This window comes from Alteromonas sp. ABM1_013 (assembly GCF_056160505.1).
This window is the reverse complement of the sequence record NZ_JBSWXH010000002.1, coordinates 403,701-461,371: the sequence shown is the minus strand read 5'-3', so window position 1 is coordinate 461,371 and position 57,671 is coordinate 403,701. Positions and strand designations below refer to the sequence as shown.

Below are 57,671 nucleotides of genomic sequence, written 5' to 3'. Positions count from 1 at the left end.
ATGCATATGAATAGCACTAAACTTTGCTCAATAAAGGTAAGGAATGTGCCAAGCAGCCAGTACTCAATAGCACCTAGCACAAGTGCCGGGACTAAAAGGTAAAAATAAAGCGCAGTAGACGATGCCTTTTTACCCTTATCTTCTCTTTCCTCTTCTCTCTCTTCATCAGTTTGTTGGAATTTGATTAAACCTTTATCTTGGAGAAAAGCGCGATATTGCGCGGCATACTTCTCAATATGCCAATTCGGTGTTTTTGTTATCAGTCGCTCAAGACTAAGAACTAACAACAGACTCATTAACATCATAGGTATTGCGTTCCTTTTTTCAGCTTCCTAGATCAAGTAGTATTCTATAACCCAGTTACGCCCATTCTGTATCTTGCCCAATCGAAAGCAACACCAGGGTCAGTTTTACGCCCCGGCGCTATGTCATTATGACCTACAATACGCCCTAAAGTGATCCGAGGATAGTGTCGTGTAATAAAATCAGTGAGCTCGCCGAGTGCTTTATACTGCGCATCGGTAAAAGGCAATGTATCAGTGCCTTCCAGTTCAATACCAATAGCATAATCGTTGCAGCGACTGCGGCCTTGGAAGCTTGAAAGGCCTGCGTGCCACGCCCTTTGTTCAAAGGGTACAAATTGCTCTATTTCACCTGTTCGATAAATTACGCAATGAGCTGAGACTCGTAACCCAGCAATTTCTTCATAAAATGGATGTTCATTTGGATTGAGCGTGCCGGTAAACAATTGTGGTATCCCAGGCGTACCAAACTGTGAAGGCGGCAGTGAAATATTATGTATCACTAAAAGACTGACATCGGTATCGTCAGGGCGAGCATCATAATGCGGACTTTGGGTGTACTTCGCTTTGTTATAAAGCACCATAGTATTTGCTTCGGTAATTGATTTTCTGTTTTATAGCCTACATTGTATAAGGATATAAGTGTATAGGGCTAGAAGCGCTGCATGCCGTTGCTCGCTCAATATTTTATGCCACTGTTTTAATAGAAAGCTCTCTTGAAAGCTTGAATAGAAAGCTTAAATGGAGAGCTTGAATAGAAAATAGCATAACACTGCTATTAGTAAGGCAATTATTAATAAGGGAAAAACATGAATGAACAACAAGACCCGACAACATCAGCGGGCAAATGGATGGTTGCCCTTGCATGGATTTGCGGTTTCGGTTTACTTGTTTTTGTTTTCTCTGACTTACTTGAAAAACAAATTAACCCGAACAGCGAGCCCACGTCCGAACGTATTGGTTCACAAACTGAGGTACGCCTTAAGCAAAATCGCCAAGGGCATTATGTAACAACTGGTTATATTAACGGCGAGGAAGTCATATTTCTTGTTGATACGGGTGCTACTGATGTAGCGGTCCCCGCACACTTAGCCAACAAGCTTAAGCTAAAAGCCGGACGTGAGGGTTTAGCCAGCACTGCCAATGGCGTAGTGAGGGTTGCAGAATCAACAATTGACATCTTACGCATTGGCGAAATAGTAGTGCGTAATGTAGATGCAAACTTAAACCCCGGTATGCAAGATGACCATATACTGCTTGGAATGAGTGTTCTTCGCCAATTAGAGTTTACTCAGCGCGGAGAATGGTTAATATTGCGTACCCTTTGAATATATAAATAGCATAGATAAAAGCGATGAAAATGACATCACCAGATATGCAGGCGATCAGAGAGCAAGTATCAAACGCGCTTGTAGAAGATCTTGGCGGCGAATTAAATGCTGCAAACGACATTACCGCAAACCTGATAGATGAAAGCGTTACTGCAAAAGCCACGATTATTACTCGCGAGCCTTGCGTGGTTTGCGGAATAGCTTGGGCTAATCAAGCATTTGCGCTTATTGACGAGTCAGTGTCGCTAACCTGGCATGTAAAAGATGGCGACAAGGTCGAGGCTGACACAGTATTAGTGAGTTTGGAAGGCTCTGCGCGCGCGATATTAACAGCCGAACGTACAGCGCTTAACTTTCTGCAGACACTTTCTTCAACAGCTACAGTGACTGCCTTTTATGCCAAATTTCTAGCTGGCTCTAACACTAAAATTTTAGATACCCGCAAAACTTTACCCGGTCTGCGCTATGCACAGAAATACGCAGTACGTTGTGGCGGTGGTCAAAACCATCGCGTAGGTTTGTTCGATGCATTTCTAATCAAAGAAAACCACATTTTTTCTTGTGGTAATATCGAAAAAGCCGTGAGCCGAGCTAAAACCATGATGCCGGGCAAGCCCGTTGAAGTTGAGGTAGAGAACCTATCTGAATTTGAACAGGCCCTTTCAGCGGGTGCCGATATTGTCATGCTTGATAATTTTTCTAACGAACAGATCCAACAGGCAGTAGCGCTTAATAAAGGCCAATGTAAACTGGAAGTATCAGGGAACATTACTGATGAACGACTGGCATCACTTGCACAACTAGGTGTAGATTACATTTCATCTGGTGCGTTAACCAAACATGTGCAGGCGATTGATTTGTCGCTTCGAATTACTTTGTCGTAGTAGAGCAGTTTAGAAGGCGCTTTAGTCAGCTAATTCGGTGTCAACACCTTAGCTAACCGCTAAGCAAAAAGCGTGGGTTGTAGTATGATCAAAGATACTAGAACTCACGTTCATTCCCAGTTATTTCTCGTCATGTTTTTCTGTGTATAGATAGATATACGTAGATAAGTCATTAACTTTTATACGAAAGTACAAGTGATCGCGCCTGCCATAGCGCAGCTATCCATGTCATACTGCAAAAGCTAGACATACGTATATTTGCCTATACTTGTCAGTAACAAATAAAATTCTATACTGAGTATCAAGTACCAGGGGCGTTGAAAAGGACGACTCGGGTATAAACGTCAATTTGAATTAGATTTTAAACTTTACGTGTTATACACGTCCCGGAGAAAAACCATGATGAACATGAATAACAAAAACCAAAAAGGTTTTACACTAATCGAACTAATGATTGTTGTAGCAATCATCGGTATTCTTGCAGCAATCGCATTGCCTGCTTATCAGAACTACACGCAGAAAGCGAAGTTTACTGAAGTAACTAACGCTACAGCTGCTGCAAAGACTGCGGTTGAGATTTGCGCGCAGACACTTGGAACAGTGACGGGCTGCTCTAGCGAGACAAATGGAGTGCCTAAAGATGTAACTGTTGGCGCAGACATCGTTGGCGTAACAACGTTAAATGGTAAAATTACTGCAACGGCGTCAACAAACTCTAAGATTACTGACGACTCTGGCAATGCTGCGACATTTGTACTTGACCCTACGTTTTCAAACGGCCGTGTGACTTGGGATTCGACATGTACTCCTGGCTCACTTTGCTAATCTGTTTTTTATAAAACAAGCCCAGTTAATTCTGGGCTTTTTTCTTTACATTAGAACAATATTCGAGAACAAATATGGCGAAGGCAGCTATAGTATTTACTTGGCAAGGAAAAGACAGGAATGGCCAAGCTCGAAAAGGGGAAATTTCTGCTACATCGCTTTCAGAAGCAAAAAACCTCCTTCGTCGCCAAGGTATCTCTGCTAATAAGGTAAAAAAGTTAGCCAAGCCGTTATTTGGTGGCGCAAAAAAAATAAAACCCGCTGACATTTCCGTTATTTCACGGCAAATTGCTACCATGCTGGCCGCAGGTGTAACCCTGATACAATCTCTTGAAATGATTGCACAAGGCCATGCAAACCCATCAATGCGCAAACTGCTTGGTGAAATTACAGAAGAAGTAAAATCAGGTAATCCGCTTTCTTCAGCACTAAGAAAACATCCTCTTTACTTTGATGACCTGTATTGCGATTTGGTTTATACCGGCGAGCAATCAGGTGCCCTTGAAACCATTTACGACCGCATAGCCACCTATAAAGAAAAAGCTGAAGCACTAAAATCAAAGATCAAAAAAGCGATGTTTTACCCTATCGCGGTTTTGGTAGTTGCTTTTATTGTTACCACTATCCTTCTTATTTTCGTTGTACCTCAATTTGAAGAAATATTTAGCAGCTTTGGGGCTGAGCTTCCTGCTTTTACCCTGTTTGTACTCGCTATTTCCCGATTTGTGCAAGACTACGGTATTTTTATTGCTATGGGCGTTGCTGCCGCAGGCTTTATGTTTGTGAGAGCGCACAGACGAAGCCAAAAGCTGCGAGATAGCGTAGATCGCAACATCCTAAAAATACCGGTTATCGGCGAAATACTTAAAAAAGCCAGTATTGCGCGCTTTACCCGTACCCTAGCAACTACCTTTGCAGCAGGTGTTCCGCTTATCGGCGCGCTTGAATCGGCCGCGGGTGCATCCGGCAACGCGGTGTATCGCGATGCCATTTTATATATAAGAAAAGAAGTAGCAGGCGGTATGCCTATGCATGTGGCCATGCGTGCTACCCAAGTATTCCCTGATATGGTGACGCAAATGATTGCCATTGGTGAGGAATCGGGTGCCGTTGACGAAATGCTGAGCAAAATTGCCACTATTTATGAAGCTGAAGTTGATGACATGGTAGACGGTTTAACCAGTCTACTTGAACCTATGATTATGGCTGTACTCGGCGTGGTTATCGGTGGCTTGATTGTAGCCATGTACTTGCCTATATTCGAAATGGGTAACGTGGTATAACTTGCACATATTGCTAGCTTTGTGATTATTAGTTTTACAATAATTAGCTCTATAAATGTGAACGATTTGGGCGACGCTTTTTAGTGGCGTCCATAAATAAGGTTTAACACCCGACTTTTTCCAACCACTATTAAAACTAAAAAGACCTGCACTTCATGGATGCCATAATAACGCTTAGTCAGCTCTACCCTGCTGTATTTTATTCTCTTGTTTTTTTCGTAAGCTTAATGGTGGGCAGTTTCCTAAACGTGGTTATTTATCGCCTGCCCATTATGATGGAGCGGAGCTGGCAGCAAGAGTATGAAAACTATTTTAGTAATGGCGCAAGTGGCGGAGAAAATGATAGCGAAAATGATGTCGCCACTATATCTGCCGACGACCCCCCCCCGATATCCACAGATACGTTCAACTTAGTAAAGCCAGACAGCACCTGCCCAAGCTGTGGCCACAAAATTCGCGCGTGGGAAAATATCCCGGTTATCAGCTACCTGTTTCTAAAGGGCAAATGTGCCAAGTGTAAAGTAGGTATTTCAATACGCTATCCGCTTGTTGAGCTATTTACGGCCATTGCCTGCACTTTCGCTGCGTATCAGTTTGGCGTGACTTCACAGGCGCTGTGGGCTGTGTTTTTCACTTATTTGCTTGTTGCGCTGCTGTTTATCGACCTAGATAAAATGCTGCTACCCGACCAGTTAACACTGCCTCTACTTTGGCTAGGTTTACTGCTAAGTACACAAAACATATTCGTAGGCACTACCGATGCCATTATCGGTGCAGCGGCAGGCTATTTAAGCTTATGGTCTGTTTACTGGCTATTTAAGTTAGTAACAGGCAAGGAAGGTATGGGCTATGGCGATTTTAAATTGCTCGCGGCACTTGGGGCATTCACTGGCTGGCAAGGCTTGCCTGTTATTATTTTGTTGTCTTCATTTGTGGGTGCTATTGCAGGCATACTCATTATGGTCATTCAGAATAAGGGCAAATCGTTAGCAATTCCTTTTGGCCCCTATTTGGCCGTGGCAGGCTGGCTGACGTTGCTTTTTAAAGAAGAAATCATTACTGCCTATCTTAATGCAGTGCTATAAACCCAAATGTTACTTAATCTCAAGTAACGATTTAACTTCAAGGCTTGATGATTATGGATAAACAAAACGCGTTCGTAGTGGGCCTTACCGGCGGTATAGGCAGTGGCAAATCGGCTGCTACTGCTCTTTTTGAAAAACTCGGCATTGATATTGTCGATGCAGACGAAGTCGCACGTGACGTTGTTGAAGTAGGTTCAGAGGGCTTACGGCACATTACCGCGCATTTTGGCGAAACTATTCTGCTAGAAGATGGAAGCCTTAATCGCGCCGCCCTACGCGAAAAGGTCTTTGCCGATGCAGAAGAAAAGCATTGGTTAAATGGTTTGCTGCACCCACTTATTCGCTCTCGAATGCAACAGCTAATCAGAGAGTCGACATCGCCCTATTGTATTTTATCTGTACCCTTACTGGTAGAAAACAAACTAACTGAGATGTGCAACCATGTTGTGGTGGTAGATTGTCCAGAGACATTGCAGCTTGAACGAGCGTTAAAACGGGACGGCAGCACTAAGCAAACCATAAAAAGTATTATGGCTTCGCAGGCTACACGTAAAGAGCGTATTGATGCAGCAAACGATGTACTGGATAACAGCACGACGCTAGACGCGCTGGCCAGTCAAATAGCGACTATACACCAGAAGCTACTCAGCCTTGCTTCAGTATAAGCATAAGCGGTTTGCACAATAGCAAACCGCTTCTACCTCTACTTTTCATATCTACCGTTGCTGTTTGGCTTTTCTGCTTACCACATTTACCTAACTGTTCTGCTTTGCTCTTCTAATTTGCTCTTCTGTTTCCCTTTGAGGCCTTACCATCCGTTTCTTAGCATTTTTTGCTTATAACGGGACTTCCCGATCAACAGCGTTGCTTTTTGAAACTTTTTTGAACAATCAGCGTCAAAGTAAGCATTTGTCGAACAAGTAGACTTGGCTTAAAAGCCTTGATGCTTTAGGCTTGCTGTTATTCGCCGCACTACAAGGTCGTAGTGCAGTTTCTCTAAGTCTATGTGTTTTAAGGGGTTCCATGGGTAGCGCTGTATTCGAGTTTCCACTAAAGGAAAAAGTACGTAACTATTTACGTGTTGAGCAGCTGCTTGGTCAACTTAAAATAACCGCCAAATCAGAACATACTCACCTTCAGCTTGTGTTTTTTGAACAACTTTTCGAACTGCTCGACTTAATAGAAAGGCTCGATCTTCGTTCAGATTTAACTAAAGATCTTGAAGCTCACGAGAAGAATTTAGTCTATTGGTCAAAACACCCCAAAATAGACAGTACGGCGTTAGAGCAAGCGTTAAAAACAGTACTTACATTAAAGCAAAAGCTTAAAACAGATCGCCGTTTTGGTAGCGCGCTTAAAGATGACAAATTGCTTAGCGCCATAAGACAGCGCTTTGCCATACCCGGTGGCGCATGTAGCTTTGACCTGCCTAATTTGCACTTTTGGCTACAGCAGCCGCTAGGACAGCGTCAAATTGAGATTGCACAATGGTTAGAGACTTTAGGGCTTCTTGACGATGCAATTGCGGTTAGCCTATCGTTTATCCGCGAACGAGGTCAGTTTGTAAATGCGGTGGCAGAGAATGGCTTTTATCAAGGTGCAGCGGAAGATAAAAACGAACTTATTCGCGTAAAGTGCAGCGTAGATGAAGGCTATTACCCAACCTTAAGTGGCAATAAATACCGTTACGCCCTGCGTTTTATGATGTTTTCCCCGCAAGAAGGCCAGGCTGGCGCAGTAGAAAACAGTATTCAGTTTCGTTTAGCGGCCTGCTAAACTCTGCCTTTATTCAATATTTTTCGTCTTGGGTACTTTCTTTGTTCATAGTTCATAGATTGTGCCGCCAAGACGTATTTCACTGGAGTCTATTATGGAAGTGAAATGTCCTATCTGCGCCAAACAGGTTGTATGGGCCCCAACAAGCGAATACCGCCCTTTTTGCAGCAAAAAATGTCAGCTTATTGATTTAGGCGAATGGGCTGCAGAAGACAGAAAAATTGCCGGCAAGCCTGCTGAGGACGCCACGCCAAAACATATAGACGTGGAAGAAATTGAGGCGATGTTAGCACAGCAGTCTGACGACTTTTTCAAACACTAAGACGCTAGTCAGTTATCTAAAAATCTACGCGAGGTAAGTGGGTAAACTCGCTCTCTCAGCTATTTTTCCTGTTTTCGAGCCACCTTCGCTGGTGTAGTATCAAGGCAATCAGAGTTAGTGTATTTAAGTTCAGATTTCGCGTTTCACTGCTATCGAAACCTGGTGTTACAAACACCCCGCTAGTTTCGTATAAAAATCTGGCAACAGCGCTTTTGGTTTTCACCGGTTTTTGACTGTTAAACACCGCTCTACCGCTTATTCACATTAGTAAAAAAGGAATATGAATGTTTAATTCTATCGCGCTTATTGGTGGCACTCATGGCAATGAAACCAGTGGTATTCAGCTTATTCGAAACTGGCAACAGTTCGGGCTACCTTCGCGATTTAATGAGTTGAATGTTTCATTGAATATAGCCAATGAAGCGGCCATTGATGCGAACGTGCGTTTTGTAGAAGAAGATTTAAACCGTCAGTTTACCTTTGAGCGTTTATCAGGTAACAACACCGCTAAAGAAGCCGTGCTTGCTAAATCGCTAAATGAGAAACTTGGCCCAAAGGGCAACTCAAATACCGATTTTGTTATTGATATTCACAATACCACCAGCGAGATGGGCGCCACGCTAATTATTCTAGAAGCGGATGAATTTCACGTTCAGTTAGCACGATTTGTTAAACAACAAATGCCCGAAGCGAATATTTTGGTGGAAGACGAAAAGCCTTATCTTGAACACGGTTATTTGTGTACTACCGGTAAGAAAGGGGTAATGATTGAAGTGGGCGGTCAGCCTCAAGGCGTATTAAGAGAAGATGTTTACCTTTTAACACAAACTATGGCCGAGGCTATTTTAGATTTTTGTGTAGCCTATAATAACCAAAAGATAGAAACAGACGCACTGCCTGAGTGTGAAGCCTTTCGCCTTGGTGAAAACGTCGGCTTTCCATTAGATGGAAATGGCGCGCGTACCGCGATGATCCACCACTCATTGCAAGACAATGATTTTAAGCCTCTATTACCAGGTTCTCCCATGTTTAGAACTTTTGACGGAAAAGATATTCTCTGGGACGGTGAGAAAGAAACCTACCCTCATTTCATTAATGAAGCAGCGTACTTCAAGCTGGACGTTGCGTTCGCTACGGCCCAGCGCATTACTCTGTAAGGATAAGGCGTTAGTTTCGTTAGCCCCTCGGAAACTTGCCACAGTGTTTGAATGCGTCTTCACGGGAAACCGAGCTTAGACTCATTAGATACTTGGTTTTGAAATTGCCAGTCAGTGGAGCTGACTGGCAATTTTACAGTAGTGATATCACTTACCTACGTACCCGTATTAACTTTCATGGCTTCTAATCATTGTTACTTTCAGCTCTGTCCTAATTTCTTGAAATTCTTATTAAAACAGTTCTATTTTAGGCTCTCGGGCCTCTTCAAACTCATTTTTCTCTTCAGATGAAGACTCATTAATATCGAAATGTATTTTACGCTGATCTTCCATCACATATTTTTCAAACATTTCTTTGGTGCTTAAATTGAACGACTCATCAAAATGCTCGCGGTTGTTAATGTATGACGAAAACTGCCCAAATAAACTTACAATAGCGTCTTGCTCTAGTTTCACATGCTCGGTGCGCTGGCGAATAATGTCTTGGAACTGAATTTTCGCGATGGCACCGCTTACTTTTACCGCAACGTCGGTGGCGCTTTGCGAGAAGCACGCCAGCATTTTAGGGTTTAGTTCTTCAAGCACACGATAGTGTTGCGTTATATTTTCAAGCGAATCAGAAAACCCAGTTAATAATTCACACGTATCGTTCGCACGTGTTGAATTAAGCATTTTTTCACCTTGAACATGTGCAGCGTCCAGCGCTGATTTTATGCCCGACTCTATTTTTTCAGCCGCTTCTGAAGACTGTGACGATAATATACGTACCTGTTCAGCTACCACAGCAAACCCCCGTCCGTATTCGCCAGCTCGCGCCGCTTCAATTGCAGCATTAAGGGCTAATAAATTGGTTTGCGAAGCAATATTTTTAACTAATTCGGTGAGTTCCTTTAGGTTTTCAACCTCACGCATTACCCCTTGAATGGCTTCAGTATCTGCAATCTGTTGCGCGCGCTGTGTATTAATCATTTCTTTTATATTAGACAGGCGCTGCGCCGCCAACTCAAACTCGGCTGCGCTTTTCTCCTTGCAATTGAGAGCATTCTTCTGACCCAATTCAACGTTGTCTATACTATCTTGAATACTGCTTTCAATCTCATACAGCGCTTTCATTAGCTCCATTGAGGCGTCTTCAGTTATTGCACTTATGCCATCCATTTGCCCTTTTAATATGGCTACGTAATCATTAACCTGAGCATGGGTTTCGCTTAACTGCGATGAAGTTTCTTGCAAATAGCTTTCTTGACGACTTAACTTGGCAGCAAACATGCGATTCTGTCGGTTTGCATACCAAGGCACAAAGGTCAACATTGCTAAAATAGTTGCACAGACTCCCCCCTGCAGGCCCATTATCTCTATAGGTATACTCAGCGACCCCACTACGCCTACTACTGTTACGGTTAAAAGCCCGCCCCAAAGTAAAAGCGAATCCTGCATGTTACCTGTCTTTTCCTTAAGCACTTTTATTTTCTCAGCGAGCACTGTTTCGTAATACTGCTTTGCTTTTTCAAGTACTTTCATGTTTTTACCTTATGCAGCTGGTACCAACTGCTTTACTACACCTAACAATTGCTCTGGCTCGACGGGTTTGACAAGCCAGCCTGTAGCACCAGCAGCTTTCGCTTCTTCTCGACGACTTTGCTGCGACTCCGTGGTTAACATCAACATGGGGGTAAACCTAAATTTAGATTGCTGCTTTAGTGTTTTTATTAGTTCTATACCGTTCATACCCGGCATGTTTAAATCCGTTATTATTAATTTGGGCGATATGGACTCAAGTGCCGCCATCGCTGCCTCTGCACTTTCTGATTTTGTTACTGTATAGCCTGCCCGTTTAAGCAGCATTTCCATACTCATTAGCATTGTTGCTGAATCATCTACTAAGTGTATTGCGCTCATTGCATTACCTCTTGTTTCTAGCCGATTAATTGTTTACATAATTCAGTATAGTCGTGTGCGCCACGACTTTGAGGTGCATAAGCAAAAACGGGTTTGTTTTGAGCAAATGCCTCGGCTAATTTGATACTCTTTCTTATGGGAACCAGCACTTTGTTGCGCCCGTAGCGTTCATACCAGCCACTAAGTTCTTGCCTGTGAAGCTTTAAATTTTGTTCAACCATTACGGGTAAAATGGTTAGCCTAGTCGCTCTAAACTTTCGCTCCGACATAGCGTTTCTGCAGGCCGTTAATAATTTTTGCACGCCGTCACTGGCAAGCGGTAAAGGCGTAGCTGGAATAATAATGTCGGTAGCGGCTGATAGCGCGGCCATCAGTTGCGGACTCAGGGTCGGCGGTGTATCGATTAACACAATGTCGAAATGTGTTGTAACAGGAACTGAGTCGCACCAATTGCGTAAAGTGTCTAAAGTAATGTTATCGTTCGTATTGGCCTTGTTCGTATCTACATTGGTTGCGTAAATGTTTTCTGAGCATTTCACTACTGACGTGAAAAAGTGGCTAATTGGCAATTCGGTAATCTCGATCTGTGGTGTACATCCAAGCGCTTTTAAGCCATGCATCACGTGTCCCTGATTATCAAGGTCTATGACCATAACTCGTTTACCCGCTTGGGCGAAACCATAAGCAAGGTTTACTACCGTTGTAGTTTTTGCTGTACCGCCTTTGCGATTAGCCACCGTTATTACTTTCATTCGCACCACACATTGCTTTTGTTATTCATCATTTTAGTGAGCCAAATCAGCTTTTCAGATTCTGGCCACACACTGACTTTTGGCTTCTTTGCGAGCAGTACCTGATATACCGCAGTGTGTGCACTGACTAAGGCCTTTAAATTAACTTGCCTAGAGACCTCTTCGTTTAGCCAGGCAAACAGACTTTCTGCCTCTTCAATTTCGCAATGTCCGGTCATCACCGCCACTTTCTTTTTGAACGCTATAGGCATTTGGCTAACACCTCTTGTACATTGATGATTAACAGCACACGCCCGTCACCAAGCAACGCTGTTCCCGAAAAGTGCGCGTATCCCGCTAGCACCCCTTCAAGAGGTTTTTGAATAACATCAATACCCTCATGAAATTTATCGATGATTAACCCGAACTCTCCCTGTGGTGTTGCTACCACCAAAATTGAGTGCTCTTCTTTTTCCTCTGCCTCTTCAAAACCCAATGCGTCGCGCAGATTACACAGTGGTATTAGCTTTTCTCGAATAACAAGAACCTGTTCGTTGCGAATGCGCTGAATGTCTGAGGTGGGCACTTTCACAGTTTCCACCACCGCATCCATTCCCACACCAAACATTTGGTCGTTTACTTCAAACATCATTACACGGTTAACCGACATAGTTTGAGGTAGCAGCAATTTGAAAGTAGTACCTACGCCTACTTCGCTGTGCATTTCGATAGTGCCGCCTGCCTGGCTTACCATTGTTTTTACCGCATCCATACCGACGCCGCGTCCAGACAAATCTGAGACTTGTTCTGAGGTAGAAAAACCAGCAGCGAATATAAGCTGTAGGGCTTCGTTATCGTCTAGGCTCTCTAGTTGAGCTTCGCTGATGACCCCTTTTTGAAAGGCGAGTAGTTTAATTTTTTGTGGGTCTATCCCTTTACCATCATCGCGGATTTCAATAATTACGCTGTCATCAAGGGGCGTAGCAATAAGGTCAATACGACCCATTTCTGACTTGCCCGCTGCAATCCGCTCAGACGGTGACTCAATACCGTGATCAATGCTGTTTCTCAATAAATGAATAAGCGGCTCTGAAAGTGATTCAATTAAGTTTTTATCGAACTCGGTGTCTTCACCCTGCATACAAAGCTCAATTTTTTTATCGAGCTTCCTCGCTAAGTCCCTCACTAAGCGAGGGTAGCGTTGGAATACATGAGAGACGGGTACCATGCGTATTTGCAATACCGCACTTTGCAGCGACTCAGTTAAGCGATTAACAATAGAAAAATGCGCTTTAATTTGCTTACTAAGCTTTCTACTTCCTCCTTCCTCCTCGGCTTGTTTGGCCAGATAAGGCAATGAGTTTTTCGCCACCGTGAGTTCGCCAACAATATCCATTAAGTAATCAATTTTAGCTTGGTCGACTTTTAGCATCTTAACTGCTTGGCGCTCGGTTTTTACTGGCTGTGCATTGTCTTCTGCGCTGCTTAAGGGTTTAGTGTCGCCCACAGCTTCAGCGCTCTCTGCTGTATGCTCGGTCTGCGATGCTTCTACTGATGTTTCTTCTGCGCTTTGTTGCTTTTGTACTTCATCGGCTTGTTCCTTAATTGTTTCGTCATCTAGCGCATTACAAATGGCAATGGCCACGGCGTCTTCGTCACTAAAGGTTTCGCCTAAGATATTTCCTACCAGTCCTGCGATAGAAGGAAACATAAACTCTGACTTATAGCTGTCTGAATTCAAAAGCGTGAGCTGTTGTGTAAGGATCGCTTTTTCGTGGGGCGCTAACGTTTTTCCACACAGCATAGAAGCATGTGGTGAATTTCCTCCAGCTTCCTGTGGGCTATCGTCGCCAAGTTTGCCAGCCGTGCTGTCGGTAGAAGTACTTTCTGCGCTAAATGCAGTACTGTCCTTATCAATATGAGTATTTTCACTACCACTTTCATTGGCTTGCGCGTCCCGATTCAGAAAGTCGAGTTCGCCTGCTGTCGATAAGCATTCCAGCACCGCGCGCTTCGCATCATCAAAAAGAGCATCACTTACGTCCTGGGAAGCAAGCAATAGCCCTGCACTAGCGTGCACCTGCTCAAGATCATTCTCTTTCAGTGCATCCGATAACGTTTGATCAGCAATAAGGGCAACATTATCTTTGATTTTATCTACGCAACTTGCTCTTAACGCTTGGCTAGTAAATACCGTAAGGGAATATTGCCCTTCGTAATAAGCCATGTGCTGCTTAATTGCGTCTGCATCTGCACAACCAAGTGCTTTGATATTGGTCATACAGTTGTAAATATCGGCATCATGGTTAAGTTCGGGCATATCTATGTTGAACGCTTTAAGACCCGGTAAAGCAAGCGCCACATTTATAGGGTCTTCACCCCGAAAGAAACAGCCTTCATCTGGCGTGTATTTAATATGGTAACAAAATGGCCCTTCGACCTGACTTAAAAGCTTAAGGTCAGCGTTATCACTAAAAGCCGCCAACATGTCTCTTTGTTCGTCAGTGAGTGTTTTATCATCTGATGATGTCAAATCATTATGTGCAGCGTTATTTTCGTTACCAGGCGCGTCTAAACCATTAGGGTCGATAAAATGCCTTAACTGTGCCCCTAACTTAGCCGAGATGGGTTGCCACTGCTCTAGGTCTTGTGAGCCCACCTCTAGTTCGTCAAACCATATCGAAATTTGATCTAAGGCTTCAAGCAGTAGGTCGCCTATATCGTCACTAAAAGCAACTTCGTTCGCTCTTACACTATCGAGCAAGTCCTCTGCCGCATGGGCTAACCGAGTTAAAGGTTTAATTTCAAATAAGTCAGACGACCCTTTGATAGTGTGTAAGTCCCGGAAGATTTTATCTACGCGTTCTGATGCTGGTCCCGACGATTGAATTGCTAACAGTTCTTGGCTTGCCGATTCTAAGTTTTCTCGCGACTCTCCAATAAAGACATCAAGTAATTCACTCATTGGCGCTCCCTCCAATCACTGCACTCACCACCGACTTCAGCATGTCTGCATCGACAGGTTTGGTCATGTAGTAATTTGCACCGCACTGATAAGCGCGCTCAGCATCTTGATTAGCCGACTCTGTGCTGATCATGATTATAGGCACTGCGCGTAAGGCATCGTTGCGGCGAATCTCTTTACACAGTCGATAGCCATCCATTTTTGGCATATTCACATCAACGAGAAACAAGTCGACCTGCGTCCCTATTGCTTTTTCTAGCGCCTCTACACCGTTTTCTGCTTCTTCAATGATCCTGTCAGGAGTAGATACCAGCATTTTATGGAACATTCTTACCGTAGAGGCATCATCAACAATCATTACTGTTTTCATGTTAAGCCCCTCCTGCAAGTGGCTTTTGATAGGCAATCACATCGCCAAACTTGCGAACCTTAAACATTGACGAAATTCGACTCATCGACTCGCTGTGTCCCAAAAAGATATAGCCGCCAGGCTTCATGGCGTCGTAAAGCACGTGCGCCGCTTTCTTTCGAGATTCATCATCAAAATAAATAAGCAGGTTGCGACAAAAAATAAGGTCAAAATGCCGAAACTGTTTCATGTTGCTGCCCGACAAAATATTAGCCAATGTGAATGACACCGACTCACGAATATCTTCACTTAGCTGGTATTGTCCATTGACTTCTTTGAAGTATTTTTTGACGAGAGGCAGCGGGATATTCTGTACAGAACGTTTTGAATAGAGCCCTTTCTTTGCTGAAGCCAGCACGTTGCTGTCGATATCAGATGAAACCAACTCTACATCTCTGTGTGCTAGGCCTTTCCAATACTCAATAAGGTATATTGCAATGGAGTATGGCTCCTCTCCCGTGCTTGAGGGAACTGACCAAATTCTCAAATCTTCTCCTGGCGCACGGTAACCATCTAGCTCATCCATGATGTCTCGTACCATTGCCTCAAACTGATATTCTTCTCGGAAGAAGTAGGTCTCATTTACCGTCATCGAATTAACGAGGTTTTGAAACTCTTCGCCGGATGCCTGGAACCGCATGTATGTAAAGTAGCTTTTAAAGTTCGGATGCCCCGTGGCTTTCATGCGTTCGTGGAGACGTTTATCCACAAAATAGCGCTTCGAGTCTTCGAAGTGGATCCCCGTTTTTCGGTAAAACATAGAGCGGAACCGCTCGAAGTCGGCAGCATCTATTTTTTCTAATGCTGCGTTACTCATCGGCGCCTCTCACCTGGCTTCTTATCAAAGAGATCACAAATTGAATGTAGCTATGACGTGGGAAGCGGCTTTCTACTGTTTGCAAAATGTCGAGTGTTGATGCATCGGCAATCTCTGCAAGTTTATCGAGCGCTGTGCCAACCACATTTTCATTGTCATCGTTTAGAGCAAACTGGTGCAGCCAATTTACCGCTTCAATGTGTGCTACGGCACCAATGATATCTACACAAAAAATACGTGTATCCGGATCTTTATCCTGCATAAGAAGGGTAACATTCGCCGCAAATACATCTGGATTTTGTTGCATAAGTTCTATAGCACCGTTTCGAAGCTGCACGTTTTCGCTCTTAAGTAAGCTGAGCACTTGGGATGCGTGACGGCCTGACATATCTTGCTCAAGTGCACTAAATAGCGCTTCAATAACGGTCGGATCGTCCTCGAAAGGCAGCCGTCTGAGAAACTCGTCACAGGCTACTTTTCGACCACTCAAATCTCTAATAGCCCATCGACGCATGTCACCATCGTTTGAGTTAAGGTCGCTAACGAGTTGTTCTGTAGTTCGGGGGGTCTCGCGCTTTTCTTCAAAGTCTTCGGAAATATTGGAAACAGGCTCCACTTTCTTTTTTAAACCCATTTTTTTACTACTCCTATTAACGACAAAGCGCATTTAACTTCGACGCGACCTTCGGACTGTCAAGTACAAAACTGGCACAGCCAGCTTCGATAAGCTCTTTAGGCATACCAAACACCACCGATGTGGCCTCGCTCTCTGCGATTGTTGTTGCACCCTCTTTATAAGCTTTACTCATAGCGGTAACGCCATCACTTCCCATTCCTGTTAGCTGAACGCATAGCATGGAAAGTGGTTTATAGCAGGTAAGCGCACTATCAACCATTCGATCTACACTGGGGTGCCATAAAAAGCTCGGACTAGAGGGTACTGGTCGAGCAAAAACCTCACTCCCTGCTTTAGAAAAAGCAAGATCCGCATCACCTTTCGCTAAATAGACGGTGCCTGGTTTTATTGACATTTTACTGTCGACTTCAACAACATTAAGCGAACTTAAACCATCTAACCGCTTCGCCAGTGCACAGGTGAAAGATGCTGGCATATGCTGAGAGATGACAATCGGCACAGGAAAAGAAGGATTCAGATTCGCAACCAAATGCTCTAGTTTCTTAGGACCACCGGTTGAAACCCCGACTAACACCACTTCAAAGGGTACATTTTTGTTACTCCGAACCACTTTTTGTTTAACGACAGGCGGTGTTTTGGTGGTGGGACGTTGGGGCTTACCTGTTTTAGTGAGTGCGTGAATTTTATTGATAAGTGGGATTTCTAAATCTGAAATGTCCCTTGAAACAGTGCCGCCAGTTTTTAGAACAAAGTCACTAGCACCGAGCGCCAGTGCCTCTAACGTAATAGTCGCGCCTTTTTGTGTTAATGAAGACACCATAATGATGGGGCAGGTATAAAGCTTTTTCAGCATGGCTAAGCATGTCATACCGTCCATTACCGGCATGTTAATATCTAATGTTATGCAGTCTGGTTCGAACTCTACGGCTTTGGTTAAGGCTTCTTCACCATTGCGCGCTACCCTAACGATAAAGCCCTCTTTCTCGAAGAGCTCCGTAAATAACTTTCGCATTAACGCTGAATCATCAACAATAAGCACTTTAACTGACATAGATAGCCTCAAACGTTAGCTAACATTGCTCTTGGGCCGCTGCTACGGCATTGTCGTTGAGCAACACATTGGGTTCAATGATTTGGATGATGCGCTTTTCGTCGTTCAGCTTTATCAAACGGTTTAAGAATTCAGACTGCATCTCTGATAGCGATGGGGCCTCTTCGATAGTTTGCCTGACCACCGTTTTTACTTCCGCTACACCGTCCACGATAAAACCTGTGCGCTGTTTATCTTTTGTGAGGACAACGATTCGTTGACGCTCTGAAGTCTCACTACACGGCATCCCCAAACGGCTGCGTAGATCAATAACAGGCAGTACCGTTCCGCGAAGATTGACGATGCCTTTGAGATAATCTGGCGTGCTCGGCACGCTTTCTAGCTTTTCGGGCACCCTCGTAATCTCTTGTGTATCGTCAATACTTACGCCAAATTCCTGACCATTAATCCAGAAAATCACGTATTGCTCGCAATCATCTTCATCAAACGTAACTTCGTTACTTTCGCTCATTTGCGACTCCTGCTTAATATCATCATCGATACTCGTAAGCGCACTCATGAGCGCGCGCCCATAGATATTAGGAAGGTTAATAATGGAGACCAGACGCTTTCCACCATCGCTGCGGTACACAGCTTCAAGAAGTCCAGATTCCGCACCGTCGTTACAGACTGATGGCACGCTTTCTAGCTCAGTTTCGGAAATGGATACGACGTTACTGACCTTAGCAACAATAAAGCCTACACTACCAAACTCAGTGTTTTGAGTGACCACAATGCGAGATGTTTCATTAATTTGTGTGGGCATCATGCCAATGGCATTTGATAAGTCGACTATAGGAATAATGCGGCCGCGCAGATTAACCAAACCGAGGACAGCCGGGGCACTTTCTGGTAGTTGTGATATCTCTGCGGGAACTCTCACAATCTCTTCCACATCTTGAAGATGGAAAGCAAATTCTTGGTCTTCTAGCGAAAAACAGACTAGCTGCTGTAAGCTGTCATCAGCGTCTATACACTCACTTTCATCGCTATCTATGCGCTGCATACCGGATAATTGCATTGCGCTTCCGCCTTGCTTGGTCACCGCTTGCGCTTTTGCCAATGCTAATACATCTAAAATTTGCTCTACCGGCTCTTCGCTTTGTTTAATAATGCCAAGCATATAGTCATAAACGATAGAGTCGGTCATTGATGCTTTATCGATAACAGCGCCTTCAGCCACACTGTAAACGCGAAGCACTCGGTCAACTAAAAAGCCTATACTTCCAAGGTCAGTTTCCACCACAACAACACGAGTAGCATCACTAACTTCTGCATGGCGACCAAGCAAAATAGCGCTTAAGTCATAAACTGGAAGCACATTTCCCCGTAGGTTTGCTAGCCCCATCATTTGCGGTGGGCCGAGAGGCACTGAAACCATAGTCGGTACACGAATAATTTCACCCACCGATAACATGGGAAAGGTAAAGCGTTCTTGTTCGACTAAGAAAGATACGAACTGTTGCTCACTGTCTGAAACCTGCTCCAGGTTAGCGTCAGTTTCATTGAATGTAGTGTCGTTACTCATGAGGCAAGCTCCCCCTGTAAAGTCTTTTGCGATGAACTAGCCGTTTTGCATTTCGTCAGCTACCGAAGCAATTTCTTCAATAGACTTGGCTAACATTTCCATACCTTTACTTTGCTGCTCAGCTGCGCTAAGCGCTTGCTGACAATTGCTGCTCGCTTGTTCGTTGGCCGTTGCAATTTGTTCTAAACCGCGCTGGGCCTGGGTCACTCCTGCAGCAATTTCTTCACCACGGTCTTTCATTGCCTTGTTGTAATCCAACACTTCGCCTATGTCTGTTGAGATTTGTTCAACATCTCTTGTAGTCTGTTTGGCTTTCATTACCTCTCTCGAAGCGCTTTCAGCAACATTAGTTAGGTCGGTCTTTACACTTACTGTCTGATCTTGAATCGCTTTGATTAGGTCTTTTATTTGCTCTACATTTTCTGCAGCTTCATCAGCTAGGCTTTGTATATCCGCGGACACCACCGCAAAACCTTTACCGTACTCACCTGCGCGTGCAGCCTCTACCGCACCATTAACGGCCAGCATGCTGGTTTTAACCGAAACCGTTGTGATCGTATCTATCACTTTATCTATTTGGCGTGTCATAACTTCCATCTCACTGATGGCGCTGACGTTTTCTTTACTGGTTTCTAAGGCCAAATTTATACCGCTAACCATTTCTTCAATTAGCGAGCGATTTTCTTGAAGCAGCCTCGTAATTGCTTCGCCTTTTTCAAGTGCTATATCACTTTGCGTTGATGCTCTTTCGACGCCTTCTCTTAACAGATCGATATTACCCACAGCTTGGTCAACTGAACTCGCAGCCTGTTGAGCACCGTTATTGACCTGAGTAAGTGCCGTCATTATTTCGCTTGAAGAGCGGTTAATCTCTTCTAAACTCGCCGACAGTTCCTCAGCTGAAGATGCGACTTCCTCTGCGCTTTTATTGATATCAGTGCTGTTTTTAAGCTCTTCGGTGATTATCTCTAAAGACTGCGATGCCTGTTCAGCCTGTGACAAAGCGACACTTTGCTCAGAAACATTCGATGAAACTTCTTGTGCTGCGGTGGATTGTTCGTCGGCAGCACAAGAGATGATTTCTGAACCAGCTTGAATTTCGCGAGCCGCAGCGTCCATTGACTTCACCTGTGCCTGCAATTCTTCTGCGCCGTCAGCAATGCTTTGCATATCCGCTTTGATAGTGGTGAGCTGTTCGGTAACGGCTTCCCCTTTATTCACTTCTTCAAGCGCTGCTTCCGAAGAAGATTTAACAGCATCTGAAACGCGATTTGACTGCTCTTGAATTTGCTCTATCTGCTTTGCAATATCCGCCGCACTTTTATCTGACACTTCGGCAAGTGCACGGACAGTATCAGCGACCACCGCAAATCCTTTTCCGTGTTTACCTGCGCGGCCTGCCTCTATTGCGGCATTGAGGGCTAGCAAGTTAGTTTGATCTGCAATTCGGGTAACCTGCTTGACAGCTTCACCGATGTTTGAGGCTTGCTGCTCAAGTTCACTCATCATTACGACCGAACGCGATTGGTGCTCTGATGCAGTTTTAACGCTGGTCATCATGGCGCTTAAATCACCAACTACCCGTTCAAGGTAGGTTTGGAGCTCGTTGGTTTTACCCATTGTAGAGGCAGCTAGTTCAAGCTGTGCCACTAAACCACCGGAAATCTGTGTCACTGCCGCCAAGCTTTCCTGGCTCGCACTGCTAGACTCTTCCGCTCCTGCGGCAATTTCGTTAACCGCAGTGGACAGTTGATCTGTAGCGCTTGAAGCCTGGTTAATACCGCTAGCAAGCTCGGCTGTTGCTGATGCTACGCGCTCTGCAGCTTGCTGCTGTCTTGCTAGGGTTCTTGCTTTGCGGCGCTCCTCTTCCGCTTCTTTTCTCATTTTAGCGTCTACGTGGACGGTAGGGGTTACAGCCTGTTCAGTGGACTTTTTGAGCGCCATAATTAACCTCGATATTTAGATGGCCATTCGTTGACTGCATTAAATATCGTTTAAAAAAAGCGCTATTTGAGTATAAAAACAAATACTTTTGTATGATTATTACTACGACAAGTTCTTTTACCGTGGCCTGCAAAACAATGTGGCGCAAATGTCATAAAAGACACGATTTCGTACATGTTTATAAAAACAAAAGCTTATATATGTATTGAAGTCGAAGACGACAAGACCGACTTTGTCAAAGTACAAAAGTCTAATAGGGCTAACGTTAGGGTGAAGTTTTTTGGAGATAAACTACTTATAAATGATTAACTTATACCTAAGTATAAGAAAAAAGCGGCTATTAGCCGCTTTGATATTTTAACGATGCTTCGCTTCTGCGGTTAGCTGATACAAATTGTGTTAGCTGTGTAACTATATAAGTATTCCAGGTATCAGCTTTGCAATGCGTTGATTATAGGAACGTTCGCTTCTGGGAAATCTTCGGCGTTAAGCGCCTGCACATTAACCCACCGCGACTGTTGACCTTCTTTGCCATGAGGTTCACCGGTAAAGTCATATACACGATGAACGTCTAGTTTAACTTGCTTGTCGCCGTAATCATGAGTTATCACAATCACCGGCTCACTGTGGTTTACGCTAATACCAACTTCTTCAGCAAGCTCTCGCTTCAGCGCCTGTAGAACGGTCTCACCTTCTTCTACTTTGCCGCCGGGAAATTCCCATTTCCCGCCCTGATGAACATCGTCAGGGCGAAGAGTAATGAATATTTCATCGCCGCGGGCGATAACGCCCACAGCAACATGTACTACTTTCATTACTTAAGCTTGCCGTGGCACTGCTTGTACTTTTTACCAGAGCCACAAGGACATGGGTCGTTACGGCCTACTTTCGCGCCTTCGCGAACTTGGGTACGTACTTTGTCACTTGCTTCTTCAGGCGTTGTACTCGCTTCTTCGTGCTCGAAGTTCTTAGGCACATCGTCAGCTTGACGACGTTGCTCTTCTACCTTTTGCACGTCTTCTTCAGCTTGTACTTTTACACGCGCAAGAATCGTGATCACTTCAACTTTAAGTGCTTCTAGCATTTGCGAGAACAAGGCAAAGGACTCACGCTTGTACTCTTGCTTAGGGTTCTTCTGCGCGTAGCCACGTAGGTGAATACCTTGGCGTAGATGATCCATTGCTGCCAGATGCTCTTTCCAATGGCTATCTAGGTTTTGAAGCATTACCGCTTTTTCAAACTGACGCAGTACTTGTTCACCTACCACTTCTTCTTTTTGCTTATAGGCACTGACCACTTCACCTAAAATTCGCTCACGAAGCTTCTCTTCGTAAAGCTTGTCGTCATTTTCAAGCCAAGTCTTAATTGGCAGGTCTACGGCGAAGTCGGCACGCATGCGCTCTTCAAGGCCGCTTACGTCCCACATTTCCTCAAGAGATTGTGGAGGAATGTACTCATCGACAACGCTCGAAATAACGTCTTCACGGATAGCTGCGATAGTCTCGCTAATATCACCTTCGTCAAGAAGTTCATTACGCTGCTCGTAAATAACTTTACGCTGATCGTTGGCTACATCATCGTATTCAAGCAACTGCTTACGAATATCGAAGTTACGACCTTCTACTTTGCGCTGTGCATTTTCAATGGCGCGAGTTACCCATGGGTGCTCAATGGCTTCACCACGCTCCATACCCAAACGCTTCATCATATTGCCCATTTTCTCAGAGGCAAAAATACGCATTAGCGCATCGTCTAATGACAGGTAGAAACGGCTTGAACCGGGGTCGCCCTGACGGCCTGAACGTCCGCGAAGCTGGTTATCAATACGGCGAGATTCGTGACGCTCTGTACCAATAATGTGTAGACCACCAGATTCAAGCACTGCGTCGTGGCTTTTCTTCCATTCAGCTTTAATCTTTTCGATTTGCGCTTCAGTTGGATTTTCAATTTTCTCAACTTCTGCTTGCCAGTTACCACCTAGCACGATATCGGTACCACGGCCTGCCATGTTGGTCGCAATGGTTACAGCACCGGGTTTACCAGCCTGTGCGACGATATCTGCTTCGTGTTCATGGAACTTAGCGTTTAGTACCTTATGAGGGATTTTTGATTTCTTAAGAATGCGAGAAATCAGCTCTGAGTTCTCGATAGACACCGTACCCACTAGCGTAGGCTGACCGCGTTTAACGCACTCTTTAATGTCTTCAACAATGGCTTCGTATTTTTCTTCTGCCGTTAGGTAGATAAGGTCAGCCATGTCTTTACGCTGCATAGGGCGGTTGGTTGGAATAACCACCGTTTCTAAGCCGTAGATATGATTAAATTCAAAGGCTTCTGTATCGGCAGTACCTGTCATACCTGCAAGCTTGTTGTACAAGCGGAAGTAATTCTGGAAGGTAATTGACGCAAGGGTTTGGTTTTCGTTTTGAATACGAACCCCTTCTTTCGCTTCTACGGCCTGGTGTAAACCTTCAGACCAGCGACGGCCTTCCATAGTACGACCCGTGTGCTCGTCAACAATGACTATTTGGTCGTCTTTAACAATGTAATCTACGTCTTTCGCGAACAGCTTGTGAGCCCGTAGTGCAGCGTTTATATGGTGAAGCAATGAAATATTACCAGCAGCGAACAGCGACTCACCTTCAGGCAATAAGCCTTCTTCGTGAAGTATCTCTTCAACGTGTAACTGACCGCGCTCGGTAAGGTGAATTTGTTTTGCTTTAAGGTCGATAGTGTAATCACCATCGCCTTCTTGGCCCTCTTCATCTTCCTTTTCTTGCTGAACAAGCTTAGGAATAATGACGTTGATACGGCGATATAATTCTGAGCTATCTTCAGCCTGGCCAGAGATAATAAGTGGCGTACGGGCTTCGTCGATTAGGATGGAGTCAACTTCATCCACTACTGCATAGTTAAGCGGGCGCTGAACACGATCTTGCGGGCTGAACGCCATATTGTCGCGTAGGTAATCAAAACCAAACTCGTTGTTGGTTCCATAGGTAACATCTGCTTGGTAAGCGTCGCGCTTTTGCTCAGGTGACATACCCGGTACGTTGCAACCTACGCGCATACCTAAAAACATGAATAACTGATTACTCCACTCAGCATCACGACGTGCTAGGTAGTCATTCACGGTAACAACATGAACACCTTTGCCCGATAGGGCATTAAGGTAAGTTGGCAAAGTAGCCGTAAGGGTTTTACCTTCACCGGTACGCATTTCGGAAATTTTGCCTTCGTGCAGTACTTGACCGCCAAGCATTTGCACGTCGAAGTGACGCATACCGTAAACACGTTTACTGGCTTCACGTACCGTAGCAAAGGCTTCAATAAGGATGCTATCCAGGCTTTCACCTTTTTCGATACGGGCTTTAAATTCGTCCGTCTTAGCCTTTAGCGCCTCATCGGAAAGCTTTTCAAATTCTGCTTCCAGTGCATTAATGGCATCTACGTTTTTGCGTAATTTTTTTAATAATCGGTCGTTTCTACTACCGAATACTTTTCGAAGGATGCTTGAAAACATTAGCTTTTATATTCCACTACTTGTCGAGGCGCCGCACATCGTGCACAGCTAAATTAAACGTATAAAACACAATATTAAATGCGTTGTGTTCTGCGATGTTCTTAAATTATGCTTCTTCGCTTCAAATGACCTAACTAACAAGGCATTATCGACGAGAATTACCTGGCTGCTACCTACGCTATTTTTTGTAAACGAAAGGCAGAGGATCGATTGGTTTTCCGTTTCTTATTACTTCGTAGTGGACATGAACGCCAGTTGAGCGCCCCGTATTGCCCATTTTTGCAATTGGCTCCCCTTTGGTCACCACATCGCCTATTGAAACAGTAAGGGTGTCGTTGTGCCCATAGCGGGTAACATAGCCATCACCGTGATCAATTTCTACTAGTTGGCCATAGCCATAGCGCTCACCCGCCCAGGTCACAATACCTGCGGCAGTTGCTACTACGTTTTCCCCTGCTTTACCCGCGAAGTCTAGCCCTTTGTGCATAGTAGGTTCGCCAGTAAACGGGTCGGCCCGCATACCATAATAAGAAGACAACCACCCTGACTCTATCGGACGACCAGATAATTGGCTCTGTTCGTTGATATGGTGACCCCTTACCAAACTTTCAAGCATAGACAACTGTTGAGACTTTAAATCAAGTGATTGCTCTAGTTTGGCTATATCATGAAGGATGGGGTCGTCTTGGAGGTTTTCCGGTATCGATACCGGTACGAAAGCGTCCAGGTCAGCCGCTGACATACCTAATTCTGTTGCGATTTGCTTGCCCTTTTCGTCAAGTAGCGAGGCCTGTGCAGACAATTCTGCTACATGAGAAAGCAAAGCTTTTAGTTTTATCGTTGTTTGTTGCTTTAGCGCTTCAACGTCTTTTTGTTTTTCGCTGACTTCAGTCTGCGCTAAGCGAACCCGTGCGACATCCTCCGACACAGATTCAGTAGAACGGCTCGACACTAGCATAAAAATAGACGAGAGCACGGTTGCGCTCACGAGCGTACGGACACTAATGCTGTGTCTGTAGCGTTTATTTTTACCTGCTAATGTGATTGTTAATTTCATACCACGAAGAAAATTGCTGTTTCACGCCACTCTTTTTCATACTACTTCATAACACTATGAATGTGTTTTAGCCAAAGGCGACAACCTTCAACTTATAGTTTTTTTGTCGAATGGGTGAAATTTATATTAATTATTCGGCTACTGTATCATTTATTACAGTAATTGCCATATGAAAAAAAGCCGCCCGTTAGGCGGCTTTTTTAAATTTTTACGCTAACGCGGGTTGAGCATAACGAATGGGTGCCGTTTCCTGCGAGTCGTAGGTCACAAACTCCCAACACTCCTTTTGCGCAAGCACTGCGTTTAGTAGCTTGTTGTTCAGACCATGGCCTGTTTTGTACGCACGCAATTCACCAATCAAACTGTGGCCGCCAAGATATAAGTCACCAATAGCGTCCAGAATTTTGTGTTTTAAGAATTCATCATCGTAGCGCAACCCTTCAGGGTTGAGTACGCGGAATTCGTCCAACGCCACTGCGTTTTCCATGCTGCCACCCAACGCTAGGTTGTTAGCATTCATGTACTCTAAATCGCGCATGAAACCGAAGGTACGTGCACGGCTTACTTCATTCACATACGAACATGAATCGAAATCCATCACCATATGCTGACGAGTTTGACTGATCACAGGGTGGTCAAAGTCAATTTGGAAATCAACACGGAAGCCATCGTAAGGCACTAACTCGGCCCACTTATCGCCATCTTCTACACGAACTGGCTTTTTAATACGAATAAACTGCTTAGGCGCGTTTAGCTCTTCAACACCAGCAGATTGAAGTAAAAATACGAACGGGCTAGCACTTCCGTCCATAATTGGCAGCTCGTTACTGTCTACTTCAACAATAATGTTGTCGATGCCTAAACCTGCAAGTGCAGACGCTAAGTGCTCTACCGTTTGGATAGTTACACCGTCTTCGTTGTTTAGGCACGTACACAGCATGGTATTACCTACCGCGTTCGCACGCGAAGGTATGTCAACATGTGGTTCAAGGTCAACACGCCTAAACACGATACCCGTGTTTGCTGGCGCAGGTCGGAGAGTCATTGTGACCTTTTCCCCTTTATGAAGCCCAATTCCGGTCTCTTGTACCGATTGCTTGATTGTACGTTGTCTAATCATCTGCTTAAGCTTTTACCTATTAAAAAAGCGGGCGCGAATTATAGAGAGTTATTACTCACATGTCAAAAAACACCCGTTCTGGCAAGTTTCACCTTGTCAGATTACGTATTTTCTTAACCTATTCACGCGAAATTCTTCACGCTGTGTAAATACACCTTACTAAGTAAGACAACACAAACGTAAAATAATTCCCTTCCTTTTCAGGCAGCTAAATTAGTCTGCCTGCTTGCGAAGAAACGCAGGAATATCTAAATACTCCAAATCGTTGTCTGGCTGAGCACTGTCGTCAGCTTTCAGCGCTTGGTTGCCTTCTGTACCACCTACTGCAGAACGCGGTTCACTTGTTTGTGAATTACCGTATTCCTTAGCCGGCTGTGTAAGGCGAGAACCTTCTGCGCTTACTAATGAAATGTCAGGCTTACGCTCTGCGCCAATACCGGTTGCAACAACCGTTACGCGAAGCTCATCTGTCATTTCCATATCGATAACGGTACCGACAACCACAGTCGCATTTTCTGATGCGAACGCTTTAACAGCGTTACCTACAGTCTCAAACTCATCGATAGCGAAATCTGGACCTGCTGTAATATTCACAAGAATACCGCGTGCGCCTGACAAGTCGATATCTTCAAGCAGTGGACTAGCAATCGCTGATTCAGCGGCTTCTTCAGCGCGGTCTGGACCGCTTGCTGCACCGCTACCCATCATAGCTTTACCCATCTCAGACATAACAGTACGTACGTCTGCGAAGTCAACATTGATCAGACCAGGGCGAGTGATAAGCTCCGCAATACCTTGAACTGCGCCGCGCAAAACATCATTTGCTGCGCTAAATGCTTGCAGAAGCGGCGTGCCTGGACCCATTACTTTTAATAGCTTTTCATTCGGAATAGTAATAAGCGAGTCAACGTTGTTAGCTAGCTCAACAATACCTTGTTCAGCAAAAGAGGTACGCTTTTTACCTTCAAATGGGAACGGCTTAGTCACTACCGCTACCGTAAGAATGCCCATTTCCCGGGCAATCTTCGCTACTTCCGGTGCTGCACCTGTACCTGTACCACCGCCCATGCCGGCTGTAATGAAAACCATATCGGCACCGTCTAGCGCCTGACGAATGGTTTCTCTGTCTTCTTGCGCAGCTTCACGACCAATGTTTGGATCGGCACCCGCACCTAAGCCTTTGGTTACGCTTGAGCCAATTTGAAGTGTTACGTCTGCACTTGAGCTACGAAGCACCTGTGCGTCAGTATTCACTGCGATAAATTCTACGCCTTCAATGCTTTGAGACACCATGTGCTCAACGGCATTACCACCGCCGCCACCGACACCGATGACTTTGATTACGGCTTCTTCGCCGTGACTATCCATTAATTCGAACATACTTACTCTCCGGTTGTACGTCTTTTTAAACACTACGCCAGGTCATTCCCTTAGGCTAATTGCTTCCTGCTAGCCTTAATGCCGTAGCTATAGCGCCCCCAAAATAAAATTAAAATTCACCTTTAAACCAGCTTTGCACTCGATGAAATAAGCTTTCACCGGTCTTCTGCGTACTGGACTTCTTATTATCAGATTGTACTTTGCCATATTGCAGCAGCCCTACGACTGTTGCAAAGCCAGCATCATCAACGTATTCAGACAAACCTTTTACGTTGATGGGTTTGCCCACGCGCACGGGCATCTGGAAAAGTTCTTCGGCAAATTCCACAGCACCTTCCATCTTAGCGGTACCGCCAGTAAGTACAAGACCTGCTGCGATTTGCTCTTCCAGACCGCTGGCACGAATTTCATCATGTACCAGCTCAAAAAGCTCTTGATAGCGAGGTTCAATCACCTCAGCTAGCGTATGTCGAGACATCACTCTAGCCGGGCGCCCGCCCACACTAGGTACTTCAATACTGTCTTCCATACTCACCATATCTTTCAATGCACAGGCATAATTCACCTTAATTTCTTCTGCATTGCTGATAGGCGTTCTAAATATTTTAGCAATGTCGCTAGTAATTTGATTACCCGCAACCGGTATAACTGCCGTGTGGCGAATCGCACCATCTGTGAATATAACCATATCCATAGTGCCACCACCAATGTCAACCACACACACGCCAAGCTCTCGCTCGTCGTCAGTTAACACGGCATAACTTGACGCCAACGCTGAAAAGATCAGCTGGTCGGCATTCAGTTCACAACGCTCTACACATTTCACCATGTTTTTCGCCATATCGTCGGCACAGGTAATAATGTGGGCGTCGGCTTCCATTCGTACTCCTGACATACCGATAGGGTTTTTAATGCCTTCTTGTACATCAATGGTAAATTCTTGAGGTAACACATGAAGTAAACGACGTTCTGCAGCAATTGGCACACTGCGCGCCGCATGAATAACGTTATCTACATCTTCTTGTGTTACTTCTTGGTTGTTAATCGGTACCATGCCGTTTTCGTTTTGGCATTTTACGTGACGCCCCGAGATAGACATGAAAACTGAAGATACACGGCAATCTGCCATTAACTCCATCTCGTTTACTGCACGCTGTACTGACTTAACGACCAGGTTTAAATCGTTAACGCCGCCCTTGTCCATGCCTTTCGATGCATGGGTGCCCACGCCAACGATACTGATTTGATCGTCTTCTAGTAATTCACCCACCACGGCCTTTACTTGGCTGGTGCCGATATCTAGCCCTACAATCAAATTGCGTTCAGCAGGTTTTGACATGGTTTCCTTAACTCTCTTCATCTGTGGCGCTGTCATCTTTCCATCCGACTGCAACGCCCGTGTCATAGCGAAGGTCGACGTATTTCACCGCCTTCTCTTGTTGCGCCAAAAGTGGATAAACATCAATAAACCGTTGTAGCCTATCGATAAACTCCTGACGCCCTAAATTCAATTTAATGCCGTTTTCCAACTGCACTTGCCACGCAAATCGCTCACTCAGTGACAATTCATCAATTGTCATGTCTGTCGTTGCTATTAACGCGTGCATCGCGTTGTAGCCTTCGAGGGCGGTTTTTTCACTGCCGCCCGGACCAAACAAGCGCGGCAAATCAAGCTTCACGCCTTCGTCGTTAAACGTGTCCCCATAAGGGTTTAACAACAAATCTTCATTCCATTGCGCAACCGGCTGCTGCTCAACCAAATAAATTTTTAACGTATTTGGCCACTTCTTTCTTACTGACGCGCGATAAACCCAAGGCTGCGCTTCAACAAGCTCAAATACTTCGTTGACGTCAAGCGCAAAAAAGCTTCCTGGCTGCGCTTTGCGTATTAACCGCTCTAGCTTGGTAATATCGATGTGCTGATAATCACCAGAAAAATCGATAACCTGAACCGGCATTTGCTGTTCGTCTTGCAAATACTGGTTTGCTTTAAGCCCGCCAAATACTAACCCAGCAATTACAAACAGTAAGAACGCGACACCGCCCCACACTGCCGTTTTGCTTTTTCCGCCTTTTTCAGAAGCAGACTTAACTTGGTTAGTATTGGTATCCGCCACGTTTACGCCTTGTTTGCAACGTCATCAAAACTGGTAGAAAGAATACTTAGTACCAGTTCGTCAAATGTTAATCCTGCAACTTTGGCTGCCTTCGGCACCAAACTCTTTTCTGTCATGCCAGGTACTGTGTTCGCCTCTAGCAAGTAAAATTGCCTTTGGTTGTCCTGCATAACGTCAATTCTTCCCCAGCCGCTGCCAGAAATAGCGTCAAAAGCACGAGATGCCAGTTTTGCTAACTGTGCTTCTTGCTCTTCAGACAAGCCGCTTGGGCAATAGTATTCTGTTGTATTATCCTGATATTTCGCAGCATAATCATAGAACGTATGTGGAGTAGACATGCGAATAGACGGCAACGCCTGCCCCTGTAAAACAGAAACAGTGAATTCGGGGCCGTCTATATACTGCTCTAACAGGACTTGATTATCGTATTTAAAGGCGTCCTGAATGGCAGTTTCGAGTTGTTTAGCGCTTGTCACTCTCGCCATGCCAATACTCGACCCTTCTCTGGCCGGTTTTACCATGACTTCATTCCCCAATTTATCCATTATAGCGCTGCACTTACCAGCTTCAAAGTGCCTTTTATCAGCAATTTCATATTTTGCAGTGGGTAAACCTAAACTTTGCCACACTTGCTTAGTATGAATTTTATCCATTGCCAGCGCAGAGCCTAAAACTGGGCTCCCCGTATAGGGAATTTTTAGGAACTGAAGGGCCCCTTGCATAGAGCCATCTTCACCGCCGCGACCGTGAAGCATGATTAGTGCTCTGTCGACTTTTAATTCAAGAAGATCAGTAAGCGGTCGCTCTGCTGGGTCAAAACCAAAGGCGTCCACACCTTGCCTTAATAGCGCCTTTAATACCGCATTACCTGAATTTAGTGATACTTCGCGCTCTGCAGAGTCTCCACCAAGCAGCACAGCCACTTTCCCGTACTCACTCGGTAAATGGGTCTTTTGCGAGCGAACACTTACCGAAGGACTAATCATGTTGCTTCCCTTCCTTCGTAAGCGATGCAGGCTCTAACTCATGGCGTGCTAGAAGCTTAGCAATTTGTCCGATATTACCGGCACCTTGGGTCATGACGATATCGCCATCCTGTATGATATTCGCCAAAATTCCTGGCAGCGCCTCTTTATCGCCCACATAAACAGGCTCTATCTGGCCGCGCTGACGTATGGAGCGGCACAATGCTTTACTGTCAGCGCCTTCAATAGGCTGTTCGCTGGCGGCATATACATCTAGAAGCAACAGTGCATCGACGCTAGATAGCACTTCAACGAAATCTTCATAGAGGTCGCGGGTTCGCGTAAAGCGATGGGGCTGATAAACCATAACTAAGCGTTTATCAGGCCAGTTTGCCCGAGCCGCAGCGATAGTCGCTTTAACTTCCGTTGGGTGGTGACCATAGTCATCCACCAAACAAACTTCACCTTTACTGGTAGTAAACGTACCTAGCTGCTCGAAACGACGGCCTATGCCGCCAAAGCTGGCTAGCGCGCGAATGATAGCGTCGTCATCTACACCTTCATCCGTTGCTACAGCAATAGCAGCAAGGGCATTAAGCACGTTGTGGTTACCGGTGAGGTTCAACGTAATATCTAACGGTTCACGCTCTGGTCGAATAACGGTAAAACTCGCTTTACCAAATGACAGTGAAATATTCTCTGCACGATAGTCGTTATGAGATTCAAAGCCGTAGGTGAGAATACTTCGGCCTATGCGAGGACGAATCTCTTGAATATTCGCATCGTCACCGCATACGATGGCCTGACCGTAAAACGGTAGGTTTGACAAAAACTCAACAAAGGTATCTTTTACTTTCGAGAAGTCGCCACCATAGGTATCCATATGGTCCGCTTCAATATTGGTTACAACCGATACCATTGGCTGCAAGTGAAGGAAGGACGCGTCACTCTCATCAGCCTCGGCGATTAGATAACGGCTTTTGCCTAGTCGCGCATTCGTACCAGCGCTATTAAGCAGGCCACCAATAACAAAGGTAGGGTCATACTCAGCTTCTGCGAAAATCGTCGAAATCAAACTGGTTGTGGTCGTTTTTCCATGGGTACCCGCTACTGCAATACCGTGGCGGAAGCGCATCAGCTCTGCCAGCATTTCTGCACGGCGAATAATCGGAATGCGCTTTTCACGAGCTACGATAATTTCTGGGTTTTGCTCATTGATGGCGCTAGAAACCACAATAACGTCCATGCCTTCGACATTTTCCGCGCGATGACCTATTTTAACATCAGCACCTAATTCGCTTAAGCGCTGGGTCATTGGCCCTTCTTGAATGTCAGAGCCAGCAATAGCATAACCTTCGTTTAGTAATACTTCGGCAATACCACCCATACCGGCACCGCCGATACCAATAAAGAATATATTTTTAACCCGGCGCATTTGCGGGCTTTCAAATGGGGTTTTAAAAACCATTAGTCCCCTACTCCTACCACGCTTTTAACGTGGCTTACTACATTTTCCGTGGCATGAGTGCTTGCACAAGTTTTCGCTACAGCACCCATCTTTAAGCAGTCTTCAGGGTGTTGTAACCACTGACGCACCGCCTGCCCTAAATTTTCTTTCAATACTGATTGAGCAATCATCAGTGCCGCATTTTGCTTCACTAACGACTGCGCATTTTTCGTTTGGTGATCGTCCACCGCAAAAGGTAGCGGAACGAAAATCGCCGCGCGTCCTGCAGCTGCAACCTCGCTCACCGTAAGCGCACCGGCTCTGCAGACAATAAAGTCAGCCCATTCATAGGCTGCGGCCATATCATCAATAAAATCACTTACATCAACTTTCGCCATATCAGCGCCTACGGATTTATAAGCTTGAGCAACACTTTCACTGTTGCCTTTACCGCACTGGTGCTTTATTGATAAACCTTCTAGGACACCGCATGTCTCAGGCACAGTTTCATTCAAAATCTGTGCACCTAAACTGCCGCCAACTACAAGCATATTTAAACCTTGCTTGTGCTCACTAGTGTTTTCAAAGGTGTTTGTACGAGCGTCTGCGTTAATGTCTACAGGTTTAGGTATCACCTGCCAAATTTCATCGCGAACAGGATTGCCAACAGTATGCACCTTATCTGCAACCCCTGAAAATTGTTCTTTAGCATCGTTAAAGCCAAGCAACACACGGCTTGCAAATTTACTGAGAAGCTTATTAGTCATGCCAGCCGCTGCGTTTTGTTCATGCACTATCACAGGAATACCTAAGCTCTTCGCTGCAACGCCGCCAGGACCGCTCGCATAGCCGCCAAAACCAATAACAATATCCGGCTGTAGACGTTTTATAATTCGTCTTGCAGAAAATAAGCTTTTTACTAAAGCGACAGCACCTTGAATACGTGCAGAAATACCTTTGCCACGAAGCCCTTTTACGGGAATAAAGTGAATAGGTATGTCGTGCTTAGGTACAACTTGCGCTTCCATTCGCTCGGCAGTGCCCAGCCAATGAATATCCCAACCTTCATTTCGAAGCGCGTTAGCTACTGCAAGACCAGGGAAAACGTGTCCGCCTGTACCACCAGCCATAATTAAACAACGCTTAGCCATTATCAGCCTCCTGCGCTACGCGCGCGAGTATGGCTTTAATGCCGGCCTTGCCTTCATCTTCCGCACTTGATGTTTTGGCGCTAGGTTTAGCTTCAACCGTCGCTGTAGAAAAGTCTGATTCATCTGTATTGCTCTCTACACTCGCTCCATCATCAGCATGTGCCGCTTTAGATTGAGACGCGCTTGTAGGAATAGGCTTTTTACGTCGGGCTTTGCTTTTACCTGACTTGCCATCGCCCCGGCCAATCGCCTGTACGCCATCAACCCGTAATTCAAAATCGATACGAAGTAATATGGCTACTGCTACTGACATGATGATAAGTGACGAGCCGCCGTAGCTAACTAACGGCAGTGTTAACCCTTTTGTTGGCAGAATACCTGCGCTTGCACCAATATTTACCGCCGTTTGGAAACTGAACCAGATGCCTATGCTGTAAGCCATGTAACCATCAAACGGTCGCCCTTTTTCAAGTGCCTTATTTCCAATGCTCAGCGCACGCAACACCATCCACAAAATAAGGCCGAGTACGGCAAGCACACCAACAAAGCCTAGCTCTTCGGCCAAGATGGCCATAACAAAGTCAGTGTGTGCTTCGGGTAAGAACTCCAGTTTTTGCAAGCTATTGCCTAAGCCCTGCCCAAACCAGTTACCACGGCCATAGGCCATTAAAGACTGAGTTAACTGATAACCAGCACCGAACGGGTCGGCCCAAGGGTCTAAGAAAGAGGTAACCCGTTTCATTCGGTATTCTTCGAACACGATAAGCGCTACAACCGCCAATATGCCTGCAAACACCAGTGCGAAGAACTGCCAAAGTCTCGCCCCCGCTAAAAACAGCAAGCCAATCGTAGTTGCAAACATCACAACGACCGTACCTAAGTCTGGCTGTAGCAGTAACAGCATTGCTAACGCAAAGAACACCACAAGAGGCTTAATAAAGCCTTTTAAATTTTCGGTCACTTCTTCGTAACGACGAACCAAGTACCCAGCCAAATACGCAAAGAAAAAGAGCTTAGCTGGCTCGGCCGCTTGAATGGTGATAGGGCCAATCGCTAACCAACGGGTACTCCCGTTTACGGTTCTTCCCACTACCAGTACTGCTAGTAATAGGGCGATGGCCGCAAGCAGAAGGTAGGGGTTGGTCATGCGCCAAAACTGCATGGGTAAATTAAGGACTACCATTGCAGCGACGATGGCCCCAACTATGTAAATACCGTGGCGAATAGCAAAATAGAAAGGATTGTCGTGCAGCCTATCGGCCACCGGCATAGACGCCGAGGTAACAATAACAACCCCAATGCTCATCAGTGCAAGTGCGATTAAGATCAGCGTCACGTCATAGGGATGTTTAGCTGAAGGTTGGCCGTCGTGCTTCGCGGCAAATAACGCGCTAAGTTTGGTAGAGGCAGTCATCATGATGAGGCCTCCACAGCGCCGTTGTTTTCAACGTGTAAATTATGTAGGTTGTATACATCTTGTTTAAACACGTCACCGCGATGCATGTAGTTTTTAAACATATCTAAGCTTGCACACGCCGGAGAAAGCAGCACTACATCACCAGGGGCAGCAAGTCTTGTTGTTGCTTTTACGGCATCTTTCATGGTTGCCACACGAGTGGTATGCGCAAAGCTCTTTTCAAACAGGTGTGCATCTTTGCCCAATGCAAACACGTGCGAGACATATTTATTCAGATAAGGCGAAAGGCTAGCTATATCAGCACCTTTAGCGTCACCACCTGCAATAAGAATCAGCTTTCCTTGTACAGTCGGGGCTAACCCTTCAAGGGCCGCGACGGTGGCACCAATGTTGGTTGCTTTCGAATCGTCGATATAGCGAACATCGTTTACACGGGCTATTTCTACACACCGATGTGGTGCAGCTTTAAAGCTGTGTAGATGTTTAACCGCAAGCTCTGGCGAAACACCTAGCTGAAGGCAGATACCCAATGCAGCCATGATGTTTAGTACGTTATGCATGCCCGCTAAATGGATATTGCTAAGGGCAATAAGCTTTTCGCCATTAAACGTGATGTATAGACTTTGTTTATCGCCAAGCGTATTACCGTCACTGCCAAAAGACGCAATCGCAAACCCTGTGGCCGATTCTCCCAGTCCATATTCAATGATATTTATTGACGCTTGCGCGTCTTCATTAGATACGGAATTTGACGGAGCATCAGCCTTAGCATTAGCAATAGTCTGCTCGTCTGGCGCTACAAACTCACCGTCTCTCCATACAACCGCAGATTTCGCGTTATCGAAAATGCGATGTTTGGCATCGATATATGCTTCAAGGGTGATATGACGGTCTAGGTGGTCATCGGAAATATTAAGCACAGTAGCAGCTTCAAGCACCAGGCTAGACGTAGTTTCAAGTTGAAAACTTGATAGCTCCATCACCACTACATCTGCATCACTTTGTAGCGCTTCAAGCACAGGGCGACCTACGTTACCCGCTTCAATACTTTTTACGCCGCAGCTTTTAAGCAGATGGTTCACTAATAACGTAACCGTGGTTTTGCCGTTAGAGCCGGTTATGCCCACTACGCGCTTAGCTGGTGTAGCACCGTTCGAGGAGGCATTTAAACGGGCGAACAACTCAACATCGCCGATCACCTCAACGCCACACTTTTGCGCTAAAGCCACTTGTTCAATATCCAGAGCAAGCCCCGGGCTTAACACCAAGGTGTCTACACCATCAAAGTAATCTTCGCCTAGGGCATGGCAAGTGACCTTGTCTGCCATAAACGCTTGCATGTCAGTATCAAGATCAGGGTCGGTAACTAGAGCAAAACTAGCACGTGTATCAAACGCTTTAACCATTGCCTTTTGTTGCAACAAAAAGCGCACGCAAGCCTGACCTGTAACACCTAGGCCACCGACTACATAACTATGCTCACGTACGTTATACGACATTACGATTTATCTCTTTACCGCTTATCTAAGTTTGAGGGTAGCAAGACCCACCAATACCAAAATGATTGAAATGATCCAAAAACGCACGATAACCCGCGGCTCTGGCCAGCCCTTCAATTCATAGTGATGGTGAATAGGCGCCATGCGGAAAATTCGCTGACCACGCAATTTGTAAGAACCTACCTGAAGGATGACCGACAAGGTTTCCATAACAAAAACACCACCCATAATGATTAACACCAGTTCCTGACGCACTAGTACTGCAAGCACGCCTAATGTGCCGCCTAGTGCTAGTGAACCAACATCGCCCATAAACACTTGTGCTGGGTAAGTGTTAAACCATAAAAAGCCTAAGCCTGCACCGACCATAGCGGTACACACAATCACCAGTTCACTAGTAAGCGGAATATGAGGAATATTCAGGTATTCAGCGAAATTCGCATTTCCTGTTACATAGGCAAAAATAGCGAATGCACCTGCCACCAATATAGTGGGCACAATGGCAAGTCCATCCAAGCCATCGGTAAGGTTTACCGCGTTACTTGTGCCTACAATGGCAAAGTAGGTAATAATGATGAAGAACGCACCTAACTGCGGGAACACTTCTTTGAAGAAAGGCACCAGTAGCGAGGTTTCAGCGCTTATCGTTGCGCTGCTGTATAGATAGAATGCAACGCCTAACGCAACCACAGATTGCCAGAAATATTTCCAACGGGCGATAAGCCCCTTCGAGTCTTTGCGGATCACTTTTCTGTAGTCGTCAACAAACCCAATAATACCGTAGGCCACAACCACGGTAAGGGTTACCAACACATAACGGTTAGTCAGGTCAGCCCAAAGCAGGCCGCTTACTACAATTGCTGCGAGTATAAGTAACCCGCCCATAGTGGGTGTGCCTGATTTTGATAAATGGCTTTGCGGGCCATCGTCACGCACCGTTTGACCAATTTGCATACGCTGCAAATAGCGAATCATCTTAGGGCCAATAAGAATGGCAATAAGTAACGCGGTCAGCGTGCTTAAAATTGCACGAAGGGTAAGGTATGAAAATACGTTAAACCCTGAATCGAATTGTGTCAGCCAGTCGGCTAGCCAAATTAACATGCTATTCGCTCCCGACGGCTATCGTGCTTTCCCAGCGCAGAGGCCTCTACCGCCTCTACCACACGCTCCATTTTGGAGCTGCGTGAACCTTTAACTAAAATTGAAATATCGCGCTGCTGCACTAACAAATCACTCTCCATTGCGGCCAACAAACTTTCAACATCGCTGAAATGGCCACCATTTTCATTAAACACAGCACTCGCTGATTGACTCAAAACACCCATGGTATACAGGTAATTAATTCCTTTTTGTTTAGCGTATTCCCCTACCTGCTCGTGGTAATAACGCGCTTTTTCGCCCAGCTCTTTCATGTCGCCTAATACAAGAACGCGGATGCCTGAAAAGCTACTTAGCGTATCAATTGCTGCATTAACAGACGCCACGTTGGCGTTGTAGGTGTCATCTAACAGGCGAACTTGTTCGGTAAGCTGTTTTACATTCAAACGGCCGCTAACTTGCTTCATGGCAAGTAAGCCATCGCGTACGTTTTCTAAAGTTGCGCCAACTTGTAGCGTTAGCGCAGCAGCAACAAGGGCATTCCCCACATTGTGAACACCCGGAATAGTGAGCTGAATAGACATATCACCTTGCGGGCAAACCAAATGGAATGCAGCGCACCCATCTAATCCAATAGTGATATCTTCTGCTCTAAAATCCGCTTCGTTTTTCTGCTGGGGCGAAAACGTTAGCGTTTTGGTCTGTTTAAGTTTGCCTTGCCAAAATTCAGCAAACTGGCTATCAACATTAACTACCGCTACACCATCACTGCCTAAGCCTTTGAAAATTTCGCTTTTGGCGCGCGCCACGCCTAGCAAGCTGCCAAAGCCTTCTAAGTGAGAAGCGGCGGCATTTACGATAGTCGCTACGTCCGGCTTAACAAGGTTCGTGGTATAGGCAATCTCACCAATGTGATTTGCGCCTAACTCCATAACCGCGTATTCATGCTGAGGCTCAAGGCGTAGAAGCGTTAGCGGCACACCGATATCATTATTGAAGTTACCGTTTGTGGCTAATACATTTCCTCTTCGCGCCAAAATAGCCGCGCACATTTCCTTTACGGTGGTTTTACCACTGCTTCCGGTGATAGCAATCGTTTTGGGCGCCACGTGTGATTTTACGGCCGCACCTAAGAGGCCAAGCGCTTTTTTGGTATCTTCAACCATGATGACAGGTAACGTGGTCGCTACGTCTTCACTGGCAATAACCGCGCTAGCGCCTGCTTTCTCAGCCGTTGAAATAAAATCATGGCCATTGAAATTCGGGCCTTTCAAGGCCAAATAAACTGCGCCATCTTCAAGGGTGCGGGTATCGGTACTTACCGCTGACACTTCAACGTCAGCAGCACCTTTTAATAATTTTCCGTTAACCTTTTCGGCTATCCATGACAGCGTTGTTGTTATCATTTGCTGTACTCCTGTTGCAGTCGCGCCACAACTGCACGTTCGTTATAGTTAGTCTTTTTGTCACCGATAATTTGGTAATCTTCATGGCCTTTTCCGGCCACAATGATGATGTCGCTTTCATGCCCATGTTTAAGGCAGTGACGAATAGCTTGCTCGCGGTCGGGAATAGACACTGCCAGCTCAGAGTTTTTTAAGCCCGCAATGATGTCCTTAGCAATAGACTCAGGGCTTTCGCTTCTGCTGTTGTCGGTGGTGATCACAATAGCGTCAGCGCCTGACTCAGCAGCCTGGCCCATTAGTGGTCGCTTACCTTTATCACGGTCGCCACCACAACCAAACACACACCATACTTTGCCCGCGGTGTGGAATTTGGCGCTTAGCAGCACTTTTTCTAGTGCATCTGGCGTGTGCGCGTAGTCCACCACCAAGTTAGCAGCACCCGTTACAGGGAAAACTTCCATTCGCCCGGGTACAGGCGTGATTGCATTTACCGCGTTAACCACGTCATCAAAACGCTCACCTTCAGCGAGTAGCGTACCTATAGCGCTAAGTACATTGCTGATATTGAACTTTCCAAATAGTGGCAGCGAAATAGCTGCGCTTCCCCACGAACTCACCAATTCAAAGCTACATCCACCTGCATGATAAGAAGCATTTGTGGCGAAACAATGGCGACTTTGTGGATTGTTATGTTTGCGCAAGAACTCACTTTCACCGCTTTCATCCAGACCGCTTCCATTCAGACCACTTTCGTCTATTCCTGTCCAGATTCGTGTAATCGTCTTATCTGCTGCGCCATCCCATTTCTTACTTTCATTATCATTAGCATTTAATACCACAGCCTTTAAACCTGGCTGCTGAAGCAGCAAGCGCTTGGCTTTGCCGTACTCTTCCATAGTGCCGTGATAATCGAGGTGATCTCGAGTAAGGTTGGTGAAAACAGCGATATCGGTTTTCACTGTACCAAGCCGACCTTGAACCAATGCGTGAGAACTTGCTTCGAAGGCCGTATGGCGCACTTCACTTTGCACAAAGTCTGCCAACAAATACTGCATACGTATGGCATCGGGCGTAGTGTTCGCTGCCGGCGTGTTCGACCACTGGGTTTCATCGCCTTCAAACACACTGCTCCCTAGAGTTCCTATGCTCGCGCAACGGGTACCTAGCGCGCTCTTTAACTGGGTAAGCAGTTGAACTGTAGAGGTTTTTCCATTAGTTCCTGTCACTGCTACCGTTGTCATTTTCTGGGCAGGGTAGTCATAAAACGCAGCAGCCAATGCAGAGAGCATTTGCGGTAGTTCATAAAGCGAAATAATGACGCTGTGGTCACGCATTTCCATTTGACCATGGGTACTACTGTCTTCAGTTTGCGCCAGAATTACACGAGCCCCTAAACTTATTGCCTGGGGTATAAAATCGCGACCATCACGTTCGTGCCCTTTAACTGCAACAAACGCTAAGCGCGTATTCACTTCACGGCTATCTAACGTTAAACCCTCAATGCGGATATCTGGGGCATCTACACCAAATTTTGCTAACAAGGCTTTAATACTTTGAATAAAGGCACTAACTACCACTTTGACCTCCTTTCAATAAGCGACTTGACGTAACCTGCTTGTCATCGGGCGTAACGTTTAACATGTGCAGTGCACCACCCATAATCGATGAAAAGACAGGTGCAGCGGTATCACCCGCGTGATACAAATCGCCGCCGGGTTCGTTGATCAACACAATAGTTACTAGTCTTGGGTCAGACACAGGTGCGATACCGGCGAATATATTGACGTACTCTTCCCCGTAACCGCCGGCTACTGCTTTGCGGCTGGTACCTGTTTTGCCCGCTACCCGATAACCTGGAACTGCAGCTTTGGTTGCCGTGCCACCGCGCTGGGTTACGCTTTCCATCATTTGAACAATGGCTTTTGCATTTTCTTCGCTGATCACGCGCTCTGATTGAGCTTGCCACGAAGGTTGCTCTGGTGACTTGATGATATTTAGTGGTGTTTTTGTACCGCCGTTTGCCAATGTAGCGTAAAGACGCCCTAGCTGTGCCGTGGTTACAGAAATGCCATATCCAAAAGACAGTGTGGCTAACTCAAATTCAGACCAGCGACTGCGCTCGTGGAAAATACCACTGCTCTCGCCTGCCATGTTAAGCCCAGTATCACTCATAAGGCCCATGTTGTAGTAGGTATCCAGCAGGAACTGCTTAGGCACAGACAACGCCAGCTTTGATGTACCCATATTCGAGGAATGCTGAATGATTTCTTCTAGCGTTAGCTCGCCATAATTGCGCGAATCTTTTACCAGGCTACCGCCTAAACGCATCCAACCTGGGTGGGTGTTTACTGAATCTTCAGGCTCAACTTCACCGAATTCTAATGCAGTAAGCACGGCCAGCGGCTTCAATGCTGAACCCGGCTCGAACGCGTCAGTAATAACTCGGTTACGCATTCTATGCGCAGACAATTTACTTCTGTCGTTCGGATTAAATGAAGGCGCGTTAACCATTGCTAATACATCACCGCTTTTTACATCGATGACAATGGCGGAAGCCGAACTTGATTGATAGTAAATCATGGCTTCTTTAATTTCTTTGTAAGCAAGTGCTTGAATGCGCTGATCGATAGTCAACTGCAGGTCGCCGGCTTTTTCACCAGATTTAGTTTCTAAGATTTCTACCTGACGGCCTTTCGCATCGCGGCGTATTTTACGAGAACCCGGCGTGCCTGTTAGCCACTCGTTATACATGCGCTCTAAGCCTTCAACGCCTGTGTCATCCACATCGGTTACGCCGATTAACTGCGCAGAAACTTCACCCGTAGGATAGTAGCGTCGGCTTTCGCGGCGAAGATAGATACCTGGGATATCAAGCTTATCAACGTATTCTGCCATGGCGGGCGACACTTGGCGCTGTAAGTAGACAAAGCGGCGCTTGGGGTTGGCCACTTTGTCTTTCAATTCATTTACGTCTTGGCGCAGTACATCCGCCAGCGCTTCCCAGCGGCGCTCTTCCTCAAAGCCGTTATTTTCATGGATAATTTTTGGGTCTGCATAGATGGCGCGGACAGGAACACTTACCGCCAGTTCGACACCGTTTCGGTCGGTAATAAGCCCTCGATAGGTCGGCATATCTCGGGTTCTAAGCGTGCGGTTGTCACCCTGTTGAATCAATTCGTCAGGTTCAATAACTTGAATGTAAGCAGCCCTTGCGGCTAACACACCAAACACTAGCATGATCACAATAAGCACAACCACAAAACGCCAGTGTACTAGGCTTGGCGTTACATTTTGTTTTGCGCCTGTCTTGTTGCGCTTACGAGAAAGTGCAGATGTACTCATTTCAGCCTCACCACTACTTCATCGTCTGCCGTGGCACGATACATTTCTAACTGCTTTTCAACTAGGTTTTCTATGCGGTTATGCTCGGTCAAAGCCCGTTGTTCAAGCACCAGGTTACGCCACTCTACATCAAGCTCATCTTTCTCTTGCATAAGGTCTTCAAGGGCGATGACCTGCTGTCTGTTGTGATGACTGCTAAGTGTCACTGCCATGGCACTTGTGATAACCATTAAATACAACAAAACCCGCAACTTGTTGCGGGTCAAATCTGAAACAATAATGAGCAGTAATTTGAAATTAGTGCTGGCCTTGTCTGGTATGGCTTTGGTCATAACTTTTCTGCCACACGCAATACCGAACTGCGGGAGCGAACGTTGTTCGCAATCTCCTGTTCTGAGGGTTTTATTGCTTTACCCAGAGCTTTGAGCACTTTATCTGCATCTATTTCAGCTTGGGTTATCGGTAAATTGTGCGGTACAACTTTCCCTTTACTTTGATCCTTAATGAAGCGCTTTACTAAGCGGTCTTCTAACGAGTGAAATGAAATAACGGCTAATCGGCCTTCTTTTGCTAACACTTGTGTGGCAGCTTTAAGACCCACGCGAAGTTGCTCTAGCTCAGCATTGATATAAATGCGGATACCTTGGAATGCGCGGGTTGCAGGATGCTTGAATTTGTCTTTTACAGGTACGGCTTCATCGATGATTTTGGCAAGCTGAGCAGTACGGGTAATAGGTGTATCTTTACGTGTGTTAACAATAGCGTGAGCAATGCGCTTGCCGAACTTCTCTTCGCCAAACTCTTTAATTACCTGTGTTATGTCTTGCTCTTCTGCGCTAGCCAACCAGTCTGCAGCACTTTGTCCACGTGAGGTGTCCATACGCATATCCAGCGGGCCGTCACGAAGAAAGCTAAAGCCGCGTTCAGCATCGTCAAGTTGAGGTGAAGATACGCCTAAGTCCATAAGCACACCGTCAATCTTACCGGTTAGCCCTAGTGCTTCGATTTCTTCTGCCATATCACCAAACGGTGAATGGATAATGCTAAAACGCTTATCTTCAGCGAAGCGTTCTGCCGCTTTGATTGCTTGCGGGTCACGGTCAAAAGCGATGAGACGCCCATTTTCACCTAAAGCCTTCAAAATATGTGCTGAATGCCCACCACGTCCAAACGTAGCATCGATATAAATGCCGTCCGGTTTAATGGCCAGCGCTTCAATGCACTCATCAAGCAGTACTGAAATGTGTTTAAATTCGCTAGGCTGCGTCATAGAGAAAAGTCCTGTAATCGTTCGGTAAGTTCAAATTCGCCTTTGCGTTCGGTGTCTATATCAGCTTCAACTTGTTGCGCCCAAATATCGGCATCCCAAATTTCGAATTTGTTTAACTGACCAACTAACATGACTTCTTTTGAGAGTTTTGCGAAACTTCGCAGTGGAGTAGGAATAAGAATACGTCCGCTTTTATCCATCTCGCCTTCTGAAGCATAACCTAGTAGCAATCGCTGCAAGCGACGCTCGGCTGGGATCATGCTTGAAAGTTTAGAGAGTTTTAGCTCAATCTCTTCCCATTCGGGAAGTGGGTAAAGCAGCAAACAACTTTGTTGTGTATCGACTGTGCAGACCAGTTGTCCCTGACAATCATCCAGCAGCGACTGACGATACTTCGTCGGTATAGCCAGTCTGCCTTTTGTATCCAGATTGATTGCGTTAGCGCCGCGGAACATTCCCCTAGCCTTTTATTATTTGCTCTTGGTTTTCTTGTTTTTTGAGTACTAATCTGCAAAGTGATGATGATTTGATCCACAATTCGCCACATTTACCCACTGAGATACAGTTTAGGTACCAATGATCCCCACTGTCAAGTAGAAAAAAGGCGTGAAAGCCGCATAAACACTGGGATTAAACTGGTTGGATATACAGTATTTTTAGGAAGTGTATGATTAGGCGCGTAAAAAAGATTAAAAAATATTCAGGTGGGCAAAATTAAACTTAAAATTTATCGATGAACGGCTGTTTGTATCTAATTTGAATGCTTTGGTTAGGTTAAAAGAAGTATCTAGGAATAAACGCAAAAAATGAACTACCAACCGAAGTTGATAGTTCATCGTTAATAATCGCTAGTTATCAATAGCTGATGGCTGCACTACTTTAAAAACGGTAAGAAGCTGTGAGCGACGCTACGTCGCTTTCGATATCGCTATCAATATCTGTTTCATAGCTTGCCGCTACTGAGAATTGTTCATTCACCCAGTAATCTAAAGCCACCCCTACAGTTTTTAAGTTGTCAAAGCCGTCTGGCGCATTGGTGTAGCTATAGCTGCCTTGAACACTTAGACCTGGGCTAAAGAAGTATCGTGCACTTCCTGATAAAACATCAACATCGTCTGCTATGTACTGGGCGGTGAAGTCCCAGCCAGTTCCCCCATTACCTACCGTGGTGTAGCGAGTAAATACGAGTGGTGAAGTTTCATTTTCACTTTCGCTGTAACTTTCTCCACCGGCATTAAAGTCGTACGTGGCACGCTGATAGATGACACCTGCGCCTATTTGCCATTGGCGTGATAAGTTAAACCCTACTTTTAAATCGATATTGGTGTAATCCTCATCACCAAAGTCGTCGTCAAATTTACTATGGGCACCTTCAATGGCTAGCATCCACGTATCGTCGAAATAGAAAGTTGTACCTAAATTAAACACGTCGATACCGTCTAAATTAGCGTATCCACCAGACAGACTTGATACGCGCTGTAGATAAGGATTAATAAGGTAAGCGCCGCTATCGCCACTCACCTCGTCAAGGTAGCGCACATATCTAGCACCGTAGAGGTTATCATCTACCCCTTCAAAATCGACAGCGGTAACTTGTACTTCGTTTTGTGTAGCGGCATGTACTGCTGAGACTGAAAATACTGAAGCCGTTATGAGTGACAGTGCAGTTAGCGTTGTTGAAAGCTTATTAGATTTGATGTTCATGTCTTTTGTCCTTAAAAAATGTGTTGGGAACGATGTGTAAGATAAAGTATTAAAACTTAACGGTTTCTGAACGAAACATGACGAAATCTGAACGTAGATTTAAGGTACAAAAAAACCCGCAACTTTGCGGGCTTTTAAACTTAAAAAATGAAGGAGCGATTACGCGTTTGGCGTCGCTTCCGCTGGCGCTTCTTCCGCTTTAACAGCAGAAAGCTGCATGTTGCGAATTGGGTTATCTGTATCGTTTGAAAGCTCAACAAGACGATTAAGCTGACCCACTGACATCATTACCGCATAAATTGCACCTAGGAAGCCTTGTTTGTGTAGCTCAAGTACTTGCTCTTCAGGTAGCTCAAGAAGTTTCTTCTCGTTAATGCTCATCATGCCTGTAACATTGCGCTGCTTACCGTCTTGGTAAGTAAGGCGAATTTGAATTGGATCAAGAAGATCTAGTTCAACAACTTTAGCTACAAAACGCTGTGTTAGCATTTCACTATTAGCAAGGTCTGCTAGGAACTTCTGACGGCTATCAAGGAATTCACTGGCTTCACCAGCTTCAGTAAACAGAGGCTGACCATCGTCAGAAATAAGGTCAGAGTTTTCATCAATGTAAACGCCAAGCTTGTCGCCGTCTGGACGTACGTCAAACGGATAGCGAAGGATGTTCATTGGAACGTGAGGACCTTTCCAGCTGTCGCCAGTTAGGAAAAGGTTTTGACCTTGTTCCATACCAAGCATAGTCACAACGTGGTGACGCTTAGATGCGGTGTCTTCAATGAACACTAGCGGCATTGTTGCAGCAAGTTGTGCAAATTCACGGATAGTTGCTGCTGCAAGGTGTGTGTTTTTCGCAAAGCTGAAAGATGTGTTTACCGCAACCTTTAGGTCTTTATGCTTTTCTTTATCTAGCGGTACAAAATTAATAGCCATATTTATTTCTCATACTTGTTAGCTGTGGCCCCGGCTTAATTATGTGAGAAGAGCGGGTGCCACTAAAAAAATTACGTCGGCCGCGCTGATGCTTAGTAGTCATCGATAATTGGCGGAGCGCTTGGGAGTATCCCGTATTCGCGCAATGAAGTCACGCAGTCTTCACCATAACAAGTTTTAAATTTTTATTGCAATGTAAACTTGAGGTAAACAAGCACAAGCGCTCTAAAAATGAGCAATATCGACTAATTTAGGGGTTCACGAGATCAATCTGAGGTTAATGCGTAGCAAGTAAAAGCCTATTGTCGCGGTGTGCATTATCCTTTAGTCTCGTATTGCTATTAAGTTAGCGATTGTTGACCTAAGCGACAAAAAAACAAAATAAGGATTTTCTATGAAGGGGCGCTTCCCACTCTCATCTTGCGCAATACTTATCTCTGCGCTTTTTGCTTCACACTCTTCTCTTGCTAAGAGCTCAACTTATTCAGCATCTGAAAAAGCTATCACGATCGCACAAGAAACCATTATTGTAGATGGTCACATCGACGTTCCCTATCGCGTAAAGGAAAAGTGGGTGGATGTTACTAAAGCCACTGAAGGTGGAGACTTTGACTACCCTCGCGCAGTTTCTGGCGGCCTGAACGCCCCCTTTATGAGTATTTATGTACCTGCCAGCTTGGACAATTCGCCTGAATCTACCCAACTTGCCCATGAGCTCATCGATTCAGTAGAAGCCATTGTTGCCCGCGCCCCGGATAAATTTGCCATTGCTAAAAGCCCTTCTGACGTAAAAGCCCAATTTGAAAAAGGATTAATTTCATTGCCAATGGGCATGGAAAATGGTTCTCCTATTCAAGGTGATTTGGCGAATCTAACGGCTTTTTACGAGCGCGGCATTCGCTACATCACCCTCGCTCATAGTCAAGCTAACCACATCTCTGACTCTTCGTATGACTTGCGTAGAAAATGGAAAGGCTTAAGCCCGTTTGGCAAAACCCTAGTGGGCGAAATGAACAACATCGGCATCATGCTGGATATTTCCCATGTGTCTGACGACGCCTTTTACCAAGTTATTGAATTAACGAAAGTCCCGGTCATTGCATCGCACTCTTCACTGCGCCGATTTACTCCTGGTTTTGAGCGCAACATGGACGACGAGATGATCAAAAAACTCGGCGAAAATGGCGGTGTAATTATGATTAACTTTGGTTCAAGTTTTGTGTCTAAAGAAGCCGGCAAGTGGCGTAGAGGGCTTACGGCTGCGCGCAAGGCGCTGATTGAAAAAGAAGGCGAAGATAGCCCTAAGCTAGAGAACTTCGAAGAGAATTATCGCAAAGAAGTACCTTACCCTTATTCAACCCTTGATGAAGTGCTCGACCATATCGATCACGTGGTAAAACTGATTGGTGCTGATCATGTAGGTATTGGTTCAGACTATGACGGTGTAGGTGACTCATTACCCATTGGACTTAAAGACGTAGCGAGTTTTCCAAACTTAGTACAAGGATTGCTGGATAGAGGTTATAGCCGTACCGACATTGAAAAGATATTGAGTGGAAACCTTTTGCGCGTTTGGCAACAAGTGGAAGATTATGCGGAAAAGCACGCGGAAGAGCATTAATCGGGCAACACTTTAAAAATGAAGCGTAGGGAAGCGTGTTATCGCTTCCCCATACTTTATCTAGTCTATTGCACTTTCAATCTTGCACTTTCAATCTTGCACTTTCAACTCCATTATTTCTTGCTTGACACAATTAAGTAAAACGCGCTTGGCAATACCAACAGCGTTAATACCAGTGCACTCGCCATACCGCCTACCATAGGCGCCGCAATTCGCTGCATCACCTCACTTCCGGTTCCAGTGGCATAAAGCACAGGCAACAAGCCAACAATAATAGAAAGCGATGTCATCATAACAGGGCGAAGCCTTGCCGAGGCGGCATGGACAATAGCCTTTTTCACAAGCTCATCTTTTTTGGTGTTGCCACTTTCTGTTGCGTGCTTAGTAAGTGCTTCTGATACATATTGGTTTAGATAGACCAGCATGATAACGCCTATTTCTACCGCTACACCTGCTAAGGCAATAAACCCAACACCTACCGCCACCGACAGATTGAAGTTAAGAAGGTAAAGCAACCACACACTGCCCACCAGCGCCAACGGTAAGGTAGCAAGTATGAGTGCCACATCGCGAAGACGTTTAAATACCAGATAAAGCAAAAGGCAGATAATGGCTAACGTTAGCGGTATAACCAGCGACAGTTTTGCTTTCGCGCGCTCAAGGTAAGCAAACTGCCCCGCCCACGTGATGGAGTATCCAGTGGGCAAATCGAGGTTCAGTGACAAATGGCGTTTCGCGCTATCCACATAGCCCCCTAAGTCAATGCCTGTGGCCGAGTCTGACGAGATATCAATATATACCCACCCATTTAATCGGGCATTTTCGCTTTTAATCCCCGCCGGCCCGTCATCAATACGCACAGTTGCCACATCTCCAAGGGTAATGTGAACACCGCTTGGCGTGACGAAAGGCATGGATGCTAAAGATTCAGGCGTATCGCGGTAGTGCTGTAAAAAACGCATGGCAATAGGAAAACGCTCACGCCCTTCCACTGACTGCGTAACCACTTTGCCGCCCACTGCCGAGCCCACAATACTGTGAACATCGTCTATCGTCATGCCATAACGCGCCGCCAACTGCCTGTCGATATCGATATAAACGTAACGGCCACCCACCACACGCTCAGCGTATACTGATGCTGTATTGGGCAGGTCTTTAAGCAGTATCTCAATATCCTTTCCTATGGCTTCAATGCCTGCTAGGTCAGGCCCCGCAATCTTGATCCCAACAGGGGTTTTTATCCCGGTTGCCAACATGTCGATGCGGGTTTTAATTGGCATTACCCACGCATTGGTCAGCCCAGGAAATTGCACCAGAGCGTTAAGCTCTTCTTTGAGCGTTTCAGTGGTCATGCCCGCCCTCCACTGGGCTTTCGGTTTAAGCTGAATGAAGGTTTCAATCATGGTCAATGGTGCAGGGTCTGTGGCCGTATCTGCGCGTCCAATTTTCCCGAATACCGTTTCAACCTCGGGCAAGGTTGCAATAAGCTTGTCCGTCTGCTGTAAAAGCTCTCTGGCTTTACCCACTGAAATACCCGGGTAGGTTGTAGGCATATACATCAAATCTCCTTCGTCCAGTTCGGGCATAAATTCACTACCTAGTTGGCTTAACGGCCAGTACATGGAAAGCAAGAAGCAGAATGCTCCCAACAAGGTGGTCCGTGGGTAGTTAAGCAACCGCGTCAGCAATGGCTGATACACACGTTCTAAAGCTCGATTTACCGGGTTCTGGGCTTCAGAACGTATTTTTCCGCGCACGAAATAACCCGCCAGCACAGGTACCAAGGTAATTGCGAGCGCCGCAGCTGCTGCCATGGCATAGGTTTTGGTGAAGGCAAGAGGCGCAAAAAGACGCCCTTCTTGTGCTTCTAACGCAAAAACAGGAATAAAGGATACGGTGATAATTAGGAGCGCAAAGAATAAAGCTGGACCAACTTCGGTGGTCGACTTAATCACCAACTCCCAACGTTTGGCTGCCGAAAGCTTTGCAGGTGTTGGCGCAGAGGCTGGTAGAGATGTTCGCGACTGGGCGCTCCCTGAAACTCTTTGACTTGCTGAAGCTCCCTGACTTGCTGAGGCTCCCTGACTTGATGAAACAGCATGCTGATGAATGTGTTTGTGTAAATTTTCAACCACAACAATAGCGCCATCCACCATTGCACCAATAGCGATAGCAATGCCACCTAAAGACATGATGTTGGCATTAAGTCCCTGCAGTTTCATTACGATGAACGCGGCGAGAATGCCAATAGGCAAACTGATCAGCGCAACCATAGATGAACGTAAGTGAAACAAGAAGATAGCGCATACCAAACCAACAACCAGCAATTCCTCCACTAGCTTATTGGTGAGGGTATCGACGGACTCATCAATAAGGGTAGAGCGATCGTAAACGGGGACGATATTCACCCCTTCCGGCAAGCTCGCTTTTAATGTATCCAGCTTAGCTTTAACCGCATCGATAGTGGCTTTTGCGTTTTCGCCATAGCGCATCACTATAATGCCACCCACGGTTTCGCCATTCCCGTTTAGTTCAGCAATACCGCGGCGCATCAACGGGCTTTCTACCACTTGTGCTACATCGTTAATCGTTATGCTAACACCGTCTTTGATAACGCCTGTGGGCAACGCCAGTATGTCATCAATGCCCTGAATATAGCTTTGCGCGCTAACCATGTACTCTGCTTCGGCCATTTCAATAACCGAAGCGCCTGACGCGCGGTTACCCCGTTTAAGGGCAATGTCTATCATGGATGGCTGAATGTTATAGGCACGTAATTTTTCAGGGTCGACAATAACTTGGTATTGTTTAACCATCCCTCCAACAGACGCCACTTCAGATACGCCTTCAACTGACTGAAGCTCAAACTTTAAGAACCAGTCTTGCAACGCCCTTAATTCACCGGCATCTAGCGCATTTGGCTGACTAGCATCGTTTTCCAACGCATAAATGTAAACCCAACCTACCCCTGTCGCATCTGGACCTAGCTGGGGTGTCACGCCTTCTGGAAGTTGCGAAGACGCTTGGCTTAGGTATTCCAGAACGCGGCTTCGAGCCCAGTACATGTCTGTATCGTCATCAAAGATTATATATACGTAGGCATCGCCGAAGAATGAATAGCCTCGCACCGTCTGTGCGCCAGGCACTGACATTAGCGCAGAGGTGAGAGGAAACGTCACCTGATCTTCCACCACTTGCGGCGACTGACCGGGATAGTTTACTTTCACTATAACTTGGACATCAGATAAATCAGGGATAGCATCAACGGGGGTGTTTTTCACCGCCCAGACACCCGCAATACTGAGCATAATAGCGCTCAGCAATACCAGTATTCTATTGTTTACCGACCAGCGAATTACCGATTCAATCATGGTGCATATGCTCCTTATGATTTATCGATTTTTGTTCTGCCGACTTATGCTCTATTGATTTATGCTCCATTGATTTATGGGCCATTGACTTACAAACCGTGGACTCATGAGCATCGCTTTGCTCTCCATCGCCCTTCCGCTCGCCCGCATCATGTTTATGATTACTGTGCTCTGTGCCATGAACCATGCTCTTGTCCATTGCATGTTCACTACGCTTTCGCATATCAATAACCGTGAATTCTTCGCCAGTTACAAAGGTGAACATGATGTTGTCGCCTTCTTTGAACTGAGATAGGTCAATATGCTTTGATACCGCAAATGACATTGTCGCAGGTCCCCGTCCCCACTTTTCTATTGGCCCGCGAGCGATCACTAACTTTGCGTTATTCGAAGCACCATTCGTTTCGGTGTCAGCCGGCAATTCAATTGCCTCAATAGTACCTGTTGTCGTAGCCTGGTGATCGGGCGCTTTCGTTCGCTTAAAGTCACTGCTTTTCGACGATTCTGAATCAATCAAAAATTGTGCTGATACCACCACATCATCCTCTGGCAGTAAGCCTTCGACGACTTCAAAATGTGTGCTATCGCTTTGCCCCAGCGTTACCCGTACCGACTTAAAGTTGCCATTGCCATCGCTGAGTACCACTTTTGCGCCCTCAGCCGTGCGAATAACGGCACTGCGAGGAACCAGTAATGCCGCCTTACGTTGAGTAGGCTTTATTCCAACGTGGGCAAACATATTGGGCTTTAACGTGTGATTGTTATTGTTTAGCGGTATGCGCACTTTCAGGGTTCGCGTTGTTTCTGACAAAGACGGATAAATATACTCTACGTGGCTTTCCCATTTAGCACCGGACCCATGGTCCATTTCGTCGAGGGTAACCACCGCGCTATTATGAGGCGCTATGATTTGCGCGTATTTTTCAGGTACCTCAGCAATCACCCACACCGTATCTAGCTGTGCGATGCTCATCAAGGTTGTCCCGGGCTGAACGTAAAACCCCTCCCGAATATTCAGCGCTTCTACTACACCGCTTTGCGGCGCGTTAAATGTGACGGTTTGTGCTACCCGTCTACTTTTCTGCAATACTTCGATAACGCCCTTTGATAGCCCTAGAGTTTTTAGGCGCTCGGCTGCCCCCTCAATTAAACGTGAATCTCCTCGCTTAAGAGCTAAAACGTATTCTTCTTGTGCGCTAACTAATTCTGGCGAATACAGGGTATAAAGTGCCTGTCCTTTTTCTACTTGCTCACCTTGGGATTTAATGAAAAGCCTGTCGACCCAACCTGATACTCTAGGGTGGATGTGCACAATACTATCTTCATCGTAGGCAACGTTACCCACCGCCGTTACAGTCTGTTGAAGTGCTCCAATGGTAACGGGCGCGACTTTAACCCCTATATTGTGCTGTACATTTGGCGGGACCATTACGGTACCAGGCGAACGCTCATTACTTTTCGCAGATGTTGCATCGTCATTGGCGTATACGGGCACTAAGTCCATTCCCATCGGTGACTTTCCCGGTTTGTCACGGCGATAGCTGTCATCCATAGGCGCTACCCAATATAAAGGGGCTTTATTATCGCTGTGGGCACTTTTATCGCTGTGGGTGTTTACTCCGCTGTGGGCACTTTCACCATTTCCGTGTTTTGATGAATCAGACAACAGTAGTGAGGCCAAGCCGAACGCTAACAGGCCGCCAAATAGCAGACCTATTAGCAAGCCTTTTATTAGCGTGCTTTTTGTATCTGGAGCAGGTTGAGTTGAAGATGTCATATTAACTACTCTTTATTCGAAAAATGGGCGTGAGTGGGCAGATACAAATAAGCAAGTGACGCCAATGTTCTGGCGCGCTCGATGTCGATTTTGAGTAAATCATCCTGTACCTGTACTTGCTTGAGGTTGGCATTAACAACATCACTAATATCACCGGTGTCTGTGGTATAAGCTGTCAGTTCAGCTTCAGAAAGTTGCTGTGTTTCACCAACTAACGCCGTTTCATAAAGCGCTTTGCGCTCACTTAGCGCTGACAAGCGTGATTTAAGCACCTCTGCATTCGCGGCAAGCTCGTTCACTTTCAAGCGGAAGTCCGTTTCAGACGCACTCATTTTGGAAGCCGCCGCGGCTATCGAAGCGTCTTGACGAGATTTATTGAAAAACGGAAGGTCTACTTGAACACCCAATGACACAAAATCAGCTCGGCTTGCGCCGTTTTGCGCGTCTTGTCTGTAACCATAACTTGCTTCAAATGCCCACTGAGACTTAGTTTGCTCTCGCGCTATGTTCACATTTTGCGCCTCTATCTGGGTCTGAATTTGAAGCAGCATAGCCTCAGGATGATGCTGTAGTATTGAAAAAGGCTCACTGCGCTCAATAACCGTTAAGAACGAAGAAAGGCTGAGGCTGCTGTCGTTTAAGATAGCATCGAGCTCGATACGCTTTGGATAAGAAGGCGTTGATTCTTGCGTTGATTGAGCCAGCGGTGCGCTTACAGAGTCATCTACGGGCGCACCAAACCATTTTGAAAGTGCCGATCTCGCTTCATTTTTTTGCTGGTAGGCCTGCACATATTTGTCGTCTAGTGACAACAATGCCAAGCGCACTTGCAGTATGTCTTGCTGCGCCGCTGCACCAACGCCTTGACTGTATCTGGAGTCAGTAAAATCGAGTAGCTGTGTAAGCAATGATTTCTCTTTGTCCAATAATCTAATGCGACGTGTTGCATGGACCCAATCTAACCAAGTAAGGGTAACTTCACGTTTAAGCCACGCCTTTCTCGCTTGGCTCTCTACCGACATTTGATCAGCCATAACCTGATACTTTTGCTGGCTGTAGAGGTTTTCATCGCCTCGCGGTAACTGCTGCTTCAAACCTACTTTAAATTGCGTCATAGGCTCTTGATCAAATGCGTAGCCGTCGGTAGGCAAGTTTTGTACAGACGCTGAAACCTGAGGGTTTACCCAATATGATGACGCTTCAGCTTCTGCATTAAAGCTATTCTTGCGATGCACATTCCCTTTAAGCAAAGGGTCGTGTTGAATAGCTAACTGCAGCGCTTGTTCCAGGCTTAGGGTCTGCGCCACAACAGGCTTATTAGCCATAAAAAAAGAAGAAAGCACAAAAATTAAGACGAACAAAGCGCTTACTTTACAAGCTCTGTCAGCGCTTTCGTTCACTTTTTTAGGTACCGAATAGTTGCTCATGTATAACATCACTTTTTAGGTGTAAGGCGTGTTAGCGTTGCCCCGCTCTTCGCTAAATTTGACAAAGAGAATTAGCAAAAAGGCTTACCACGCGTTACATAGATAAAAGAGTAGAGACATCTCAAAACGACTAGACGACGTCGCTATATAAAAACGTCTCTGCTGCGAAATAAATCCGCGAGATAGATCTATGCTGTGAAAAGTGATTTAGGTGGGCGAAACTGCACGAAGTGAGGAGGTGTACATTGTCCTAGAATAGGTGCAGCTGCAGCCATTCTTGCTACCGATATTTCGGTCTCGACTGTAAGCTGGATAAGCGCACTAGCGCTAATATTAAAACAGTGATCAGCTGGGCATTTACATTCATCCTTGCAGCAAGGCATGTCGCTCATCTGCGCTGCTTTCACGCTATTCACGCCTGCATCGCTAACTTGTACGCCGTCGAACTGAGCGGGTTTGCTCTTGCTGGTTTTTGCACTTAAATCTGTATGTTGTGATGACACCTCGTGGTGCTGACAATGTGTATTAGCAGACTCAGGTGATTGAACTTGATGCTTAGCATGAGGTGAATCAGATTGCGGCGTCATCGCCGACTCTGAATGGGCATGTTCATATGAATGTTCAATAGATACAGCGCTACCTGAAGACACAAGGGCCATCATTAAAAACAGTATAATAAACCACGAACTTGCATTCGTCGATTTATACCGATTAAGCGTTAAACCAATCCGAAACGTTTTCAAATACTGTACTCAGAACACTGCTGTATCGACTTAAAATTCGTTCAAATAATAGCGTGATGTCACTGACCAGTAAAGGCAAGGGAGTGTTTCATCACGCTTCAAATTTACTTAAATTGCGACAAATAATCTTTCAACATCAAGCCCATTGTCGAGAACAGTGGGTTTGCTTTAGGTACCGCACATTCTTCCTGCTGATTCACCATGTTTGCGTTAAAATTCATTTTATTGAGCAAGCTTGTATTCACGACTAAATCTGCGTGGCACAACCCGTAAGATTCATCGATAACGAAAAAAGTGTTCGGACCTTTACTTGCTTCCATTAACTGCTCTATGCCGTGAATTGGCGTAGTGACATCAGCTTGAGAATGAGCGGCAAATAATGGCACTTCAATTTGCTGCCCTTCCTCGACTTTGTCGCGAATGGTGTTAATTAAGTCCATCAATTCCAACCCAGCTAAACCCGCCACGTTAGGATATTTGTAAGGGTTAGGCCCATGGGTTTGATAACTTCCATCAATCACTCGTGCTAAAAGTTTAATGCCCCAAATTCGAGACATACTTTCAGCGTTATCAGATAGCGCCAGCGCGCCAGAAAATAGCATAAGACCATTAATATTATTTACTTCGCTTCCTTTACTATCCAGATAATGTTCAACCGCCAGTGCCCCACCTGTAGAAAAGCCACCAACAAGCAAGGTATCGCCCATATTATCGGCCAAACTGACAACTTCATCTACATGTGACTGCCAGCGTTCAGCTAAATCCCAGTCAGACATGTCATCACCGGCGTCGCGTTTACCATGCCCAGGTAGAAGCGGCACGACTACGGTAAAACCCTGTTCAAATAATAGATTGGCAATTTCACGCATGAAGAAAGGCGAATCACTTAGGCCGTGGATAAGCACTGCCACCTTGCTGCTTGATTTGTTAGTCAGCATGAAAGGGGCATTGCCTTCATTACGCAATACGTTGCTGCAAACAGAAAAGCGATTGAGTGCTGTTTCTCTACACGGCTGGGTTTGCCCCCACTCTTTTTCATAAAATGCTTTGAATTGATTTTGCAGATCTGAAAAACCTCTGCTTTTCATTTCGCTAGTATCGGGTATAGACACATTTGCAGCTATGGCCAGATTCGCGCCTAAAAGCGCAACAATACCTACAAGCATTTTTACAAAAAACTTCGATGACACCATTATTCTCCGCTACGGATAATTAATAAAAAACGGGAGCAGTTTACCATGCTCCCGTTTTTTGTACCGATTAAAACCTACAAGGTATTAACTAAAGTACGCCTCTAGATCGTCTGACCCACCAATGTGCTTACCGCCAATGAAAACTTGCGGCACGGTTTCGCGACCACTAATCGCCGTTAAGCTTGTTAGAGAGGCATCTTTGCCCAACACAACTTCTTCGTATTCATAACCCTTTTCATCTAGCAACTGTTTAGCTTTAGCGCAGAAAGGGCAGCCTGGTTTTGTGATAATAGACACAGGAGCATTAGTTTGCTCTTCTGGCGCAATGTAAGCCAACATAGTATCTGCATCTGACACTTCAAACGGGTCTCCAGGAACATCTGGCTCAATAAACATCTTGTCCACAACGCCATCTTTCACAAGCATAGAGTAACGCCAGCTTCTTTTTCCAAAGCCTAGCTCCGCTTTATCTACTAACATGCCCATGCCGTGAGTAAATTCACCATTGCCATCTGGGATCACCGTTATGTTTGCGGCTTCTTGGTCAGCTGCCCATGCGTTCATAACGAAAGTGTCGTTTACTGAGATACACACTATGTTGTCGATACCGTGCTTCGCAAACTTCTTTGCTAATGCGTTATAACGAGGTAGATGCGTGGACGAGCAAGTTGGTGTAAAAGCACCTGGAAGTGAGAACACCACGACATTTTTGCCAGAAAATAATTCATCGGTCGTTTTCGTTACCCATGCATCCCCTTCTCGACATGGAAACGACACGCTTGGTACTTTTTGGCCTTCTTTGGAAGTGAAGCGACTTTCTGACATAACAACCTCTTATCGGTAATTTCTACTGTAAATATTCATTTAAGAGTAGAAGACTAGAATGAGTCCAGTCACAAATCAATAGGTATTATCTTACATTCGTTAATATCGATTTTGATGCTGAAGCTCGCTTCTAGCCTGCCTATGCTTTTAGTCGAGGTTGGGGAGAGTCATGTTATCTATGAAGGTTCCCGCAACGCTCAACATTTTAACGTAAGCGATATTCGAGGGTTATCACCATGATTATTTTAGTTGGTGGAGAAAAAGGCGGTAGCGGAAAAAGCTGCTTGGCACAGAACATTG

The 57,671-nt window shown here is 45.6% G+C and carries 51 protein-coding genes (2 of these 51 cut by a window edge); 11 read left to right on the top strand and 40 right to left on the bottom strand.

Annotated features, from left to right (window positions below):
- Positions 1–305, bottom strand: the beginning of a protein-coding gene (ampE, locus tag ACXAGK_RS06660; RefSeq protein WP_474855050.1) for a beta-lactamase regulator AmpE. The gene continues 613 nt to the left of window position 1, outside the view; 305 of the gene's 918 nt are visible here — the first part of the coding sequence; it begins with the start codon at positions 303–305; its stop codon lies off the left edge, out of view.
- A 44-nt stretch (positions 306–349) separates the two neighbouring features.
- Positions 350–886 carry a 1,6-anhydro-N-acetylmuramyl-L-alanine amidase AmpD gene (gene ampD, locus ACXAGK_RS06655; protein ID WP_474855048.1) on the bottom strand — a complete coding sequence of 179 codons (537 nt, stop codon included), beginning with the start codon at positions 884–886 and terminating at the stop codon, positions 350–352.
- A gap of 225 nt (positions 887–1,111) precedes the next feature.
- On the opposite strand from ampD, the gene ACXAGK_RS06650 reads away from it, so the two are divergent.
- From ACXAGK_RS06650 to ACXAGK_RS06610, 9 genes are all read left to right on the top strand, one after another.
- Positions 1,112–1,630: a retropepsin-like aspartic protease family protein gene (locus ACXAGK_RS06650; RefSeq protein ID WP_474855046.1), complete on the top strand. Its 519-nt coding sequence runs from the start codon at positions 1,112–1,114 to the stop codon at positions 1,628–1,630.
- Positions 1,631–1,662: 32 nt separating this feature from the next.
- Positions 1,663–2,517: a carboxylating nicotinate-nucleotide diphosphorylase gene (nadC, locus tag ACXAGK_RS06645; RefSeq protein WP_474855044.1), complete on the top strand. Its 855-nt coding sequence runs from the start codon at positions 1,663–1,665 to the stop codon at positions 2,515–2,517.
- 399 nt (positions 2,518–2,916) lie between these two features.
- Positions 2,917–3,342 carry a pilin gene (locus tag ACXAGK_RS06640; RefSeq protein ID WP_474855042.1) on the top strand — a complete coding sequence of 142 codons (426 nt, stop codon included), beginning with the start codon at positions 2,917–2,919 and terminating at the stop codon, positions 3,340–3,342.
- A 74-nt stretch (positions 3,343–3,416) separates the two neighbouring features.
- On the top strand, positions 3,417–4,625 hold the full coding sequence (locus tag ACXAGK_RS06635; protein WP_179984248.1) for a type II secretion system F family protein: 1,209 nt from the start codon (positions 3,417–3,419) through the stop codon (positions 4,623–4,625).
- Positions 4,626–4,780: 155 nt separating this feature from the next.
- Complete coding sequence (locus ACXAGK_RS06630) at positions 4,781–5,710, top strand: prepilin peptidase (RefSeq protein WP_474855040.1); 930 nt, start codon at positions 4,781–4,783, stop codon at positions 5,708–5,710.
- A 53-nt stretch (positions 5,711–5,763) separates the two neighbouring features.
- Positions 5,764–6,375 carry a dephospho-CoA kinase gene (gene coaE, locus ACXAGK_RS06625; RefSeq protein WP_474855038.1) on the top strand — a complete coding sequence of 204 codons (612 nt, stop codon included), beginning with the start codon at positions 5,764–5,766 and terminating at the stop codon, positions 6,373–6,375.
- A 358-nt stretch (positions 6,376–6,733) separates the two neighbouring features.
- Positions 6,734–7,486, top strand: a complete 753-nt coding sequence (zapD, locus tag ACXAGK_RS06620; protein WP_474855036.1) for a cell division protein ZapD — start codon at positions 6,734–6,736, stop codon at positions 7,484–7,486.
- 94 nt (positions 7,487–7,580) lie between these two features.
- On the top strand, positions 7,581–7,808 hold the full coding sequence (yacG, locus tag ACXAGK_RS06615) for a DNA gyrase inhibitor YacG (protein ID WP_014950407.1): 228 nt from the start codon (positions 7,581–7,583) through the stop codon (positions 7,806–7,808).
- A gap of 284 nt (positions 7,809–8,092) precedes the next feature.
- Positions 8,093–8,965: an aspartoacylase gene (locus ACXAGK_RS06610; RefSeq protein ID WP_474855034.1), complete on the top strand. Its 873-nt coding sequence runs from the start codon at positions 8,093–8,095 to the stop codon at positions 8,963–8,965.
- A gap of 231 nt (positions 8,966–9,196) precedes the next feature.
- On the opposite strand, the gene ACXAGK_RS06605 is transcribed toward ACXAGK_RS06610, so the two are convergent.
- From ACXAGK_RS06605 to ACXAGK_RS06450, 32 genes are all read right to left on the bottom strand, one after another.
- Entirely contained in the window at positions 9,197–10,486 is a 1,290-nt protein-coding gene (locus ACXAGK_RS06605; RefSeq protein WP_474855032.1) for a methyl-accepting chemotaxis protein, read from the bottom strand.
- A gap of 9 nt (positions 10,487–10,495) precedes the next feature.
- Positions 10,496–10,864, bottom strand: coding sequence for a response regulator (locus ACXAGK_RS06600; protein ID WP_012519437.1), 369 nt, complete (start codon positions 10,862–10,864; stop codon positions 10,496–10,498).
- A gap of 17 nt (positions 10,865–10,881) precedes the next feature.
- Positions 10,882–11,616: a ParA family protein gene (locus ACXAGK_RS06595; RefSeq protein WP_474855030.1), complete on the bottom strand. Its 735-nt coding sequence runs from the start codon at positions 11,614–11,616 to the stop codon at positions 10,882–10,884.
- Entirely contained in the window at positions 11,613–11,867 is a 255-nt protein-coding gene (locus tag ACXAGK_RS06590) for a hypothetical protein (protein WP_136782013.1), read from the bottom strand. Before ACXAGK_RS06590 ends, ACXAGK_RS06595 begins: the two co-directional genes overlap by 4 nt.
- A complete protein-coding gene (locus ACXAGK_RS06585; protein WP_474855028.1) occupies positions 11,858–14,560 on the bottom strand; it encodes a chemotaxis protein CheA in 2,703 nt (900 codons plus the stop codon). Before ACXAGK_RS06585 ends, ACXAGK_RS06590 begins: the two co-directional genes overlap by 10 nt.
- A complete protein-coding gene (locus ACXAGK_RS06580; RefSeq protein ID WP_179984258.1) occupies positions 14,553–14,930 on the bottom strand; it encodes a response regulator in 378 nt (125 codons plus the stop codon). Before ACXAGK_RS06580 ends, ACXAGK_RS06585 begins: the two co-directional genes overlap by 8 nt.
- Position 14,931: 1 nt before the next feature.
- On the bottom strand, positions 14,932–15,786 hold the full coding sequence (locus ACXAGK_RS06575) for a CheR family methyltransferase (protein WP_474805366.1): 855 nt from the start codon (positions 15,784–15,786) through the stop codon (positions 14,932–14,934).
- Positions 15,779–16,420: a HEAT repeat domain-containing protein gene (locus ACXAGK_RS06570; protein ID WP_474855025.1), complete on the bottom strand. Its 642-nt coding sequence runs from the start codon at positions 16,418–16,420 to the stop codon at positions 15,779–15,781. Before ACXAGK_RS06570 ends, ACXAGK_RS06575 begins: the two co-directional genes overlap by 8 nt.
- A 16-nt stretch (positions 16,421–16,436) precedes the next feature.
- The gene (gene cheB, locus ACXAGK_RS06565; protein ID WP_474855023.1) at positions 16,437–17,474 is read right to left on the bottom strand and encodes a chemotaxis-specific protein-glutamate methyltransferase CheB; all 1,038 of its coding nucleotides are present in this window, start codon (positions 17,472–17,474) and stop codon (positions 16,437–16,439) included.
- A gap of 19 nt (positions 17,475–17,493) precedes the next feature.
- Positions 17,494–19,041, bottom strand: a complete 1,548-nt coding sequence (locus ACXAGK_RS06560) for a chemotaxis protein CheW (RefSeq protein ID WP_474855021.1) — start codon at positions 19,039–19,041, stop codon at positions 17,494–17,496.
- A 36-nt stretch (positions 19,042–19,077) separates the two neighbouring features.
- Positions 19,078–20,985 (bottom strand): methyl-accepting chemotaxis protein, encoded by a 1,908-nt coding sequence (locus tag ACXAGK_RS06555; RefSeq protein ID WP_474855019.1) that lies wholly within the window; start codon positions 20,983–20,985, stop codon positions 19,078–19,080.
- A gap of 431 nt (positions 20,986–21,416) precedes the next feature.
- Positions 21,417–21,800 carry an 8-oxo-dGTP diphosphatase MutT gene (gene mutT / locus ACXAGK_RS06550; RefSeq protein WP_474855017.1) on the bottom strand — a complete coding sequence of 128 codons (384 nt, stop codon included), beginning with the start codon at positions 21,798–21,800 and terminating at the stop codon, positions 21,417–21,419.
- Complete coding sequence (secA, locus tag ACXAGK_RS06545; protein WP_474855015.1) at positions 21,800–24,508, bottom strand: preprotein translocase subunit SecA; 2,709 nt, start codon at positions 24,506–24,508, stop codon at positions 21,800–21,802. The genes mutT and secA overlap by 1 nt, the downstream gene beginning before the upstream one ends.
- A 178-nt stretch (positions 24,509–24,686) precedes the next feature.
- The gene (locus tag ACXAGK_RS06540) at positions 24,687–25,565 is read right to left on the bottom strand and encodes a peptidoglycan DD-metalloendopeptidase family protein (RefSeq protein ID WP_474805359.1); all 879 of its coding nucleotides are present in this window, start codon (positions 25,563–25,565) and stop codon (positions 24,687–24,689) included.
- A gap of 208 nt (positions 25,566–25,773) precedes the next feature.
- Entirely contained in the window at positions 25,774–26,685 is a 912-nt protein-coding gene (lpxC, locus tag ACXAGK_RS06535; protein WP_474805358.1) for a UDP-3-O-acyl-N-acetylglucosamine deacetylase, read from the bottom strand.
- A gap of 213 nt (positions 26,686–26,898) precedes the next feature.
- Positions 26,899–28,065, bottom strand: a complete 1,167-nt coding sequence (gene ftsZ, locus ACXAGK_RS06530) for a cell division protein FtsZ (RefSeq protein ID WP_474805357.1) — start codon at positions 28,063–28,065, stop codon at positions 26,899–26,901.
- A gap of 109 nt (positions 28,066–28,174) precedes the next feature.
- Positions 28,175–29,404 (bottom strand): cell division protein FtsA, encoded by a 1,230-nt coding sequence (gene ftsA / locus ACXAGK_RS06525; protein WP_071815699.1) that lies wholly within the window; start codon positions 29,402–29,404, stop codon positions 28,175–28,177.
- Positions 29,405–29,411: 7 nt separating this feature from the next.
- Entirely contained in the window at positions 29,412–30,182 is a 771-nt protein-coding gene (locus ACXAGK_RS06520; protein WP_474855012.1) for a cell division protein FtsQ/DivIB, read from the bottom strand.
- Between the two features lie 2 nt (positions 30,183–30,184).
- Positions 30,185–31,168 (bottom strand): D-alanine--D-alanine ligase, encoded by a 984-nt coding sequence (locus tag ACXAGK_RS06515; RefSeq protein WP_474855011.1) that lies wholly within the window; start codon positions 31,166–31,168, stop codon positions 30,185–30,187.
- Complete coding sequence (murC, locus tag ACXAGK_RS06510) at positions 31,161–32,615, bottom strand: UDP-N-acetylmuramate--L-alanine ligase (protein ID WP_474855009.1); 1,455 nt, start codon at positions 32,613–32,615, stop codon at positions 31,161–31,163. Before murC ends, ACXAGK_RS06515 begins: the two co-directional genes overlap by 8 nt.
- Complete coding sequence (gene murG / locus ACXAGK_RS06505) at positions 32,615–33,745, bottom strand: undecaprenyldiphospho-muramoylpentapeptide beta-N-acetylglucosaminyltransferase (RefSeq protein WP_474855007.1); 1,131 nt, start codon at positions 33,743–33,745, stop codon at positions 32,615–32,617. Before murG ends, murC begins: the two co-directional genes overlap by 1 nt.
- Entirely contained in the window at positions 33,738–35,162 is a 1,425-nt protein-coding gene (gene ftsW, locus ACXAGK_RS06500; RefSeq protein WP_474855005.1) for a cell division protein FtsW, read from the bottom strand. The genes murG and ftsW overlap by 8 nt, the downstream gene beginning before the upstream one ends.
- The gene (gene murD / locus ACXAGK_RS06495; RefSeq protein WP_474855003.1) at positions 35,159–36,661 is read right to left on the bottom strand and encodes a UDP-N-acetylmuramoyl-L-alanine--D-glutamate ligase; all 1,503 of its coding nucleotides are present in this window, start codon (positions 36,659–36,661) and stop codon (positions 35,159–35,161) included. Before murD ends, ftsW begins: the two co-directional genes overlap by 4 nt.
- Positions 36,662–36,682: 21 nt before the next feature.
- Positions 36,683–37,765, bottom strand: a complete 1,083-nt coding sequence (mraY, locus tag ACXAGK_RS06490; RefSeq protein WP_014950432.1) for a phospho-N-acetylmuramoyl-pentapeptide-transferase — start codon at positions 37,763–37,765, stop codon at positions 36,683–36,685.
- Positions 37,759–39,168 (bottom strand): UDP-N-acetylmuramoyl-tripeptide--D-alanyl-D-alanine ligase, encoded by a 1,410-nt coding sequence (locus tag ACXAGK_RS06485; RefSeq protein ID WP_474855001.1) that lies wholly within the window; start codon positions 39,166–39,168, stop codon positions 37,759–37,761. Before ACXAGK_RS06485 ends, mraY begins: the two co-directional genes overlap by 7 nt.
- Positions 39,165–40,745, bottom strand: coding sequence for a Mur ligase family protein (locus ACXAGK_RS06480; RefSeq protein WP_474854999.1), 1,581 nt, complete (start codon positions 40,743–40,745; stop codon positions 39,165–39,167). Before ACXAGK_RS06480 ends, ACXAGK_RS06485 begins: the two co-directional genes overlap by 4 nt.
- Positions 40,735–42,510: a peptidoglycan D,D-transpeptidase FtsI family protein gene (locus ACXAGK_RS06475; RefSeq protein WP_474805348.1), complete on the bottom strand. Its 1,776-nt coding sequence runs from the start codon at positions 42,508–42,510 to the stop codon at positions 40,735–40,737. The genes ACXAGK_RS06480 and ACXAGK_RS06475 overlap by 11 nt, the downstream gene beginning before the upstream one ends.
- The gene (ftsL, locus tag ACXAGK_RS06470) at positions 42,507–42,842 is read right to left on the bottom strand and encodes a cell division protein FtsL (protein ID WP_118492788.1); all 336 of its coding nucleotides are present in this window, start codon (positions 42,840–42,842) and stop codon (positions 42,507–42,509) included. The genes ACXAGK_RS06475 and ftsL overlap by 4 nt, the downstream gene beginning before the upstream one ends.
- Positions 42,839–43,780 (bottom strand): 16S rRNA (cytosine(1402)-N(4))-methyltransferase RsmH, encoded by a 942-nt coding sequence (rsmH, locus tag ACXAGK_RS06465; protein ID WP_474805347.1) that lies wholly within the window; start codon positions 43,778–43,780, stop codon positions 42,839–42,841. The genes ftsL and rsmH overlap by 4 nt, the downstream gene beginning before the upstream one ends.
- Positions 43,777–44,235: a division/cell wall cluster transcriptional repressor MraZ gene (mraZ, locus tag ACXAGK_RS06460; RefSeq protein WP_024016783.1), complete on the bottom strand. Its 459-nt coding sequence runs from the start codon at positions 44,233–44,235 to the stop codon at positions 43,777–43,779. The genes rsmH and mraZ overlap by 4 nt, the downstream gene beginning before the upstream one ends.
- A gap of 424 nt (positions 44,236–44,659) precedes the next feature.
- Complete coding sequence (locus ACXAGK_RS06455) at positions 44,660–45,484, bottom strand: hypothetical protein (RefSeq protein WP_474854996.1); 825 nt, start codon at positions 45,482–45,484, stop codon at positions 44,660–44,662.
- A gap of 159 nt (positions 45,485–45,643) precedes the next feature.
- Positions 45,644–46,414, bottom strand: a complete 771-nt coding sequence (locus ACXAGK_RS06450; RefSeq protein ID WP_474854994.1) for a SapC family protein — start codon at positions 46,412–46,414, stop codon at positions 45,644–45,646.
- A gap of 394 nt (positions 46,415–46,808) precedes the next feature.
- On the opposite strand from ACXAGK_RS06450, the gene ACXAGK_RS06445 reads away from it, so the two are divergent.
- Positions 46,809–48,035, top strand: a complete 1,227-nt coding sequence (locus tag ACXAGK_RS06445) for a dipeptidase (RefSeq protein WP_474854992.1) — start codon at positions 46,809–46,811, stop codon at positions 48,033–48,035.
- Between the two features lie 113 nt (positions 48,036–48,148).
- Here the strand turns inward: ACXAGK_RS06445 and ACXAGK_RS06440 are convergent, their stop codons facing one another.
- From ACXAGK_RS06440 to ACXAGK_RS06415, 6 genes are all read right to left on the bottom strand, one after another.
- Entirely contained in the window at positions 48,149–51,406 is a 3,258-nt protein-coding gene (locus ACXAGK_RS06440) for an efflux RND transporter permease subunit (RefSeq protein ID WP_474854990.1), read from the bottom strand.
- Positions 51,399–53,183 (bottom strand): efflux RND transporter periplasmic adaptor subunit, encoded by a 1,785-nt coding sequence (locus ACXAGK_RS06435; RefSeq protein ID WP_474854988.1) that lies wholly within the window; start codon positions 53,181–53,183, stop codon positions 51,399–51,401. Before ACXAGK_RS06435 ends, ACXAGK_RS06440 begins: the two co-directional genes overlap by 8 nt.
- A 5-nt stretch (positions 53,184–53,188) precedes the next feature.
- Complete coding sequence (locus ACXAGK_RS06430) at positions 53,189–54,610, bottom strand: TolC family protein (protein WP_474854986.1); 1,422 nt, start codon at positions 54,608–54,610, stop codon at positions 53,189–53,191.
- 188 nt (positions 54,611–54,798) lie between these two features.
- Positions 54,799–55,269: a hypothetical protein gene (locus tag ACXAGK_RS06425; RefSeq protein ID WP_474855597.1), complete on the bottom strand. Its 471-nt coding sequence runs from the start codon at positions 55,267–55,269 to the stop codon at positions 54,799–54,801.
- Positions 55,270–55,457: 188 nt separating this feature from the next.
- The gene (locus ACXAGK_RS06420; protein WP_474854984.1) at positions 55,458–56,546 is read right to left on the bottom strand and encodes an alpha/beta hydrolase; all 1,089 of its coding nucleotides are present in this window, start codon (positions 56,544–56,546) and stop codon (positions 55,458–55,460) included.
- Between the two features lie 84 nt (positions 56,547–56,630).
- Complete coding sequence (locus ACXAGK_RS06415) at positions 56,631–57,371, bottom strand: glutathione peroxidase (protein ID WP_474805338.1); 741 nt, start codon at positions 57,369–57,371, stop codon at positions 56,631–56,633.
- Between the two features lie 236 nt (positions 57,372–57,607).
- Here ACXAGK_RS06415 and ACXAGK_RS06410 point away from each other — a divergent pair, with 236 nt between their 5' ends.
- A protein-coding gene (locus ACXAGK_RS06410) for an AAA family ATPase (protein WP_474854982.1) crosses the window boundary here: on the top strand, positions 57,608–57,671 show its start. Its footprint extends 632 nt past the window's final position; 64 of the gene's 696 nt are visible here — the first part of the coding sequence; its start codon is at positions 57,608–57,610; its stop codon lies beyond the right edge, outside the window.

Bases quoted from the DNA above. Each gene is read 5' to 3' on its own strand.
- rsmH (WP_474805347.1), bottom strand. From the start codon at position 43,780: ATGACGCAGCCTAGCGAATTTAAACACATTTCAGTACTGCTTGATGAG.
- ampD (WP_474855048.1), bottom strand. From the start codon at position 886: ATGGTGCTTTATAACAAAGCGAAGTACACCCAAAGTCCGCATTATGAT.
- ACXAGK_RS06635 (WP_179984248.1), top strand. From the start codon at position 3,417: ATGGCGAAGGCAGCTATAGTATTTACTTGGCAAGGAAAAGACAGGAAT.
- murD (WP_474855003.1), bottom strand. From the start codon at position 36,661: ATGTCGTATAACGTACGTGAGCATAGTTATGTAGTCGGTGGCCTAGGT.
- ftsA (WP_071815699.1), bottom strand. From the start codon at position 29,404: ATGTCAAAACCTGCTGAACGCAATTTGATTGTAGGGCTAGATATCGGC.
- mutT (WP_474855017.1), bottom strand. From the start codon at position 21,800: ATGAAAGTAGTACATGTTGCTGTGGGCGTTATCGCCCGCGGCGATGAA.
- ACXAGK_RS06580 (WP_179984258.1), bottom strand. From the start codon at position 14,930: ATGAAAACAGTAATGATTGTTGATGATGCCTCTACGGTAAGAATGTTC.
- lpxC (WP_474805358.1), bottom strand. From the start codon at position 26,685: ATGATTAGACAACGTACAATCAAGCAATCGGTACAAGAGACCGGAATT.
- zapD (WP_474855036.1), top strand. From the start codon at position 6,734: ATGGGTAGCGCTGTATTCGAGTTTCCACTAAAGGAAAAAGTACGTAAC.
- ftsZ (WP_474805357.1), bottom strand. From the start codon at position 28,065: ATGTTCGAATTAATGGATAGTCACGGCGAAGAAGCCGTAATCAAAGTC.
- ACXAGK_RS06630 (WP_474855040.1), top strand. From the start codon at position 4,781: ATGGATGCCATAATAACGCTTAGTCAGCTCTACCCTGCTGTATTTTAT.
- cheB (WP_474855023.1), bottom strand. From the start codon at position 17,474: ATGTCAGTTAAAGTGCTTATTGTTGATGATTCAGCGTTAATGCGAAAG.
- ACXAGK_RS06415 (WP_474805338.1), bottom strand. From the start codon at position 57,371: ATGTCAGAAAGTCGCTTCACTTCCAAAGAAGGCCAAAAAGTACCAAGC.
- ACXAGK_RS06440 (WP_474854990.1), bottom strand. From the start codon at position 51,406: ATGATTGAATCGGTAATTCGCTGGTCGGTAAACAATAGAATACTGGTA.
- ACXAGK_RS06610 (WP_474855034.1), top strand. From the start codon at position 8,093: ATGTTTAATTCTATCGCGCTTATTGGTGGCACTCATGGCAATGAAACC.
- ACXAGK_RS06640 (WP_474855042.1), top strand. From the start codon at position 2,917: ATGATGAACATGAATAACAAAAACCAAAAAGGTTTTACACTAATCGAA.
- ACXAGK_RS06585 (WP_474855028.1), bottom strand. From the start codon at position 14,560: ATGAGTGAATTACTTGATGTCTTTATTGGAGAGTCGCGAGAAAACTTA.
- coaE (WP_474855038.1), top strand. From the start codon at position 5,764: ATGGATAAACAAAACGCGTTCGTAGTGGGCCTTACCGGCGGTATAGGC.
- ftsL (WP_118492788.1), bottom strand. From the start codon at position 42,842: ATGACCAAAGCCATACCAGACAAGGCCAGCACTAATTTCAAATTACTG.
- yacG (WP_014950407.1), top strand. From the start codon at position 7,581: ATGGAAGTGAAATGTCCTATCTGCGCCAAACAGGTTGTATGGGCCCCA.
- ACXAGK_RS06570 (WP_474855025.1), bottom strand. From the start codon at position 16,420: ATGGGTTTAAAAAAGAAAGTGGAGCCTGTTTCCAATATTTCCGAAGAC.
- ACXAGK_RS06590 (WP_136782013.1), bottom strand. From the start codon at position 11,867: ATGCCTATAGCGTTCAAAAAGAAAGTGGCGGTGATGACCGGACATTGC.
- murG (WP_474855007.1), bottom strand. From the start codon at position 33,745: ATGGCTAAGCGTTGTTTAATTATGGCTGGTGGTACAGGCGGACACGTT.
- ACXAGK_RS06600 (WP_012519437.1), bottom strand. From the start codon at position 10,864: ATGAGCGCAATACACTTAGTAGATGATTCAGCAACAATGCTAATGAGT.
- ACXAGK_RS06445 (WP_474854992.1), top strand. From the start codon at position 46,809: ATGAAGGGGCGCTTCCCACTCTCATCTTGCGCAATACTTATCTCTGCG.
- ACXAGK_RS06650 (WP_474855046.1), top strand. From the start codon at position 1,112: ATGAATGAACAACAAGACCCGACAACATCAGCGGGCAAATGGATGGTT.
- ACXAGK_RS06555 (WP_474855019.1), bottom strand. From the start codon at position 20,985: ATGGCGCTCAAAAAGTCCACTGAACAGGCTGTAACCCCTACCGTCCAC.
- murC (WP_474855009.1), bottom strand. From the start codon at position 32,615: ATGGTTTTTAAAACCCCATTTGAAAGCCCGCAAATGCGCCGGGTTAAA.
- ACXAGK_RS06455 (WP_474854996.1), bottom strand. From the start codon at position 45,484: ATGAACATCAAATCTAATAAGCTTTCAACAACGCTAACTGCACTGTCA.
- ACXAGK_RS06475 (WP_474805348.1), bottom strand. From the start codon at position 42,510: ATGAGTACATCTGCACTTTCTCGTAAGCGCAACAAGACAGGCGCAAAA.
- ACXAGK_RS06485 (WP_474855001.1), bottom strand. From the start codon at position 39,168: ATGATAACAACAACGCTGTCATGGATAGCCGAAAAGGTTAACGGAAAA.
- mraY (WP_014950432.1), bottom strand. From the start codon at position 37,765: ATGTTAATTTGGCTAGCCGACTGGCTGACACAATTCGATTCAGGGTTT.
- ACXAGK_RS06575 (WP_474805366.1), bottom strand. From the start codon at position 15,786: ATGAGTAACGCAGCATTAGAAAAAATAGATGCTGCCGACTTCGAGCGG.
- ACXAGK_RS06450 (WP_474854994.1), bottom strand. From the start codon at position 46,414: ATGGCTATTAATTTTGTACCGCTAGATAAAGAAAAGCATAAAGACCTA.
- mraZ (WP_024016783.1), bottom strand. From the start codon at position 44,235: ATGTTCCGCGGCGCTAACGCAATCAATCTGGATACAAAAGGCAGACTG.
- ACXAGK_RS06430 (WP_474854986.1), bottom strand. From the start codon at position 54,610: ATGAGCAACTATTCGGTACCTAAAAAAGTGAACGAAAGCGCTGACAGA.
- ACXAGK_RS06540 (WP_474805359.1), bottom strand. From the start codon at position 25,565: ATGAAATTAACAATCACATTAGCAGGTAAAAATAAACGCTACAGACAC.
- nadC (WP_474855044.1), top strand. From the start codon at position 1,663: ATGACATCACCAGATATGCAGGCGATCAGAGAGCAAGTATCAAACGCG.
- ACXAGK_RS06560 (WP_474855021.1), bottom strand. From the start codon at position 19,041: ATGAGTAACGACACTACATTCAATGAAACTGACGCTAACCTGGAGCAG.
- secA (WP_474855015.1), bottom strand. From the start codon at position 24,508: ATGTTTTCAAGCATCCTTCGAAAAGTATTCGGTAGTAGAAACGACCGA.
- ACXAGK_RS06595 (WP_474855030.1), bottom strand. From the start codon at position 11,616: ATGAAAGTAATAACGGTGGCTAATCGCAAAGGCGGTACAGCAAAAACT.
- ACXAGK_RS06515 (WP_474855011.1), bottom strand. From the start codon at position 31,168: ATGATTAGTCCTTCGGTAAGTGTTCGCTCGCAAAAGACCCATTTACCG.
- ACXAGK_RS06420 (WP_474854984.1), bottom strand. From the start codon at position 56,546: ATGGTGTCATCGAAGTTTTTTGTAAAAATGCTTGTAGGTATTGTTGCG.
- ACXAGK_RS06425 (WP_474855597.1), bottom strand. From the start codon at position 55,269: ATGGCCCTTGTGTCTTCAGGTAGCGCTGTATCTATTGAACATTCATAT.
- ftsW (WP_474855005.1), bottom strand. From the start codon at position 35,162: ATGATGACTGCCTCTACCAAACTTAGCGCGTTATTTGCCGCGAAGCAC.
- ACXAGK_RS06605 (WP_474855032.1), bottom strand. From the start codon at position 10,486: ATGAAAGTACTTGAAAAAGCAAAGCAGTATTACGAAACAGTGCTCGCT.
- ACXAGK_RS06435 (WP_474854988.1), bottom strand. From the start codon at position 53,183: ATGACATCTTCAACTCAACCTGCTCCAGATACAAAAAGCACGCTAATA.